At 60.0% G+C, this 54,775-nt stretch carries 56 protein-coding genes, 2 tRNA genes and 2 pseudogenes; 27 read left to right on the plus strand and 33 right to left on the minus strand.

Features of this window, described 5'->3' with window-relative positions:
* Positions 1–452 precede the first annotated feature (452 nt).
* From ACR0NT_RS17585 to ACR0NT_RS17600, 4 genes are all read left to right on the plus strand, one after another.
* Positions 453–1,205: a 5-oxoprolinase subunit B family protein gene (locus tag ACR0NT_RS17585; RefSeq protein ID WP_170673345.1), complete on the plus strand. Its 753-nt coding sequence runs from the start codon at positions 453–455 to the stop codon at positions 1,203–1,205.
* A complete protein-coding gene (locus ACR0NT_RS17590; protein WP_170673348.1) occupies positions 1,202–2,200 on the plus strand; it encodes a 5-oxoprolinase subunit C family protein in 999 nt (332 codons plus the stop codon). The genes ACR0NT_RS17585 and ACR0NT_RS17590 overlap by 4 nt, the downstream gene beginning before the upstream one ends.
* Before the next feature lie 12 nt (positions 2,201–2,212).
* Positions 2,213–2,974: a 5-oxoprolinase subunit PxpA gene (locus ACR0NT_RS17595; protein ID WP_170673352.1), complete on the plus strand. Its 762-nt coding sequence runs from the start codon at positions 2,213–2,215 to the stop codon at positions 2,972–2,974.
* A 151-nt stretch (positions 2,975–3,125) separates the two neighbouring features.
* Positions 3,126–4,373 (plus strand): hypothetical protein, encoded by a 1,248-nt coding sequence (locus ACR0NT_RS17600; protein WP_170673354.1) that lies wholly within the window; start codon positions 3,126–3,128, stop codon positions 4,371–4,373.
* A 71-nt stretch (positions 4,374–4,444) separates the two neighbouring features.
* Here ACR0NT_RS17600 and ACR0NT_RS17605 read toward each other — a convergent pair whose 3' ends face one another.
* Together ACR0NT_RS17605 and ACR0NT_RS17610 are read right to left on the minus strand one after the other, a co-directional pair.
* Entirely contained in the window at positions 4,445–5,827 is a 1,383-nt protein-coding gene (locus ACR0NT_RS17605) for a D-alanyl-D-alanine carboxypeptidase family protein (protein ID WP_170445845.1), read from the minus strand.
* 280 nt (positions 5,828–6,107) lie between these two features.
* Positions 6,108–6,809 (minus strand): HAD family hydrolase, encoded by a 702-nt coding sequence (locus ACR0NT_RS17610; protein ID WP_170445848.1) that lies wholly within the window; start codon positions 6,807–6,809, stop codon positions 6,108–6,110.
* 114 nt (positions 6,810–6,923) lie between these two features.
* On the opposite strand from ACR0NT_RS17610, the gene clpS reads away from it, so the two are divergent.
* Genes clpS through hemF form a run of 4 tightly spaced genes read left to right on the plus strand, consistent with a single transcriptional unit; the run spans position 6,924 to position 9,971 of the window.
* Complete coding sequence (gene clpS, locus ACR0NT_RS17615) at positions 6,924–7,250, plus strand: ATP-dependent Clp protease adapter ClpS (protein WP_421597090.1); 327 nt, start codon at positions 6,924–6,926, stop codon at positions 7,248–7,250.
* 27 nt (positions 7,251–7,277) lie between these two features.
* Complete coding sequence (locus ACR0NT_RS17620) at positions 7,278–8,243, plus strand: methyltransferase (protein WP_170673357.1); 966 nt, start codon at positions 7,278–7,280, stop codon at positions 8,241–8,243.
* 37 nt (positions 8,244–8,280) lie between these two features.
* Entirely contained in the window at positions 8,281–9,081 is an 801-nt protein-coding gene (locus ACR0NT_RS17625; RefSeq protein ID WP_170673360.1) for an SDR family oxidoreductase, read from the plus strand.
* Positions 9,082–9,086: 5 nt separating this feature from the next.
* Positions 9,087–9,971 (plus strand): oxygen-dependent coproporphyrinogen oxidase, encoded by an 885-nt coding sequence (gene hemF, locus ACR0NT_RS17630; protein ID WP_170673363.1) that lies wholly within the window; start codon positions 9,087–9,089, stop codon positions 9,969–9,971.
* Between the two features lie 7 nt (positions 9,972–9,978).
* On the opposite strand, the gene ACR0NT_RS17635 is transcribed toward hemF, so the two are convergent.
* From ACR0NT_RS17635 to modA, 4 genes are all read right to left on the minus strand, one after another.
* Complete coding sequence (locus tag ACR0NT_RS17635; RefSeq protein WP_170673365.1) at positions 9,979–10,386, minus strand: hypothetical protein; 408 nt, start codon at positions 10,384–10,386, stop codon at positions 9,979–9,981.
* A 95-nt stretch (positions 10,387–10,481) separates the two neighbouring features.
* Positions 10,482–11,579 (minus strand): molybdenum ABC transporter ATP-binding protein, encoded by a 1,098-nt coding sequence (gene modC / locus ACR0NT_RS17640; protein WP_170673369.1) that lies wholly within the window; start codon positions 11,577–11,579, stop codon positions 10,482–10,484.
* Positions 11,576–12,268, minus strand: a complete 693-nt coding sequence (gene modB / locus ACR0NT_RS17645) for a molybdate ABC transporter permease subunit (RefSeq protein WP_170673371.1) — start codon at positions 12,266–12,268, stop codon at positions 11,576–11,578. Before modB ends, modC begins: the two co-directional genes overlap by 4 nt.
* A gap of 3 nt (positions 12,269–12,271) precedes the next feature.
* Positions 12,272–13,051, minus strand: a complete 780-nt coding sequence (gene modA, locus ACR0NT_RS17650) for a molybdate ABC transporter substrate-binding protein (protein WP_170445869.1) — start codon at positions 13,049–13,051, stop codon at positions 12,272–12,274.
* Between the two features lie 219 nt (positions 13,052–13,270).
* On the opposite strand from modA, the gene ACR0NT_RS17655 reads away from it, so the two are divergent.
* From ACR0NT_RS17655 to ACR0NT_RS17670, 4 genes and pseudogenes are all read left to right on the plus strand, one after another.
* Positions 13,271–13,346 (plus strand) — tRNA-Val (locus ACR0NT_RS17655).
* 856 nt (positions 13,347–14,202) lie between these two features.
* Positions 14,203–14,673, plus strand: a pseudogene (locus tag ACR0NT_RS17660) (recombinase family protein); the annotation flags it as partial.
* A gap of 112 nt (positions 14,674–14,785) precedes the next feature.
* Positions 14,786–15,817 (plus strand): hypothetical protein, encoded by a 1,032-nt coding sequence (locus ACR0NT_RS17665; RefSeq protein ID WP_170673374.1) that lies wholly within the window; start codon positions 14,786–14,788, stop codon positions 15,815–15,817.
* Positions 15,818–16,160: 343 nt separating this feature from the next.
* Positions 16,161–17,159: a LacI family DNA-binding transcriptional regulator gene (locus ACR0NT_RS17670; RefSeq protein ID WP_170673377.1), complete on the plus strand. Its 999-nt coding sequence runs from the start codon at positions 16,161–16,163 to the stop codon at positions 17,157–17,159.
* Here ACR0NT_RS17670 and ACR0NT_RS17675 read toward each other — a convergent pair whose 3' ends face one another.
* Together ACR0NT_RS17675 and ACR0NT_RS17680 are read right to left on the minus strand one after the other, a co-directional pair.
* Entirely contained in the window at positions 17,160–18,293 is a 1,134-nt protein-coding gene (locus ACR0NT_RS17675; protein WP_170673380.1) for a Gfo/Idh/MocA family protein, read from the minus strand. It abuts the gene before it with no gap.
* Positions 18,294–18,329: 36 nt separating this feature from the next.
* A complete protein-coding gene (locus ACR0NT_RS17680; RefSeq protein WP_170673383.1) occupies positions 18,330–19,433 on the minus strand; it encodes a Gfo/Idh/MocA family protein in 1,104 nt (367 codons plus the stop codon).
* A 112-nt stretch (positions 19,434–19,545) separates the two neighbouring features.
* On the opposite strand from ACR0NT_RS17680, the gene ACR0NT_RS17685 reads away from it, so the two are divergent.
* The 4 genes from ACR0NT_RS17685 (at position 19,546) to ACR0NT_RS17700 (ending at position 23,101) form a co-directional block, all read left to right on the plus strand.
* Positions 19,546–20,526, plus strand: a complete 981-nt coding sequence (locus tag ACR0NT_RS17685; protein ID WP_170673386.1) for a PfkB family carbohydrate kinase — start codon at positions 19,546–19,548, stop codon at positions 20,524–20,526.
* Between the two features lie 9 nt (positions 20,527–20,535).
* Positions 20,536–21,372 (plus strand): 5-deoxy-glucuronate isomerase, encoded by an 837-nt coding sequence (locus ACR0NT_RS17690; protein WP_170445883.1) that lies wholly within the window; start codon positions 20,536–20,538, stop codon positions 21,370–21,372.
* A complete protein-coding gene (locus ACR0NT_RS17695) occupies positions 21,369–22,208 on the plus strand; it encodes a class II fructose-bisphosphate aldolase (protein WP_170673389.1) in 840 nt (279 codons plus the stop codon). The genes ACR0NT_RS17690 and ACR0NT_RS17695 overlap by 4 nt, the downstream gene beginning before the upstream one ends.
* 74 nt (positions 22,209–22,282) lie before the next feature.
* Complete coding sequence (locus ACR0NT_RS17700) at positions 22,283–23,101, plus strand: M48 family metalloprotease (protein WP_170673392.1); 819 nt, start codon at positions 22,283–22,285, stop codon at positions 23,099–23,101.
* Between the two features lie 3 nt (positions 23,102–23,104).
* On the opposite strand, the gene ACR0NT_RS17705 is transcribed toward ACR0NT_RS17700, so the two are convergent.
* From ACR0NT_RS17705 to ACR0NT_RS17760, 12 genes are all read right to left on the minus strand, one after another.
* Positions 23,105–23,863, minus strand: a complete 759-nt coding sequence (locus tag ACR0NT_RS17705; protein WP_170673395.1) for an SDR family oxidoreductase — start codon at positions 23,861–23,863, stop codon at positions 23,105–23,107.
* A complete protein-coding gene (gene iolB / locus ACR0NT_RS17710; RefSeq protein ID WP_170673397.1) occupies positions 23,860–24,666 on the minus strand; it encodes a 5-deoxy-glucuronate isomerase in 807 nt (268 codons plus the stop codon). Before iolB ends, ACR0NT_RS17705 begins: the two co-directional genes overlap by 4 nt.
* Before the next feature lie 45 nt (positions 24,667–24,711).
* Positions 24,712–25,893, minus strand: a complete 1,182-nt coding sequence (locus ACR0NT_RS17715) for a phytanoyl-CoA dioxygenase family protein (protein WP_170673400.1) — start codon at positions 25,891–25,893, stop codon at positions 24,712–24,714.
* Between the two features lie 27 nt (positions 25,894–25,920).
* Entirely contained in the window at positions 25,921–26,817 is an 897-nt protein-coding gene (gene iolE, locus ACR0NT_RS17720) for a myo-inosose-2 dehydratase (protein WP_170673402.1), read from the minus strand.
* Positions 26,814–28,646 carry a 3D-(3,5/4)-trihydroxycyclohexane-1,2-dione acylhydrolase (decyclizing) gene (gene iolD, locus ACR0NT_RS17725; protein WP_170673405.1) on the minus strand — a complete coding sequence of 611 codons (1,833 nt, stop codon included), beginning with the start codon at positions 28,644–28,646 and terminating at the stop codon, positions 26,814–26,816. Before iolD ends, iolE begins: the two co-directional genes overlap by 4 nt.
* 88 nt (positions 28,647–28,734) lie before the next feature.
* Positions 28,735–29,553, minus strand: coding sequence for an ATP-binding cassette domain-containing protein (locus tag ACR0NT_RS17730; protein WP_170673408.1), 819 nt, complete (start codon positions 29,551–29,553; stop codon positions 28,735–28,737).
* Between the two features lies 1 nt (position 29,554).
* On the minus strand, positions 29,555–30,661 hold the full coding sequence (locus ACR0NT_RS17735) for an ABC transporter permease (protein WP_170673411.1): 1,107 nt from the start codon (positions 30,659–30,661) through the stop codon (positions 29,555–29,557).
* Positions 30,662–30,727: 66 nt separating this feature from the next.
* Positions 30,728–31,648 carry a sugar ABC transporter substrate-binding protein gene (locus ACR0NT_RS17740; protein ID WP_170673414.1) on the minus strand — a complete coding sequence of 307 codons (921 nt, stop codon included), beginning with the start codon at positions 31,646–31,648 and terminating at the stop codon, positions 30,728–30,730.
* Between the two features lie 122 nt (positions 31,649–31,770).
* Positions 31,771–32,784 carry an inositol 2-dehydrogenase gene (gene iolG / locus ACR0NT_RS17745; RefSeq protein ID WP_170673416.1) on the minus strand — a complete coding sequence of 338 codons (1,014 nt, stop codon included), beginning with the start codon at positions 32,782–32,784 and terminating at the stop codon, positions 31,771–31,773.
* 130 nt (positions 32,785–32,914) lie between these two features.
* Positions 32,915–32,991: transfer RNA gene (locus tag ACR0NT_RS17750), tRNA-Arg, on the minus strand.
* A gap of 21 nt (positions 32,992–33,012) precedes the next feature.
* The gene (locus ACR0NT_RS17755; protein ID WP_170673419.1) at positions 33,013–33,489 is read right to left on the minus strand and encodes a GNAT family N-acetyltransferase; all 477 of its coding nucleotides are present in this window, start codon (positions 33,487–33,489) and stop codon (positions 33,013–33,015) included.
* Between the two features lies 1 nt (position 33,490).
* On the minus strand, positions 33,491–33,802 hold the full coding sequence (locus ACR0NT_RS17760; protein WP_170445922.1) for an ETC complex I subunit: 312 nt from the start codon (positions 33,800–33,802) through the stop codon (positions 33,491–33,493).
* Between the two features lie 153 nt (positions 33,803–33,955).
* Between ACR0NT_RS17760 and uvrB the strand changes: the two genes are divergently transcribed.
* The 3 genes from uvrB (at position 33,956) to ACR0NT_RS17775 (ending at position 37,779) form a co-directional block, all read left to right on the plus strand.
* Positions 33,956–36,142 carry an excinuclease ABC subunit UvrB gene (uvrB, locus tag ACR0NT_RS17765; RefSeq protein WP_170445925.1) on the plus strand — a complete coding sequence of 729 codons (2,187 nt, stop codon included), beginning with the start codon at positions 33,956–33,958 and terminating at the stop codon, positions 36,140–36,142.
* Positions 36,143–36,237: 95 nt separating this feature from the next.
* Positions 36,238–36,873: a hypothetical protein gene (locus ACR0NT_RS17770; protein ID WP_170445928.1), complete on the plus strand. Its 636-nt coding sequence runs from the start codon at positions 36,238–36,240 to the stop codon at positions 36,871–36,873.
* Between the two features lie 198 nt (positions 36,874–37,071).
* Entirely contained in the window at positions 37,072–37,779 is a 708-nt protein-coding gene (locus tag ACR0NT_RS17775) for an ORF6N domain-containing protein (RefSeq protein WP_170445930.1), read from the plus strand.
* Here the strand turns inward: ACR0NT_RS17775 and ACR0NT_RS17780 are convergent.
* The 3 genes and pseudogenes from ACR0NT_RS17780 to ACR0NT_RS17790 all read right to left on the minus strand — a co-directional run bounded on the left by ACR0NT_RS17780 (position 37,776) and on the right by ACR0NT_RS17790 (position 38,994).
* A pseudogene (locus ACR0NT_RS17780) lies at positions 37,776–38,129 on the minus strand (MmcQ/YjbR family DNA-binding protein). The gene ACR0NT_RS17775 and the pseudogene ACR0NT_RS17780 overlap by 4 nt on opposite strands.
* A 39-nt stretch (positions 38,130–38,168) precedes the next feature.
* Positions 38,169–38,462: a hypothetical protein gene (locus ACR0NT_RS17785; RefSeq protein ID WP_170445934.1), complete on the minus strand. Its 294-nt coding sequence runs from the start codon at positions 38,460–38,462 to the stop codon at positions 38,169–38,171.
* Positions 38,463–38,571: 109 nt separating this feature from the next.
* Positions 38,572–38,994 (minus strand): excalibur calcium-binding domain-containing protein, encoded by a 423-nt coding sequence (locus ACR0NT_RS17790; protein ID WP_480443447.1) that lies wholly within the window; start codon positions 38,992–38,994, stop codon positions 38,572–38,574.
* A gap of 125 nt (positions 38,995–39,119) precedes the next feature.
* Between ACR0NT_RS17790 and ACR0NT_RS17795 the strand changes: the two genes are divergently transcribed.
* A complete protein-coding gene (locus ACR0NT_RS17795; RefSeq protein ID WP_170673421.1) occupies positions 39,120–39,623 on the plus strand; it encodes a pyridoxamine 5'-phosphate oxidase family protein in 504 nt (167 codons plus the stop codon).
* Here ACR0NT_RS17795 and ACR0NT_RS17800 read toward each other — a convergent pair.
* Together ACR0NT_RS17800 and ACR0NT_RS17805 are read right to left on the minus strand one after the other, a co-directional pair.
* Positions 39,608–40,015 carry a universal stress protein gene (locus tag ACR0NT_RS17800; RefSeq protein WP_170445940.1) on the minus strand — a complete coding sequence of 136 codons (408 nt, stop codon included), beginning with the start codon at positions 40,013–40,015 and terminating at the stop codon, positions 39,608–39,610. The two genes, ACR0NT_RS17795 and ACR0NT_RS17800, sit on opposite strands and share 16 nt — an antisense overlap.
* A 65-nt stretch (positions 40,016–40,080) precedes the next feature.
* The gene (locus ACR0NT_RS17805) at positions 40,081–40,407 is read right to left on the minus strand and encodes an antibiotic biosynthesis monooxygenase family protein (protein WP_170327094.1); all 327 of its coding nucleotides are present in this window, start codon (positions 40,405–40,407) and stop codon (positions 40,081–40,083) included.
* 145 nt (positions 40,408–40,552) lie between these two features.
* Here ACR0NT_RS17805 and ACR0NT_RS17810 point away from each other — a divergent pair, with 145 nt between their 5' ends.
* Entirely contained in the window at positions 40,553–41,215 is a 663-nt protein-coding gene (locus ACR0NT_RS17810; protein WP_170445943.1) for a hypothetical protein, read from the plus strand.
* Between the two features lie 45 nt (positions 41,216–41,260).
* On the opposite strand, the gene ACR0NT_RS17815 is transcribed toward ACR0NT_RS17810, so the two are convergent.
* From ACR0NT_RS17815 to phhA, 5 genes are all read right to left on the minus strand, one after another.
* Positions 41,261–43,549 carry a glycosyl hydrolase family 28-related protein gene (locus ACR0NT_RS17815; RefSeq protein ID WP_170445946.1) on the minus strand — a complete coding sequence of 763 codons (2,289 nt, stop codon included), beginning with the start codon at positions 43,547–43,549 and terminating at the stop codon, positions 41,261–41,263.
* A gap of 142 nt (positions 43,550–43,691) precedes the next feature.
* Positions 43,692–44,093, minus strand: coding sequence for a DUF4864 domain-containing protein (locus ACR0NT_RS17820; RefSeq protein WP_170445949.1), 402 nt, complete (start codon positions 44,091–44,093; stop codon positions 43,692–43,694).
* A gap of 48 nt (positions 44,094–44,141) precedes the next feature.
* A complete protein-coding gene (locus tag ACR0NT_RS17825; protein ID WP_170445952.1) occupies positions 44,142–45,716 on the minus strand; it encodes a lysine--tRNA ligase in 1,575 nt (524 codons plus the stop codon).
* Between the two features lie 120 nt (positions 45,717–45,836).
* Complete coding sequence (locus ACR0NT_RS17830) at positions 45,837–46,190, minus strand: 4a-hydroxytetrahydrobiopterin dehydratase (RefSeq protein ID WP_170673424.1); 354 nt, start codon at positions 46,188–46,190, stop codon at positions 45,837–45,839.
* A 7-nt stretch (positions 46,191–46,197) separates the two neighbouring features.
* Complete coding sequence (gene phhA, locus ACR0NT_RS17835) at positions 46,198–46,998, minus strand: phenylalanine 4-monooxygenase (RefSeq protein ID WP_170673427.1); 801 nt, start codon at positions 46,996–46,998, stop codon at positions 46,198–46,200.
* Positions 46,999–47,115: 117 nt separating this feature from the next.
* Here phhA and ACR0NT_RS17840 point away from each other — a divergent pair, with 117 nt between their 5' ends.
* A complete protein-coding gene (locus ACR0NT_RS17840) occupies positions 47,116–47,574 on the plus strand; it encodes an Lrp/AsnC family transcriptional regulator (protein ID WP_170445959.1) in 459 nt (152 codons plus the stop codon).
* Between the two features lie 80 nt (positions 47,575–47,654).
* Positions 47,655–48,077 (plus strand): tellurite resistance TerB family protein, encoded by a 423-nt coding sequence (locus ACR0NT_RS17845; RefSeq protein WP_170327101.1) that lies wholly within the window; start codon positions 47,655–47,657, stop codon positions 48,075–48,077.
* Between the two features lie 2 nt (positions 48,078–48,079).
* Here the strand turns inward: ACR0NT_RS17845 and dacB are convergent, their stop codons facing one another.
* The 3 genes from dacB to ACR0NT_RS17860 form a co-directional block, all read right to left on the minus strand.
* Positions 48,080–49,558 (minus strand): D-alanyl-D-alanine carboxypeptidase/D-alanyl-D-alanine endopeptidase, encoded by a 1,479-nt coding sequence (gene dacB / locus ACR0NT_RS17850; protein WP_170445962.1) that lies wholly within the window; start codon positions 49,556–49,558, stop codon positions 48,080–48,082.
* Between the two features lie 66 nt (positions 49,559–49,624).
* The gene (locus tag ACR0NT_RS17855; RefSeq protein ID WP_170445965.1) at positions 49,625–50,245 is read right to left on the minus strand and encodes a nicotinate-nucleotide adenylyltransferase; all 621 of its coding nucleotides are present in this window, start codon (positions 50,243–50,245) and stop codon (positions 49,625–49,627) included.
* Positions 50,246–50,277: 32 nt separating this feature from the next.
* Complete coding sequence (locus ACR0NT_RS17860; RefSeq protein ID WP_170445968.1) at positions 50,278–50,748, minus strand: MOSC domain-containing protein; 471 nt, start codon at positions 50,746–50,748, stop codon at positions 50,278–50,280.
* A 138-nt stretch (positions 50,749–50,886) separates the two neighbouring features.
* On the opposite strand from ACR0NT_RS17860, the gene ettA reads away from it, so the two are divergent.
* The 4 genes from ettA to ACR0NT_RS17880 all read left to right on the plus strand — a co-directional run bounded on the left by ettA (position 50,887) and on the right by ACR0NT_RS17880 (position 54,678).
* Positions 50,887–52,554 carry an energy-dependent translational throttle protein EttA gene (gene ettA, locus ACR0NT_RS17865; RefSeq protein ID WP_010442471.1) on the plus strand — a complete coding sequence of 556 codons (1,668 nt, stop codon included), beginning with the start codon at positions 50,887–50,889 and terminating at the stop codon, positions 52,552–52,554.
* On the plus strand, positions 52,551–53,297 hold the full coding sequence (locus ACR0NT_RS17870; protein WP_170445971.1) for a hypothetical protein: 747 nt from the start codon (positions 52,551–52,553) through the stop codon (positions 53,295–53,297). Before ettA ends, ACR0NT_RS17870 begins: the two co-directional genes overlap by 4 nt.
* Positions 53,298–53,484: 187 nt before the next feature.
* Positions 53,485–54,195, plus strand: coding sequence for a hypothetical protein (locus ACR0NT_RS17875; protein ID WP_170445974.1), 711 nt, complete (start codon positions 53,485–53,487; stop codon positions 54,193–54,195).
* A 276-nt stretch (positions 54,196–54,471) separates the two neighbouring features.
* Positions 54,472–54,678 (plus strand): cold-shock protein, encoded by a 207-nt coding sequence (locus tag ACR0NT_RS17880; RefSeq protein ID WP_170327110.1) that lies wholly within the window; start codon positions 54,472–54,474, stop codon positions 54,676–54,678.
* Positions 54,679–54,775 lie beyond the last annotated feature (97 nt).

Below are 54,775 nucleotides of genomic sequence, written 5' to 3' on the forward strand. Positions count from 1 at the left end.
CTCTCCGGCCCGTCTCCATCGTCTCTCCGATGCGTCAGCACCGCCTCAGCAGCGCCGGTGAAGGGGGTTCTAAGTATAACCAGCACTAGCCGCAAGCAGAAAATCACATCCTGCGCGAATTTTTTGCGATTTTATTATTTTTCTTTTTCTTTCAAAATCTTGACACCCACTCAAACAGGGAAGTCTCTGACGGCACACCCCAAATCCGGTGATCCACCACAAGACCACGCCCCGGTCGCGCCCACACTGACCCCATATATAGTGAGTCCCCCCGCCCCACCCACAAGGCCAACCCGACTCGGTCGCCCAAAACCGATTCATTTTTCGACTGTTTTTCCCGACTCGAGTCGTTTTTTAGAGCGAGAAAGCGATCCGGACCCGCACCCGGGGCTTGCGCATCGGCCCGGGATAAGATCACCTCGCCGCAAAGAAATGACCAAACGCACTATGATATGACACCCAGGCAGGCTGCCCCTTTCCCGCGTATACGAACCGTTGGACTGGACGGTCTGCTGATTTCGTTTGGTGAGACGATGGCGGAACCCTCCAATCGCGCCGCTCTTGCGTTTCGTAATGCTGTCGACTCTCAGAACCGGGATGGCGTGGTTGAGACTTCGGCCTCTCTTGCTTCGGCCTATGTCCGATTTGATCCACTTCGATTGCCGCACGCGGAGATCCAAGCGAACCTGGAACAGATGCTGCAGGAGCATGATTGGTATCAGGCCCCCCTGCCCGCCGGGCGACGTCTGTGGCAAGTGCCGACCGTCTATGGCGGCGCGATTGCCCCGCAATTGGATGAGGCCGCCGTCGCAGCGGGGTTATCACCCACCGAAGCCATCAAACGCCTGAGCAACACGCGCGTGCGCGTCCTGACCATCGGCTTTGCGCCCGGCCAGCCCTATCTCGGCCCATTGGGGCCTGAGTTCAACATTCCGCGCCTCAAGGAACTGACTCCGATGGTACCCGAGGGGGCGCTGGTTCTGGCGATCTCGCAATTCGTGCTGTTTTCGGGGCCGACACCCACCGGGTGGCGGCATGTGGGTCAGACCGCGTTTCGGTGTTTCCGTCCCGAAGCGGAACAGAGCTTTGCCCTGCGTCCCGGGGATGAAATGCAATTCCTCCCGATCAGCCGGGACGAGTTGGAAGCCATCCGCACGGCTGAGGACGGCACTGGCGGGGCGACCTGTACGGAGATTCCGACATGAGCCTACTGGTGCATCAGATCGGACCCGCCTGCACGGTTCAGGATCAGGGGCGCACGGGGTATCTGGATCAGGGCCTGTCGCGGTCCGGCGCGGCGGATCAGCTGGCCCTGCATGAAGGTGCGGCACTGTTGGGGCAAGGCCCGGATTGCGCCGCATTGGAAATGGCAGGCATGGGCGGCGCGTTTGAGGCCACTCAGCCGGTCAGCATCGCCCTTACCGGTGCGCCGATGCAGGCGAACATTGATGGCAACCCGATTGTCTGGAACGCGTCTCATACTCTGGAGGCCGGACAGAGGCTGACCATCGGTGCGGTGATGCAGGGAACCTATGGTTATCTGCATGTCAATGGCGGGATCGATGCACCACTTTTTCTGGGGTCACGCTCGACCCACCTGACCGCGAAGGTCGGGTGCGCGGTGCAGGCGGGTGACATGCTGCCGACCAACCCACACTCGGGCAGTGTCGGCATGAAGCTGCAACCCGATGAACGGTTCGCCGGAGGCACCCTGCGCGTGGTTGCCAGCTTTCAGACCCCCCTGTTCGATCAGGACACGCTGGATCGGTTTACCCGAACCGTGTTCCGGCGCGGGGCGCGGGCGAACCGAATGGGAATGCAGTTGGACAGCGATGGTGAAGGCTTTGCTGCCAAAGGTCAGTTGAACATCCTGTCCGAGGTTATCACCCCCGGCGATATCCAGATGACCGGCACCGGCAATCCCTTTATCCTTCTGCCCGAATGCCAGACCACCGGAGGCTACCCCCGCATCGCCACCGTCCTGCCCTGTGACCTGCCCCGCGCGGCGCAGACCCCGGCGGGCGGTCAGATACGGTTCAGATTCGTGACCATGGACGAGGCCGTCGCCCTGCACGCGGCCTATCTGGCCGATCTGTCTCGGCTGCGGGCGCGGGTCGCACCTCTGGTGCGTGACCCGCATGACATCCCGGACCTATTGTCCTACCAATTGATCGGCGGAATGATCTCTGCCACCGAGTAAGGAGTGTTGCCGATGCCCAGCGTCGATCTGAATGCCGATATGGGGGAGAGCTTTGGCCCCTGGACGATGGGTGATGATGAGAGCCTGCTGAAGATCATCACCTCGGCCAACATCGCCTGCGGTTTTCACGCAGGCGACCCGGACGTGATGGCGCAGACGATGACACTGGCGGCCGAAAACGGGGTGGGCATCGGCGCGCATCCCGGTTTTCCCGACCTGCAAGGGTTTGGTCGGCGCAATATGAAAGTGCCGCATGACAGCCTGCGCAATCTGGTGCGCTATCAACTGGGCGCAGCGATTGGGATGGCCAAGGCGGTCGGCACCGAAGTCCGGCACCTGAAACTGCACGGAGCGCTGGCAAACATGTGCTCGGCCGATATCGGCATGGCACGGGCCTGCTATCAGGGCGCGCTGGATGTGGACCCGGATATCATCGTCATGGTTCTGGCCGTCACCAAACAGGAAGAGGCCGCACGCGAGCTGGGCTGCAAATGGGTCGGGGAGATATTTGCTGACCGCGCCTATAATGATGACGGTACCTTGGTGGATCGCAGCCTGCCCGGCGCGGTCATCCACGACCCTGAACTGGCCGGGCCCCGCATCCTGAACATGGTCCGCGAGGGCGCGATCATTACCGAATCCGGCAAACGGTTGGAGACCTCGATCGACACGATCTGTCTGCACGGCGATGGCCCTACGGCAGTCGAAATCGCCCGGTCGGTGCGTAAGAACCTGATCGCCGGCGGCGTTGAGGTGGCGAAATTCACCCGATAGCCATGCGGATGTAAGACCGGCACCTCATCTTCTTACTGTTGCCCGCTTGGTTTTCTGCCCCTAGCATGCCTGCAAGTGCATGTTCTGATTATTGGAAATCCAGGCAAGGCCACGCCCGACTGCCGCCGGGTATGCGCAAGGAGGTGTCTTAATGTCTTTCGATTTGATGTCTTACCAACCCCGCGGGGACAAGAAGAACTCGGACTTCTTCAACGAGTACCTGCCAATGATCTACGAACGGCGCACCAGTTCGGGCGTGGCCGATCAGGTTGGGCCGATGCGGGCGATCGTCATGCAGGTGGAAACCACGGCGCTGTTCGATACGCTGATCGAGCTTTATGTGATGACCCCGTATCGTCACACAGCAACCTATATGGGCCAGACCCACAAGTTCTCGGTTCTGCATTCACATTCCGACTACCCGGCCATGATCGTGATGGCCCCGCTGAACCCCGGCTTTGAGGATTTCATCCCGCGCATCAACCGCATGTACCCGCTGGCGCGCAACACGCCGCAGACCCGCTATGTCGGAGAAATCTACGGGGCGACCGATCTGAAGACCCTGACCAAGACACTCGAAGCCCAGAACATCCGCTTTGAGTACAAAGGCGATACCGAGAATCCGTTCTACACGCAGGATGGGTTCTGCTTTACCACCCCTTCCGATTTCACTTGCAACCGGGTTGGGTACTCCACACTCGATTTCAACGACACCGACAGCCTTGGGCTGGGCGACCGTGTGCTTCTGAGCGATGCGGAACAGGCGCAGCTGGATCGGGCCGCCGCTTTTGGGTCGGACAGCAAGATCTCACCCCTGATGCTGGGCATCGATCACCTAGCCACCCGCATTCTGGCCGGTGAGCGTGAGGATGCGATCCTAGAGTTCCTGACCATGGTGCCTTATTATTTCTGGGGGGCGTACAACATCTTCGACATGAACTCGTCGACCAATGTGAACCGGAACGCCAATGTGGATGATGACAAGAAGTCACCCGCCAAGGTCTTCACCGCAAACAACACGCCCTCTTTCGTCAATTCCTTTGAGCAGTTGCCGATGCCGACCGAGGATTTTGTCCGCAATTTCGGCCGCCGCCTGCATCACATGGCCGTCGAGATTCAGGATGGCGATCACAACGCAGGCGAAAAGAACGTCGACTTCGTGGTCAATACGCTCAAGGACAAGGGCGTGCCATTCCTGGCGCATGTGGTGGGTGAATGCAAAGACGACCCGAACCTGAAACAGATATTCTCGAAACACTCAAAGAACACGTTACTGATCACCGAGTATATCGAACGCTGCCACCACTATGACGGCTTCTTCACCAAGGACAACGTGGCCGCCCTGACCGCCGCCGCGGGGCAAGATGAACAGTACCAGCACGGGCATGTGTTCGACTGAGGCGCTCCGACAAAAAAAGGCTGCGAGCTTCCTCGCAGCCCAGACCCATTCAGGAGAGAATATGTCGGATCTTATGACGGTCCGATCATGAAACATGTGACATTGCGGGCCTGAAGCCTGCGACAGGCCAGATCAGCCTGTTCGCGGGTCATGCCCTGAAACGTCGCCTCGAACCCGCGCGAGCTTTGGTTCACCTTGCGCAGGGTTCCTTCCAGAGTGGTCATTTCCGACAGGGCGGTTTTCAGCAAAACCTTCTCGGCCTCGTATCGGGTGGTATAGCGGCCCACATTGACGCCCCACAAATGCCCGCCGGATGTGGACAGGCGGGTAACAATTTCCTGTTCGGGCTCGGGCTGCACGTTCGGATCGGTCGATGCCAGAACCAGATTTTCCGGACGTGCGGCTGGCCGCGTTGTGTCGTCGGTTGCAGTCTGGATATCCGCAGCCGCGATGGCCACCGCGATCCCGTCCTGAATGCGCGCGCCGTTCTCGGCGGCGGTGGCGGCAACGGTGCCAGCCACCTGTACGGCGGCGCCCGGTCCGGGGCGCAGCACCGGCCGCAGGCTGGTTTTCGGCGCGCCGGTCACGGCCGCAACCGTCGCACCCAGCCCAACATTCCCGGCATAGGCCGGACGGGCCGGTTTGCGGATCGGTGCCCGCGATGGTGCACGGCGGAAGCCCATGTCCAGCAGTTCGGCCACTTTGGCGTTGCGCGATGCACCGGATTTGCCGCCAAACACTGTGGCGATGATCCGTTCATCCTTGCGCTTGGCCGAGGCCACAAGGTTGAAGCCCGCAGCGCGGGTGTAACCGGTTTTGATCCCATCCGCGCCTTTATAGGCGGCCAGCAGGCGACGGTTCGTGTTCGGAACCGTCTTGATCCCGGCATTGGTCGATTGCCGCGAGAACAGGTTGTAGTACTGCGGGTAATCATACAGCAGGTGACGGCCCAGCGTGGTCATGTCCCGTGCGGTGGACATGTGCCCCGATTCTGTCAGACCGTGTGCGTTCTTGAACGTGGTGCGGCTCATGCCCATCGCCTTGGCGGTGCGGGTCATGCGGCGGGCAAAGGCGGCCTCGGACCCGCTGATGGCGATACCAATGGCGGTGGCGGCATCATTGGCCGATTTCACCGCAGCCGCGCGGATCAGATAGCGAAAGGCAATCCTCTGGCCCGTGCGCAAACCCAGTTTCGAGGGCGGCTCGGACGCGGCTTTCTTGGTGATACGAACCTGCGTATCCAAGTCAATCTCACCGTTCCGCACCGCCTCGAACGCGATGTAGAGCGTCATCATCTTGGTCAGCGAAGCCGGATGCAGCCGTGTGTCGGCATTGCGCGAGTGCAGCACCTCTCCGGTCCGTGCATCAATCACCATTGCCGCATAGGGCGCGGCCACCCCTTGCAACGGCGCAAAGGAGAGCAGCCACAAGAATGCTATAAGGAATAAGCCCATTCGGGCCGGAACTGTCCGCCGAACCTGCACGATCTTTGCCTCTGTCTACCTCGGGCCGCCGGGTTTTCCCGGTCAGCTTGTAATTATTTTATTGCTTTAGAGGCTAGCACAGCGACCCAATGAAATAAACCAAAAGCTCGTCAAATCGCTATTTGGTTACGCTTCGGATGGCATACAACATATGGCCGAACACGCGCCCTGCCCCACCACATCCATGAATATGACCAGAAAATGCCGCCGCACCGTACCGAATTTTCGAAACTGAGACCATTCGGCAACATCAGCCAAGCTGCTGAACAAGGCCCGTGAGCTGACCCAAGTCCTGCAACTCACGGTATCGTGGGTTTTCCGACGGCGTTTCGGCGTATTCGACCTCCCAGACCAGCCCATGCGGCACATACACGCCCCAGCACCCGGCCTGAATCGGGGCCACCACATCGGACCGCATCGAATTGCCGACCATCATCGCCGAGGCAGGTCCGCCCTCATACTGGTCGAAAATCTGCCGGTATGTCTGCGGCGTCTTCTCGGATACGATCTCGACCCCGTCGAACAGCTCACCCAACCCGGACTGCGCAAGTTTGCGTTCCTGATCGATCAGATCGCCCTTGGTGATCAGCACCACCTGATGAGTCGCCGTCACGCCCTCGATCGCCTCGCGCGCATGGGGCAGCAGCTCGATCGGATGGGCCAGCATTTCTTGCCCGGCTTCGACCAATTGGCGGATGATCGAGGCCGGAACCCGGTCCTCGGTCACCTCGATCGCGGTTTCGATCATTGACAAGGTAAAGCCTTTGATTCCGTACCCATAGTGACGAATGTTGCGCTTTTCGGCCGCCAGCAGGCGCTCCAGCAGGTGGTCGCGCTCGGCATGGTCAGCCAACAAATCGGTGAAATGAGACTGCGTGAGCTGAAAAAAACGCTCGTTGTGCCACAAAGTATCATCCGCATCAAAGCCGATTGTGGTAAGGTTTTGACCCATGTCGAATACGTCCTGCTGGCTCTTTTCTCTGGCCGGTACGACGTTATATAAGCGCACAGATAAACCGAAGCCTGAATCGGACAGTAGAACGCGATGCTTGAACACCAATGGATCATGTCTGACAAACCGGAGGACGACGATGATGCGGATTCGTCCGTCCTGGTGCAGACGCGCCCCAAGACCAAGCGCCCACCGCTGTACAAGGTTCTGCTGCTGAATGACGACTACACCCCGATGGAATTCGTCGTGCATGTGCTGGAGCGGTTCTTCAGCATGACCCACGCACAGGCGTTCGAGATCATGCTGACCGTCCACAAGAAAGGCGTCGCGGTCGTGGGCGTGTTCAGCCACGAGATCGCCGAAACCAAAGTGGGGCAGGTCATGGATTTTGCCCGCCGGCATCAGCATCCCCTGCAATGCACCATGGAGCGGGAAGAGTAAGCCCGCGCTGCTCTTTCGATATCGCTCATGTCCCCTCGTCTTGATCTTGCCCTGCAAAGCGGCCTTCTGCTGACGCAACCCCTGACGGTGCTTGGGCCGACCACAGCCAATGACCTGTCGGCCTTGCCGCGCGAAACGCAGGTGGTGCAGCCGTTCAAACCGTTTCACGATCACTTCGCCAATCAGGGGTTCGCGGTCGTGGCAGAGGCGAACACGCCCTGCCAGGACGCCATCGTGATCCTGCCGCGCGCCAAGGCGCTGGCCCGTTCAATGGTGCATCAGGCCTGCGCCCGCGCCAGCGGAGTTGTTGTGGTGGACGGGGCCAAGACCGATGGCGTCGACAGCCTGCTGAAAGACATCCGCAAGCGCGTTTCGGTCGAGGGGCCGATCTCGAAGGCGCATGGCAAGATCTTCTGGTTCCAGTCGGATCCGCAGGCCTTTGCGGATTGGGCCGCACCTGAGCACCAGACAGCCGACGGCTATCGGACTGCGCCGGGGGTGTTCTCGGCGGATGGCATCGATCCGGCTTCGGCGCTGTTGCTGGCGGCGTTGCCCGGCAAGCTGGGTGCCCGGGTCGCAGACCTTGGCGCTGGTTGGGGGTTCCTGTCGGCCGGGCTGCTGCAGGCTGCGGGCCTGAAATCCCTGCATCTGGTCGAGGCCGACCACACCGCCCTGGCCTGTGCCCGCACCAATGTGGCCGACCCGCGCGCTCAGTTTCACTGGGCCGATGCGGTGACGTGGCGTGCGTCTGAGCCCGTCGACACGGTGGTAATGAACCCGCCCTTCCACACCGGCCGCAGCGCCGAACCGGAGCTGGGGCAAGGCTTCATCCGGTCGGCTGCCAGGAACCTGACCCGCAGCGGTTCTCTGTGGATGGTAGCGAACCGTCATTTGCCCTACGAGGCCGCTCTGACTGACGCTTTTGCCCATGTTGAGGAAGTGACCGGCGACAATCGGTTCAAGGTCTTTCATGCCTCTCGCCCTCGGCGGTGATCCCGGCTAACCTGCGCCGCAACTCAGGAGAATACGCATGTCCTTTTCCATAGCTGGCAAAACCGCAATCGTGACAGGCGGGGCCAACGGTGTCGGGCTGGCCATCGGGCGCCACTTTGCCGACGCAGGCGCCAATGTGATGTTTGCCGATATGGACGAAAAACGGCTGACCGAAGAACTGGGCGAGCAGGCCGATGACAGCAATATCCGGTTCTTCGCCGGTGACCTGCGCGAAAAGCTGACCATCGCCAATCTGCTGTCGGCCACCATCGACGCGTTCGATCAGGTGGACATCCTGATCAACGGCGCGCGGCAGGTGATCCCCTCTGATCCGCTGGATACCGAGGATGACTCGGTGCGCACCCTGCTGAACCAGAACCTGATGCCCGCCCTGCGGCTGAGCCAACTGGTCGCCAAACGGATGATCAAGCAGGCCGGTGACGAAAACGAAAACTCGGCCGGGTCAATCATCAACCTGTCCTCGATTGCCGCCCGGCGCACGCACCCTGATCTGATGGCCTATTCCGTATCAACCGCCGCGCTGGATCAGATGACCCGCTCGCTGGCAGTGGCGCTGGCCCCCAACCGTATCCGGGTAAACTCGATCGCGCTGGGGTCAGTGATGAGCGCCTCGCTGCAATCCACTCTGAAAGAGAACCGCGACTTCCGCGACGATATCGAAAAGCACACCCCACTGGCCCGGATCGCGGCACCCACCGAACTGACCGAGACGGCGCAGTATCTGGCCTCGGACGCTGCCGGGTTCATCACCGGACAAATCCTGACCATTGACGGCGGCCGCACCCTGCTGGACCCCGTCGCAGCCCCGGCCCACTGATCCCCATGTTCGATACCGAAAAAACCACCGCCTCTGCCTGGTTCCGCCAACTGCGTGATGAAATCGTCACCGCGTTCGAAGCGCTGGAAGGCAGCCACGACACCGGACCGTTTTCGGATGCCCCTGCTGGTCGGTTCGAAGTCAAGGAAACCACGCGCCAATCCGAAGACGGCTCGGACGCGGGCGGTGGGCTTATGTCGGTGATGCGCGGCGGACGGGTGTTCGAAAAGGTCGGCGTCAATATCTCGACCGTTTACGGCACGCTAGGCGCCCGTGCGCAGCAAGCGATGGCCGCGCGCAAGGGTATTCCGGGCATGGCTGATGATCCGCGCTTTTGGGCCTCGGGCATCTCGCTGGTTGCGCATATGCAGAACCCGCATGTTCCGGCGGTGCATATGAACACCCGCATGTTCTGGACCCCGCACGCGTGGTGGTTCGGCGGTGGATCGGACCTGAACCCCTGTATCGAGTATGATGACGACACCGCCCATTTCCACGCCACGCAAAAGGCGCATCTGGACCCGCACGGGCCGGGGCATTATCCGCGCCTAAAGAAGTGGGCCGACGAGTATTTCTTTATCCCGCACCGCAAACGCGCCCGCGGGGTCGGCGGCATTTTCATGGATGATTACTGTACCGGCGACTGGGCCGCAGATTTCGCGCTGACGCAGGATATCGGCCGGGCCTTCCTGCCCGCATTCCTGCCCTTGGTCACAAATCGCCGCGTTCAGGCTTTTGACGACAGCGACAAGAACACCCAACTGGTGCATCGCGGCCTGTATGCCGAATACAATCTGGTTTACGACCGAGGCACCAAGTTCGGGCTGGAAACCGGCCACGATCCGGATGCGGTGCTGATGAGCCTGCCGCCAATGGCAAAGTGGGTCTGACGCGCGCTCAGAAATCGAAATCCATGAAGTTGTCGTAGCAGTAGTTCTGAGCCTGAACCGCTGACATGTTCGCTCCGACCCGTTTGACCGTTACGGAATATCCCGGCTTGGTGTCGGCACCCGGAGGTGGTGTCAGGGAAAACTGCACCGTCCGCACACCTGGTTCGTAGGCTTTGAAGATATAGATGCGCTGAGAGTTGGGGACTCCCAAGGTCCGAATGGCGAAATCCCCGATCCCGCACCAATAGTTGACCGGCGCTGACGACCCGATGGCTTTCACCGCATAAACGCCGTTCTGCACCGGCGTGATTTCCGTTCGAAACTGGGGCCTGACCTGCAGACCGAACCCAACAGCCTGGGCTATGCCCGGCAACAGAACCAACGCCGCTGCGCCAAATAGCTTGAAAAACCGCATGGTTATTATCCTCAAACGCAATCGCTTTTCGCCTAAGATGATAGCCGACGCAGGGGATGAGTAAAGTCGGAGCACTCTGTCCCCTTGTTTTGGGCTCAGCGGGTGCTCAGCCGACCGCCGACGTCCTGCGGTGCCAGGGCAACCGTCTTGATCACCGCATAACAGGGCTTGCCCGGCTCCAGTCCCAGCGCTTCGACCGAGCGGCGGGTGACGCGGGCCAACACCGGTCCAGCCGGGGTACGGACCGAGACGATCGCCCCCGGCCCCTCGCCCGCACGGATCGTATCGACCGCGCCTTCCAGCATGTTCAGGGCCGAAAGCCCCTCGGGCCGTTTGTTGGACAGGATGACCTCTTGCGCAGGAATGCGGATGCGCAGCTCTTCCCCCACCTGATGCGGGATGCGTGGCAGGAACAGGCGCGCGCCGCCGGCATCCAGTTCGGTCAGCCCATCGGCGTGATGATCCCGGACCCGCACATTCAGCACCGCCCCCACGGCGCGAACCCCGGCCGGGGCGATCGACGGATCGGCCATCACCTCGGATGCCGGGCCGTGCCGCACCGCCTTGCCGTCCTGAAGCGCGACCACCGAGGTCGCCAGCCGCGCGACCTCGGCCGCGGAATGGGTGACGTAAAGAATTGGCACCGAGACCTCATCCCGCAGCCGTTCGAAATAGGGCAGGATCTCAGCCTTGCGCGCGTCGTCCAGCGCAGCCAAGGGTTCATCGGCCAGAATGAGGCGCGGGCTGGCCAGCAGGGCGCGGCCAATGGCGACACGCTGCTTTTCCCCGCCCGACAGGCCCGCAGGGCGGCGCTCCAGAAGATGACCGATACCCAGCATCTCGATCACCTTGTCCGGCTCCTCGCGCCGCGCGCGTTTCGGCGCGAACCAGCGGCCATAGGACAGGTTCTGCCGCACGGTCAGATGCGGGAACAGGCGGCCTTCCTGAAAGATATAACCCAAGCGCCTGCGATGCGGTGGCAGCCAGTGGTTCTGCTCGATGTCGAACAGCTCCCACCCGTCGACGGCCACACGCCCGGCCTGGGGACGCAGCAACCCGGCCACGGCGTTGACCACGGTGGTCTTGCCCGACCCGGACCGCCCGAACAGAACCGTCACCCCCGAGGGCGCGTCAAAGCTGAGGTCCAGCGTGAGGTCGGGCAGATCGTGCTGCAGGCGGACGGACAGGCTCATGACCCGGACACCCTGGCTGCGGCGCGGCGGCCAACATATTCCGACAGCAACAGCGCCCCCATCGCGATAATGATCGAGACTACCACCAGCCGAGTCGCCGCGCTTTCGCCTCCCGGCACCTGCAGGAAAGCATAGACCGCCGAGGGCAGGGTCTGGGTCTGGCCGGGGATGTTCGAGACGAAGGTGATCGTGGCCCCGAACTCTCCCATCCCTTTGGCAAAGGCAAGGATGGCACCGGCGATCACACCGGGCAGGATCATCGGCAGAGTGACAGTGGCAAAGACAAAGGGGCGCGACGCGCCCAGTGTTGCCCCGGCCTGCTCCAGCTTGGGGTCTACCGCCTCGATCGACAGGCGGATGGCGCGTACCATCAGCGGAAAGGCCATGATCCCCGCCGCCAGCGCCGCGCCGGTCCAGCGAAAGGCCACGACGATGCCGAACTCGGCCAGTACCTTGCCCAGCGGGCCTTGGATACCAAAGGTCAGCAGCAGCAGATACCCGGTCACCACCGGCGGCAGGATCAGCGGCAGATGCACCAGCCCGTTCAACAGCTGTCGGCCCGGAAAGCGCCAGCGGGCCAGCGCGTAGGCCACGAAAATGCCAAACGGCAAGGTTACCAGCGTCGCCCAGAAGGACACGCGCAACGACAGTCTGAGCGCCTCAAGCTCTGCCGGTCCCAACCATCCCATCCGTCAGCGCCCCGGCAGGGCAAAGCCCTGTTCTGTAAAAACTTCCCGGGCCGCGTCCGATTGCAGGTGATCCAGAAACGCACGTGCTTCGACTGTGCCGGACGCGGTCACCGCTGCCGGGTAAATGATCGGCGGATGCAGATCGGGCGGGAACGAGGCCACGACCTGAACCCGGTTTTCGACCTGCGCATCCGACTGGTAGACGATCCCCAGCGGCGCGGCCCCTGCCGCAACCAGCGCAAGCGCCGCGCGGACATTGTCGGTTTGCGCGATCCTGGTCTGCACATCCTCCCACAGCCCCAGCTTCTGCAGCGCCGCCTTGCCGTAAATCCCCGCCGGCACCGCATCGACCAGCGCCATCGCCAGATGACCGCTGCCCAGTATTGCAGACAGATCAACATCCCGCTGCATACGACCGATCTGATCCAGATCCGCATTCCCAATCAGAACCAGCCCATTGCCCAGCAAATCCACCCGCGAATCCGCATCGATCATTTTCTGATCCTGCAGAACATCCATCCAGTCCACATTTGCCGAAATGAACAGATCCGCAGGGGCCCCCAGCTGAATCTGCCGCGCCAGCACGGATGACGCCGCGTAGGACACCGTCACCTCATGCCCCGTTTGCTGTTCGAAGATCGGCGCGATCTCATCCAGAGCGTTTTTCAGACTGGCGGCGGCGAAAACCAAAACCTCTCCCGCTCCGGCCCGGATCGGAGCCAGCGTCAAAGTGCCCAACACCAAGGCCGCGATTGCACATCGGCGGGCAAGGGACAGGATCATGTGGTCTCCGGTCTGGAAGGTTACATTCCCTCCGGGGATATCTGAGGGCGCATAGGACACGCAAGCGCCTTTCCCATGGCCGAGGGCGCAGCCTGCAGAAAAGGAACGAAATATACGAGGGGCAGGATCAACAAAATCCACCTGGCCCGGCATCGCATCAAAGAATTTGTGCCAGACCCTCTTGCGCCCGCGCGCAGGCTTGGCTACATGCACCGTCACGGGTGATTAGCTCAGTTGGTAGAGCGCTTCGTTTACACCGAAGATGTCGGGAGTTCGAGTCTCTCATCACCCACCATCAAACAGCCCTTGTTTTACTGGCGTCCTTTAAAATAAGGATGATCCGCTGCCGCTCGGAGTACATTGCGGGAGTACATCATGGGTCGTTTAGTCATGCCAAATCCAACACTGATCAAAGGCTCGTATTATTGCCGAGTCGCAGTTCCCGCCGATCTCAAGGGCGAGGCCAAGGGAACTTACGTGACAGCGACGATCAATGGGCAGATCATCAATCGTAAGGTCGGGACACACGCGAAGCTGCCCCTCGGGACATCAGACCTGAAAATCGCACGGCAGAGATTCCCCGCTGCCTTAGCTGGCATAGAAGCCCACTGGGAGAGCTTGAGACAGGGTCCGGTAGAACTCACTCACAAGCAAGCCTTGGCCCTAGCAGGCGAAGTCAGAGCGGACTTCGTGCGAATACGCGCATGGCACTAAAGGCGATGCAGGAAGGGCGCAACATCCTCGATCCAGAGGCCGCAATCCTCGAAGCAAACGGGGTGAACACCCATGCGATCAGGAGCAACAGCGACAATGATCTGGTCCGCAATACGATCAACTGGATGGGGACGGGTATCCGCATCCCGTCTCGCCTGCTGGCCACCGGGGACGAGTTCTTTAAGCAGCTCAACTACCGGGCCGACCTCTACGCCAAGCTCAACGTCGAAGCCTTCGATCTGATCCAGTCGGGCAAGATCACCAAAGAACAGGCTGGCAAGTGGGTTGCGGATCGCATGGAAACGGGCTTCAACAAAGACGGGTCAGCTCGTCATCTGGAAAGCCTGAACGTCGCTCGTGAAACCACTTTCACAAATGAGCTGCGGCAGGGGTCATTCTCTCGGAACCTGCAGAACATGAGCAACCGCCACCCGTGGCTGTACGATAAGCTGCGCCATGGTGACACGCTAGTTGTCCGCTGGGTAGACCGCTTGGGCCGAAACTACCAAGACGTGACCGACACGATCAGGCACTTCATGAGGCAGGGAGTTGTCGTGCGGACGGTTATCAACAACCTCACCTTCGACGGGGCAACTACGGACCCAATGCAGGAAGCCGTAAGAGACGCTCTGATAGCCTTCATGGCAGCGACCGCTCAAGCTCAGGCGGAGGCAACGAAGGAGGCTCAGAAGGCTGGTATTGAGGCCGCACAGCGGGATAAAACCAAATACCGTGGCAAGAAACCAAGCTACGATAGGGAAACGCTAACAGACGTTGTGAACATGCTGTCAAAAGGCGCAGGAACCTCGGAAATCGCAAAGGCAACCGCACTTACACGTCAGACTATCTTGAGGATCAAAAGCGACCCTGCCGCAGCGCAGGCGGCACTGGCGAGATGGGGTCTTTGACCTTGTATATTTTTTACGATTTGTTTTAACGCTCTCAAGAGTATAGCTGGGAATAGCGATTGCCCGCCTGACCTGTATCGACAACAAAAAGCCATTATTGAAGGACGGCACATTGAACGAAGAACGTGACCAACAAGTCGACGAAGCGATTTCATCGCTAGAAAGAGTTCAGGGGTTTGATTCACAAGCGTTGGTGCAGCGTGACAAACTCGGGGCTATGAGCTTCGAAGACGCTGTACAGCCTGCTCAACGCCTCATCGAAGTGTTTAGTCAGCTCCCTTCAGCATTCCTCGAACAACTCCCGACCAACGAACTGAATGCGGTCAAGCAGCAAGCCGATGCGGTTTACCAACAGTTCAATTCGATACTTGAGTTCAATTTGGAGCAACAAGACCCGCGATCTAGACGGGATCAGGCTATCCAGAGCCTAAGAGACAGCTACCAGCGCCTGTTCACTCAATTGTATCCGCTGGTTTCTTACTCGATGGCTCGGACGGTGGACTTCAACCAGCTTGAGGGCAACGCTCGCGCAGCCGTACAAAGCATCCGCGACCAAACCGACAAACTGATGGAAGAGCTTGCGGACCAAAAATCCGAAGCAGCGGGTATTCTAGAGGAAGTGAGGCAGGCTGCTGCGGAACAAGGGGTCAGCCAGCAAGCCAGCTACTTCAAGGAAGAAGCAGACAAACACGGCACCGAATGCGGGAAATGGAGGACACGAACAATCTGGATGGCCATTGCAGTCGGGTGTTACGGACTGTTGACGTTGGTTCTGCACAAGGTGCCCTTCCTGTCACCAAACAATCTCTATGAGACCATACAGTTTACCGTTGGGAAGCTGATTATGTTCTTTGTCCTGACCTACATGCTGGTTCTGTGTGCAAAGAACTTCTTGTCCAACCGACACAATGAGATCGTCAATCGCCATAGGCAAAACGCCCTGATGACATACAAGGCGCTGGTGGACGCTGGCGGTACTCCCGAAGCGCGGGATGTTGTGCTGACCCATGCAGCGTCCTCGATCTATAAACTGCACGAAACCGGTTACGCTCGCGCAAGCGATGGAGGGGGGGCGAGCAGCAGCTCGGTAGTCGAAATGATACCTAGAACCTCTGTCCCACTAAACATGGGCGGCGGCGGCTAAAACGCAACAAACACAAGCGACGGGGCAAGGGCTTGGACTTGTTTCGACCAGTCCTCGCTGTTCCCCTTAAATGCGACCTGTTGACTGCGAGTGCATCCACGGAGTACATCAGGCTCAAGGTAGCGACTGTGAAGTCGCCATAAAAATAAGGGCCTTTCGGTGAAGCCATGGGAGTTCGAGTCTCTCATCACCCACCATCCCCCTTTCAGATCGCGCAAATGTCACGGACTCGGCGAAATTTGAACCCGACGCTTGCAACCGATTGCAAGCTTTGACCGTTGACGCGTAGTATTTCCACCATGAATTCGCTTGTCAGCCTTTCCCCGATCTGCGGGCGCCAGTCATGAGTGTCACCCTGAAAGACGTCGCCGCGCTGGCCGGCGTGTCCCGCTCGGCCGTTTCGCGCACCTTTACCGAGGGTGCATCGGTATCCGCCAAGACCCGCAACAAGGTTGAAAAAGCCGCGAAAGAACTGGGCTACAGCCCCAACGCGCTGGCCTCGTCGCTGACCACCGGGCGAACCAAGCTGATCGGGTTGATCTCGAACAACTTCCATAACCCGATTTTCCTTGAAGTGTTCGACCAATTCACCCGCGCCCTGCAGGAACGCGGGCTGCGTCCGCTGATCGTCAACCTGACGGACGAAACCGAACCGGCCAATTCGGTGGGGATGTTGCGGCAGTATTCGGTGGACGCAGCCATTGTTGCTTCTTCAACCCTGCCGCCCAGCTTTGCCAAGGCGTTCCACGATGCGGGTGTGCCGGTGGTGCATACCTTCGGCCGGTCGGCCACCTCGCCCGAGGTGCACGTCGTGGGGATCGACAACGTGGAATGCGGACGCATGGCGGCGCGCGAACTTCTGGTGCGCGGCTATCGGCGGGTGGGGTATCTGGGCGGGCCGCAGGACGCGACCTCGGCCATGGACCGGTATCGCGGCTTCATGGAAGAGGTTGATAAGCACTCCGCTCTTGAGGTCACGCATTCCTTCGCCGGGGCCTATTCCTTTGAGGCCGGGCGCGCTGAGATGTTGCGTCTGCTGGCGGGCACCCCGGCCGAAGGTTATTTCTGCGGGGACGATATTCTGTCGATCGGCGCGCTGTCAGCCCTGCGCGATCACGGGCTGAAACCGGGCACCGATGTCGGCATCATCGGTCTGAACGACATGGAAATGGCCCGCTGGGAAAACATCGACCTGACCACCATTCATCAGCCGATCAAACAGATCATCACCTCGTCCGTCGATCTGGTCGAGGAGATGCTGAAAGACCCCAAACGCTATCCCGAGGCGCGGATATTCCCCTGCCGGGTGATTGAGCGGGGCACGCTGCGACCCCGCCCCTGATCAACGGAACATCGGCGGGCGCGCGTCTTTCCAGGCGCCGTCTTCCTTGCCAGACGCCACCGCCGCGTGCACGGCCGCGATCGAGCGGACCCCGTCGGACGCGCCGGGCAAACCGTCGCGGACCTCGCCCCGGATGGCATCGGCCAGATCGCAATAGATGTTCGCGACGGCCAGCGGAAACCCTTCGGGATGCGCAATGGCCACGCGGGACAGGCGCTGCACCTCGTCATGCAGACCGCCCTCGCCTTTTTCGATGATTTGAGTGCGGCCGCCAACGGGGGTGTAGATCAACTGGTTGGGTTGTTCCGAAGCCCACCGCAGACCGCCGGTTTCGCCAAAAACCTGAATGTCGAACCCGTGCTGCCGCCCGATCGCCACGGATGAGGTCCACAGACGACCCACCGTGCCACCCTCCATCCGGAAGTTGATCATGGCGTCGTCTTCCAACTCGCGGCTGGAAATGGTCGAGGCCATGTCGGCGGACAGGGTTTTGACCTCATCATCACAGATAAAGCTGGCCATATGCAGCGCATGAATGCCGCAATCAGCGAACTGGCCCGAGACCCCCGCCATCGCCGGATCATAGCGCCAGCGCACGCGCGGGTTGTCGGCGTCGGTGGCGTCGCCGTGGTGGCCGTGGCTGAAATTGGTGACGACCAGACGCACCTTGCCAATATCGCCCGCCCGCACCATCGCGCGGGCCTGCCGCACCATCGGATAGGCGGAATAGCAGTAGTTCACCGCGCAGATTTTGCCCGAGGCCTCGGCCACGCGAACGATCTCTTCGCCCTCTTCCACAGTCATGGTCATCGGCTTTTCGCAGAGCACGTTGAACCCGGCCTCAAGGAACGCTTTGGCAATCTCGAAGTGGGTCGAGTTCGGCGTGGCAATCGTTACCAGATCAATCCGGTCGGCGCGGTCTTTTTCACCGGCCAGCATCTCTTGCCAGTTGCCATAGGCCCGGTCGGCGGCGACGCCCAGACGCTGCGCGTAGTCCCGGCCCGCATCAGGGCGGTGGTCCAGGGCTCCGGCTGCAAACTCGAACATACCGTCCGCCTGCGCGCCCAGACGGTGTGCAGGCCCGATCTGGCTGCCTTCGCCACCGCCAATCATGCCCCATTTCAGCTTTGCCATGGTATTTGTCTCTCTTGCGTGTTTTGCCGTTTGCGATCAGAAATCGCGGATATTTTGCCATTGCCGCTGCTGTGACGACATCAGCGCTGCAGCGACGACACGGTTGACCTCGTGCCCATCGTGGAAGGTGGGCCAGATGGGCTGCCCGGTATGGATCGCCTGCAGGAAATCCTTGGCCTCGATGATGATCTGGTCCTGATATCCGGTGCCGTGGCCCGGACCCTGACAGAAGGGTTCGTAGTCCGGATGCGCCGGGCCGGTCAGAATCTTGGTAAAGCCGCGCTGTGCCTCGGGGCCTCCGTGGCGGTAGAACCACAGGGCGTTCTGGTCTTCCTGATCAAATCGCAGCGCACCTTTGGTGCCCGAAATCTCGTAGGCGTAGCCCATCTTGCGGCCCGTCGCGACGCGGCTGACATGGATATTGCCCATCGCACCGTTTTCGAACCGGCACATGATCTGCGCTTGATCGTCATTGTCCACGGTGCCGCCGGGGCGGGTGTGGTGGACGGTTTCGACCTCGGCCATGACCTCGGCAATCGGCCCCATCAGCGCCAGCGCACCGTTGATCATATGCGGCGCCAGATCACCCATCGTTCCGTTAGCCATGCCGGTCGTACGCCATGTGGCCGGGGCCTCGGGGTCGGCATAGAAATCTTCGGTATGCTCGCCCCGGAACCATGTGATGTCGCCCAATTCCCCCTCGGCGATCAGTTTGCGCGCATATTGTGTGGCGGGAGTACGGGCATAGTTGAATCCGACCATGTTGGTGACACCCGCCGCCCCGGCAGCTGCCACCATCGCCGCACCATCCGCCATCGACGCGCCCAGCGGCTTTTCGCACAACACCGGCTTGCCCAGGGCAAAGGCCGCTTCGGCGATCTGGCGGTGGGTGTTCTGGGGCGAGGCGATAACGATGGCCTCGACTGCCGGGTCGTTGACCAGCACCCGCCAGTCCTCGGTCGCGCGGCGGAATCCGTACGCCGCCCGATATCGTTCGGCACTTTCGGGGCTTGAGGCGCAGATCATCTCAAGACGCGGGCGCAGCGCCGTGTTGAACACTGCCCCCACGGCCGACATGGCGACCGAATGGGCCTTGCCCATATAGCCGCCGCCTACGATTCCAATTCCGATTTCTGGCATCTGTCGCGGCTCCGAACATATTATTTGCAACCGGTTGCAAAATGAGTATCGTGTGAATCGATTCAACGCAAGGTCCAAACTTTGCCGACCCCAGCTTGCCGGAGGACATGACGTGAGCGCTTTGATAGAGGGTATCAAAGGAAACCGGTTCGCCGTGTTCGGGCGCGCTGGCATGGACATGTTCGCCGATCCCATTGGTGTCAAAAGCGAAGATGCCGATACGTTCCACGCCGATCTGGGCGGGTCGTCAGCCAATATCTGTGCGGGTCTGGTCAAGCTGGGCGGTCAGGCGTCGCTGATTACCTCGGTCTCGGATGACGCAATCGGACGGTTCTGCCTGAATCGCCTGCGCCACTATGGCGTCGACACGTCCAATATCCGCGTTGTGGGTGGCGAATACCGCATGTCGCTGGCCGTCTACGAAAGCCGGGTCGAGAATTTCCAGAATGTCATCTATCGCAATGGAGCGGTCGATTTTCAGGTCACCGAAGAGGACATGGACAAGGTCGACTACTCGGCTTTCTCCGCCGTGATCTCTGCGGGCACCGTCTTTGCTGCCCAACCCTCACGCAGCGCCACCTTCCGCGCGTTTGACAATGCCCGCGCAGCCGGACTGCCCGTGATCTTCGACATCGATTACCGCCCCTATAGCTGGCCCTCGCCCGAAGTGGCCGCCGACGTCCTGTCGCGCGCCGGGGAAGCCAGTGACCTGATCGTCGGCAATGACGAAGAGTTCGGTTTCATGGCCGGTGGCATCGACAAGGGGTTCGCCAAGGCCAGAGAACTGGCCGAAAAGCCGGGCCGGATCGTCATCTACAAGATGGGTGAGCAGGGTGCGGTGACGCTGGTGGACGGTCAGGAGGTCCGCACCGGCATCTATCCGGTCACCGCCGTCAAACCCAACGGTGCTGGCGACAGTTTCATGGCTGGCCTGCTGGCGTCAATCGCCGCGGGGCATGCGCTGAAAGACTCAGTCATGCGCGGCTCGGCCTGTGCCTCGATCGTGGTGTCGCAACCCGGCTGCGCCCAGGCCATGCCAACGACGCAGCAGCTGGACACGTTCCTTGCCGATCATCCCGGCCCGACCACATAGGAGGCTCTTATGCATATCGCGCCCTATGACAACCAGAACAAACCCATCGTCGATGCCGACGACCCCACGGTGCCGCTGAACTATTTCAACATCGTCAAACTGCGCTGCGGTGACGCGTTCGAGTATCAGGTGCCGGGCTATGAAACTTGCATCGTTCCGGCCACCGGCAGCGTCGATATTGATGTCGAGGGCGTGAAATTCGCCAAGCTGGGCAACCGCGGCGAGGATGTCTGGGATGGCGAGCCCGAAGGCGTTTACGTCCCGGTCGGCGCCAAAGCGCAGATGATCTGCGTCTCGGACGAGGCCGAGGTGTTCATCGCGGGCGCCAAGTACGACAAGGTGCTGGAACCCTTTGATGTCCGCCAGCATGACCTTGTGCAATATGGCAGCGACGACACCAAAACCCACCGCAAGATCAAGCACATCCTCGGCCAGAAACAGCACGACAAGGTCGGTCGCCTGCTGGTGAGCGAGCTATTCACGGTTGGTCAGGGCGGCTGGTCCGGTTTCCCCAGCCACAAGCACGACACCAACCGTCTGCCGGATGAAAGCCGACACGACGAGACCTACAATTTCCGCTTCAAACCCAACTGGGGGTCGGGCCTGCAGATGTTGCAGCGTGAGGATAACGAACCGGGGGATGCCTATCACATCGTCGATGGCTCAACGATCTGCATCGACAAAGGCTACCACCCCTGCTGCGTGTTGCCGGGATACGAGATGTACTATTTCACCATCCTCGGCGGTCTCAGCCAGCGCTCGCTGGTGCAGTATTTCCAACCGACCCATGCCTATCAGATCGAGACCATTCCGGGCATCAAAGACATGATCGCGAAGTTCAAATGACCCTCGTAACGCTGAAAGACGTCCTGACCCCCGCTTATGAACAAGGCTATGCCGTTGGTGGGCTTGTCACATTGGGCTGGGAGGACATGCGCGCCTATGTAGCCGCCGCCGAGGCCGAAAACGCCCCCCTGATCCTGCAGGCCGGCCCCAGCTGCCGCGAACACACGCCGCTGCCCGTTCTGGGCAAGATGTTTCGCCATCTGGCCGAAAACGCCTCGATCCCCGTAGTCGCCCATCTGGACCACGGCTATACGTTTGAGGAATGCAAGATTGCCCTCGACTGCGGGTTCACGTCGCTGATGTTCGACGGGTCACGCAAGCCGCTGCAGCAGAACATCGACGAGACCGCCGCAATTGCCGAGATGGCCCACGCGGCCGGGATTTCCTGCGAGGGTGAGATCGGTTTTGTCGGCTATTCCGGTGGCGAGGGTTCAAACGGCACCGACCCGGCCGAGGCGGCACAGTTCGCGCGGGAAAGCGGCGTGGATGCGATGGCCATCTCGGTCGGCAACGTCCATTTGCAGCAGAACAAGGAAGGCGGTCTGGACGAAGACCGCATCCGCCAGATCGACGCCATGACCGAGGTGCCGCTGGTGATCCATGGCGGCTCAGGCGTGCCGGTCGAGCAGCGCAAGCGCCTCGCCCGCGAGACCTCGATCTGCAAGTTCAACATCGGGACCGAGCTGCGCATGGCCTTCGGCGCCGCGCTGCGCGAGGCCGTGAGCCGTGACCCCGAAAGGTTCGACCGCGTCACCATCCTGAAAGAGACCCACGACCCGGTCGAAGCTGCGGCCCGTGTTGTCATTCGCGCCTTTGGCGCACCGCCGCAGAGATAGCGCGTTCACGCCTAACGCCTTACCTCCAATAGGGATTCCATAATTTCCGCACATTCTCTGAATAACCGAAATCCATGGAAGCAAACTCTGCACGCGACGTTAATCGGCTTTTACGTGGCATCTCGACGAACCATGTCGAGACTGTGCGGGATGCGTGGCGCGCGCTCTTGGCAGATCCGAAAGCGGCTGTTCCGGAAATTCAGCACAAGCTTGCCTCTTCGGCGTGGCGGGACAACCCTCCGGGTCCTTTGCCCAAGTATTTCGGCATCCTGCTTGCACTGCTGAGCGAGGTGGATTCCGACGCGTTCCGACAGGAAGTTATCCGACTTGGAAAGAGCAAACTACACCCGGTCCATCGCAGAACACTGGACCTGATGGCAAAACGTCTGGACGACACGCCGGCGACCCTATTGGCCGAGAAGATACCGGTGTTTATCGCCGACGATGTCGCCGACCCGCCGCGCATCATTCGAAATCTTCAGCGCTGGAGCAAAACCAAAGGCCTGTCACTAGAAAGTGTGACCCGCATCGACGTAATCGCCGCACGGCCCGAGCTTGACTACTTGGGCAGGTACAACCTGTTCTTCTCGGGCATCGTGCTGACGGCACCCACAACACCGCCCGAGGGCCTGACCAAGTGGTTTGAAACTTTGAAAAACGAGAGCACCTTCTACCACGAGGTTGGTCACCACGTGCACAAACACAGCGAGGGTGGTCAGGTAGAAGAACAGGAACAAGAGGCGGACGATTATGCCCGCGCGATGATGCGCAGTGCGCGACCGATCTTAACTGGTATCGGTCGCTGTGTGGGTTGGTTTTTCAGGCCGTTGCTGAAACGCCTGATCAAATGGTTGGAGGCCAAGGCCCGACAAGACCATATCAAAACCCCTTGATCCTTAGATCGACCCGCCTTCGACCATAAAATTTCCCGCACTGCACATGGCAGCATCGTCCGAGGCCAGAAATACCACCATCCGTGCCACATAGATCGGGTCAATCGGATCGGGCAGGCATTGGCGGTTGACCTGTTTGGCCAGCGCCTCGGGCGTGACCCAGAGATCCTTCTGACGCTCGGTCATGATCCAGCCGGGCACCACCGTGTTCACGCGGATGCGGTGATCGCCCAACTCACGCGCCATGGTGCGGGTCAGGCCATGCACGGCCGATTTTGCGGTGGCATAGGCCGGAAAGCCCGCGCCGGCCTCCCACCACGAGTTTGACCCGAGGTTGACGATGGCCCCACCGCCCCGTTCGATCATCGCAGGCGCGACGGACTGGATGGCAAAGAACATGTGGCGGATATTGGCCGCCATACGCTCGTCCCAGTAGTCCGGCGTCACCTCGCGCCAGTCGTGCCGGTCATCATGGGCCGCGTTGTTGACCAGAACATGCGGGGGGCCCAGTTCTTCCGATAGCTGGTACAGGGCCTCACGCAATGCCTCGATATCGCGCAGGTCGCATTGGGCAAAGGCGTGTTCACCATCCAGATCCGCCAACAGTGCGTGCCCGGCGTCGGCGTTGATATCCAGAAACCCGACCTTGGCCCCCTGCGCCGCAAAAGCGCGGACTGTCTCCGCGCCGATACCCCCTGCCCCGCCGGTGATTATGACGGTCTTACCGTTGAGGCTGGGATAGGTGGCAAAGTTCTGGGTCATCCGTCACGCTCCATGATCCACGCGACCTCGGGGGCCGCAACAAAGCGCCATTTCCGCAAAGGCCCGGCCATGACGTTCAGATAATACATCTCAAATCCATAGGGCGCACCGCAAGGATGATGACCGCGCGGGACGGTCACAACATCGCCATCGGACACGGCCATCGTCTCGTCCAACTGGTCGTCATCGGTATAGACCCGCTGAATTCCGAACCCGTTGGCCGGGTTGAGGCGATGATAATAGGTTTCCTCCAGATAGGTGATCCGGGGATAATCATCCTCGTCATGGCGGTGGCTGGGATAAGACGACCAGTGGCCGTTCGGGGTGAACACCTCGGTCACCAGCAAGCTATCTGCATAGTCCTCGGCCTCCATCGCGATATTGTTGATGTAGCGCGTGTTCACGCCCTTGCCGCGCTCGGTCAAGGTGATGCCGTCGGGACCGATGCGCCGCGCCTGATGCCCGCCTTTGCCGGGGGCCGAGCAGACGGCGATGACGCAATCAGTTTCCGCGACGGCCTCCCACTCGGTTCCGTTCGGCAGGTACAGGCAATGCGGCGGCGTCTTTTCGAACACATTCATCCGGTCGCCCAGCGCACCCCAATCCTGCCCCGCCCCGGTGATCTGCGCCTTGCCTTCGACCATGACCAGAATGACCTCGCGGTCTCCGGTGGCCTCGGTGGCAGTGTCGCCCGCACGCAGGTGATAGAGGCCGAAACCGACATAGCGCCACCCTGCACTGGCCGGAGTGATGTCGTGGACCTTGCCGCGAGTTCCGAACGGTTTCCTGAGCAGGTCTGCCATGGTGTCGTCTCCTTGATGGGTGCATTTGGCGCACCCTTAATTGATTCAGGCAGCTTGCCTTGCCTGCAGCGCCGAGAGCGCCTCGGCCAGTTGCGCCTCGTCCCAGCCGTCAGTGACCGCCCGGCGCAGGATGTCCGCCTGACTTTCCGGCGCATTGCCCCCGATCGGAGGGTCCGTATCCAGATTGGTCGGGAAGGGATAGCCTTCGGCGGTGGCCGCAATCGCCGCATCCAATTCTGGCGGGGTCAGGTCGCCATGCTGTTTCAGCGCGATCAGATGAGGGAACACCGCCTGCGACATGGCGCGACGATCCACCGCTTCCATAGCGCGCCCGAAGGCGGACGAGATTTGCAACAAGTTCGCCATGCGGTCGATATCGGCGCTGCTGTTTTCGCCAGCAGCATGGAATAGTGCGGGATTGAAGAATATGGCATCGCCTTTTGCCAGCGGCAGTTGGATGAAATTGTCTTCGAAATGGTCCCGATGCGCGGGATCGTGAAAGGCCAGATAGCCCGGCGGGTAGAGCTGCGAGAACGGCAGCAGCTTGGTTGGGCCGCTTTCCACCGGCATATCGCAATGGGCAACCGCCCCCTGCAGGGTCAGCGCGGCGGTCAGGTGATGGGCATGAGCGGGATATCGGGCTGCGCTGTCGGCGCTTTGGAATCCAAGATGATAGTCCCTGTGCGCCTGTTGGGCCTTACCCCCCGGACGCACCTGATTGACCTGCGCGGTCATCTGATAGTTGGGGCCCAACCACGCCTCGCAGGCGGCCGCGATCGCGGTGTTCCCAAAATACAGCGCAAAGCCTTCCGGGTCGCGCAGGCATTGCTTTTGCAGCGCATTCCAAATCCGGTCATTCGCACCCGAGGCAGCGAAGTGATCGCCCTCACCCGAACCGCTTTGACGTTCTTCGTCAATGATCTGACGGAACACTTCGGTGGCCCGGTCGATTATCGAAGTCTCCGGATACGCCCCTCTCAGGACGATCACACCCGCCAATCGTCCAAGAACCAGCGCCCACTCAGACAACAGGTCAAGTCGTTTTTCCGGGTCCGCAAGAACCGGACCCAGCGCAGCCACATCATAGATCGGTACATGTTTTTCGATGCCCGAGGCGAAAGGCATGTGCTCGGTAGAAACAGTGGACTCGGTCAACCTCTTGAAAGTGTCGAGATTGACCGACTCGGGGCCAAAGAACCCAAAGGATTGACGTACCCTGTCGCTCATGCTTCCACCTCTTCTGCGAACCCCGCCTTAGACGATTTCCAACCCCGCCTGCGCGCAAACATCCACGATGTGATCATATCCCATCTTTGAATACTCATAGGGTGGTGCCTTGGCAGGATCCTGTTCGGCCTCGACCACGATCCAGCCCTCGTAATCCATCGCCCTGAGCGCATTTGCGACCGCTTGGAAATCGATGCAGCCATCGCTGGGGACGGTGAAGGCCCCCGCGATCACCGCATCAAGAAAGCTGCGGTTGTTCTCGCGCGTGTCCTGCACGATGGACGGGCGAATATCCTTGAAATGCACGTGATGCACCCGGTCGCCCCAACGATTCAAGGTCGCCATCACATCGCCGCCCCCAAACAGCAGGTGGCCGGTGTCAAAGCACAGCTTCACCTCGGGGCCTGATCCTTCCATCAGCCAGTTCACGTCATCCTCGCTTTCGATGATCGTGCCCATGTGATGGTGATAGGCCATCGGCATACCCTGATCGGCCATCCATTTCGCCAGCTCGGTCAGCTTGGTCGCATAGGCCAGAACCTGATCCTTGGACAGTTTGGGGCGGTCATTGACCGGCGTTCCGATCTGACCCTGCACGGTGTTGGAACACTCAGCATAGACGATGCAGGGGCTGTTCAACGCCACGAACTGCTCGACTTGCTCGTGGACGGCCTCACGCTCGGTCGCGAGGTCATTGACCAGCGTATTGCCCGAGCACCAGCCACCGCACAGGGCGATATCGTTGCCGTCCAGATAGGCGCGCAGACCTTCGGTGTCGCCAGGCATCCGCTGGCCGCGTTCAACGCCGATATAGCCAATCTGCCGCGCCTCTTTCAGCGCCTGCTCCATGGTATAGGCCGCCGTCAGATCCGGCAGATCGTCATTCTGCCAGGCGATCGGAGAGATCCCGATTTTCACGCTCATTTGGTGTTTCTTTCCCTGAGTGCAACCTCATAGGCCGCGCGTTTTTCATTCACTTCGGGGCGGATGCTGATCTCGGGCACGGCCACTTCCCACCACGTGCCGCCGTATTCGGTGGACGGATAGGGATCGGTGTCGATGACCACCACGTACGGCCCCTTGATGTCGCTGCGCTTAGCCAGAGCATCTTCAAGCTCGGCAATCGAGCTGACCTTGACCGATGTCGCCCCCATCGCCGCCGCATGGGCTGCGAAGTCGATGGCCGAGGGCGTTTCGTGAACCGCGTCGTCCAGCAGGTTGTTAAACTCGGCCCCGCCGGTGCCCATCTGCAGGCGATTGATACACCCAAAGCCCCGGTTGTCGGTGATCACGACAGTGAACGAAATCCCCATCATCGCGGCTGAGGCCATTTCCGAATTCGCCATCATGTAGGTGCCATCGCCGGTAAAGCAGATCACATCACGATCCGGCTGAGCCATCTTGATGCCCATGGCGCCCGCGATCTCATACCCCATGCAACTAAAGCCGTATTCCATGTGATAGGCACCAGGGCGCGGCGCTTTCCACAGTTTGTGCAGTTCACCGGGCATGGTGCCCGCCGCGCACATCACAACCGTATCGTCATGCGAGGCGCGCTGCACCGCGCCGATCACCTGCATGTCGGTGGGCAGCGCGTTGCCATCGCCCGGTGCATCAGTCAGCGTGTCGACCTTGCCGAACCAATCGGCCTTCAACGTATCGGCCACAGGGTCCGCACGATATCCCTGCAGGGCAGTCCCCAACTCCTCGAGCCCGACGCGGGCATCGGCTTGCAGCGGCATGGCACCGTGTTTCTCGGCATCATAGGCAGCGGTATTCAGGCTGATCATCTCACGCTCGGGGTTCGAGAACAGACCCCATGAACCGGTGGTGAAATCCTGAAAGCGCGTACCGACGCCCAGCACCAGATCGGCCTCGGCACAGACGTCGTTGGCGGGTTCGCCGCCGGTCACGCCGATGGGGCCAAGGTTCAGCGGATGATCCCAGGCCAGCGCGGACTTGCCGGCCTGTGTCTCGGTAATCGGGATGTTGTGCGTTTCGACAAAGCTCTGCAGGGCATCGGTTGCGCCCGAATAGTGCACCCCACCCCCGGCAACGATGACCGGACGCTTGGCCGCCTTGATCGCGGCCACCGCGCGGGCCAGCTCGCCCTCATCCGGGCGGATACGGCGCTGATACCAAACGCGCGGCTCAAAGAAGCTTTCGGGATAGTCATAGGCCTCGGCCTGCACGTCCTGACAGAAGGCCAGCGTCACCGGTCCGCAATCTGCCGGATCGGTCATCGTACGGAAGGCGCGCGGCAAGGCGGTCAACAGGTGTTCGGGCCGGGAAATGCGGTCAAAGTAACGGCTGACTGGTTTGAAGCAATCATTGGCGCTGAGCGTGCCGTCACCGAAATTCTCGATCTGCTGTAGCACCGGGTCCGGACCGCGGGTAGCGAACACGTCGCCCGGCAGGAACAGAACCGGCAGGCGGTTCACATGCGCCAGCGCTGCCGCCGTGACCATGTTCGTGGCCCCCGGACCGATCGAAGACGTCACTGCCATGGTCCGCGTGCGGCGCATCTGCTTGGCATAGGCAATCGCGCAATGCGCCATGGTTTGTTCGTTATGGCCGCGATAGGTGGGCAGGCTGTCTTTGACAGCGTGCAGCGCCTCACCCAGCCCTGCCACGTTGCCATGGCCGAAAATAGCCCAAACCCCTGCGATGAACGGCTCTCCGGCCTCGTTCATCTGCGCGCCCAGATAGCGCACCAAAGCTTGCGCTGCGGTCAGTCGGACTGTCTTGCCCATTGTGATCCCTTTCAACACAAGGCCGTTTTGGCCAATTCCGCAATTTCGTTAGGTTGGGCCACCCGGACCCGAAAAAGGGGGAACGGTGTTAAACCGTTCCACCCAGCGAGCCCTCCAGCTCGGCCATTTCCTGACCGCCGGCCATGAGGTCCTGCAACTGTTCAGGCGTGATCTCGCCGCGTTTCGCAGTACCCAATGTCTTGCCCCGGTTCAGCACGGTAAACCGGTCGCCCACCGCCAGCGCATGGCGCACGTTGTGGCTGATGAAGACAACGCCCACGCCCTGGCTGCGCACTCGGTCAATGGTCGCCAGAACATTCGACGTCTGGCGCACACCCAGAGCCGAGGTCGGTTCGTCCAGGATCAGGATTTTGGCACCAAAATAAACCGCGCGCGCAATCGCGACGGTCTGCCGCTCGCCACCGGAAAGCGTGCCGACGGCCTGATCCGGCCCGCGCAGGTTGATGCCCATCTTGCGCATCTCTTCCATGCAGACGTCGTTGGCGGTGTCCACGTCAAAGCGTTTCAGCAACCCCTTCCCCTTGGTCGGCTCGCGCCCCATGAAAAAGTTGCGCGTCACGCTCATCAGCGGGATCATCGCAAGGTCCTGGAAAACGGTCGCAATGCCCGCCTCCATCGCATCACGTGGGGTGTCGAAATGCAGTGGTTTGCCTTCGAAATAGATCTCGCCCTTTGTGGGTTTGTGCACCCCGGACATGGTCTTGATGAAGGTTGACTTGCCCGCACCGTTGTCGCCCAGCAAGCAATGACACTCACCCGGTTTGACGTCAAAGCTGACACCGGCCAGAGCGATGATGTTGCCAAAGTGCTTTTCGATGTCTTTCATTTCAACGATAGGCGCCGCATCGGTCGCATCGCCGTGGTGAAACTTGGTATCTTCGGTCATATCAGCGCTCCCCGGTTACGCGTTTACGGATCGCGTTGTTGAACAGGACGGCGATCAGCAGCATGGCGCCCAGAAAGACCTGGAACCAGTCCTGATCAAAGTCGGTATAGGTCAGGCCGATGACAACCATGCCAAAGATGATCGAGCCGAAGAACGCCCCGATGGCCGAGCCATAGCCGCCGGTCAGCAGACAGCCCCCGATCACGGCCGCGATGATTGCCTCAAACTCCTTCTGGAAGCCACGGCGCGCATCGGTCGAGCCGGCATCCATCACGGTGATGATTGCCACCAGCGCGGCGCAGCAGGCCGTCAGCATGAACAGCGAAACCTTGACGCGATTCACCGGCACACCCGAGTTGGACGCCGCAGTCTTGTCGCCACCCGACGCGAAAATCCAGTTCCCCGCCGGGGTGCGCAGCAGCACATAGGTCGCGGCCAGCGCCATCACGATGAACCACAGGATTTCGACCGGGATACCCGGCACTTTTGGGGCACCGCTCTTGAATGTATCGATCACGCCCTTCTCGGCCAGCCAGGCGAACAGGCTTCCAAAGGCCTCACCCGAGAAAAACGGGGCCAGCCAGTCATTTTCGGTTGCGTCACGCACGCCGCGCAGCTGGGTCGACCCTCCGGTGGCCATTTTCAGCCCGACCAGAGACAGCCCCCGCAGGATGAACAGAAACGCCAGCGTCACGATAAAGGACGGCAGGCCCGAGCGGATCACGATATTGCCGTTGATCGCGCCGACCATGGCCGCAAAAACAAACGTCATCGGGATCGCGGCAATCAGCGGCAGCTGCCAGGTGACCACGCAGACACCGAAGAACAGGCCGGAAAAGGCAACCATCGAACCGATCGACAGGTCGAATTCCCCGCCAATCATCAGCAATGCCGCGCCGATGGCCAGGATACCCAACTGGGCCGCAGGCGTCATGAAGTTCATGACCCCGGCCAGGGTGAACATCGAGCTGTCGGCGGTGATCGCGAAGAAGATGAACACCAGAATGACACCGGCCATGGCGCCAAGTTCCGGGCGTTTCATTAACTTGGTCAGAAACGGTTCGTTCTTGACCCTTTCGTCGGCTGCGACGGGCGCTGACTGGCTCATGTTTTCCTCCCAATTCGATGGAAACGGCGCGATGGGCGCCGCTTCTATTGTCAGAGTCCGGTAGGCTTAGCGGATGCCCTGCGACGACAGTTCGATCACTTGACCAGCCTTTTCGGCGGTCACCAGGTTCGGACCCGAGGGCACATCGCCGCCCGGCATCAGACCGTATTTGGCGTGCAGACCCATGAAGTTCACCGCAAGATAGCCCTGCAGGTATTGCTGCTGATCGATGGCAAAGGCAGCATCGCCATCAACAACCGACTGCAGGAAGTTGGCCGACAGGTCGAACGAGGCAACGTTCACGTCCCGCCCCGAGGCCTTGGCAGCCGCCACGGCAGGCTCACCCGCCGAGCTGGCACCCAGCGCCATGACGGTGTCGACGCTTTCATCTGCGGCCAGCGCAGCGGCCACTTTCGATTCGATCTCGGACGGATCGTTCGAGGTCGGCAGAACGGTGACATTGCCACCAAAGCCCTCGGCAAAGCCCTCGCAGCGCAGGTCCAGCGACACGTTGCCCACTTCGTGGTTCACACAGATCGCGTTGCTGCCGCCCATCGACGCCAACGCTTCGCCTGCGGCCTTGCCGGCATCGTACTCATCCTGACCGACATGCAGCAGGGCACCCAGGGCTTTTGCAACTTCGGCGCCCGAGTTGATCGAGATCACCGGGATACCGGCCGCAACCGCGCGTTCGATCGACGGGCCAAGCGCGTCCGCGTCGGGGATCGAAACGATCAACCCGTCAGGCTCCTGGTTGACGGCGGCGTCGATCAGCTGCGACATGGCCACCATATCGAAAGTTTCGGGCGCGCGGTATTCCACGTTGACGCCGACATCCTTGCCCGCCTGTTCGACGCCGTTCTTGACGACGTTCCAGAACGCGTCATTCGCCTGACCGTGCGACACAACCACGATTTCCTGTGCAAATGCAGGTGCAGCCAAGGCCAGAGCACCGGCAGCCAGCGCGCCTTTAACGAACTTGTTCATTTGGTTTCCTCCCATAAAAACAGTCTGTCTTATGCCGGGGCGTCAGCCCCAATCATTCGGATTGACCGAATCTCTTCCGCTCCGGGCTTTGGCGGAGCTGCCTCCAGTTTCCGGATATCAGCTCATTTTGCAACCGGTTTCAAAACGTCAGCCATTGCGACCGGTTGCCCGGTCTGCGCCGAACGGGTCGCGGCCTCGGCCATTGCCAGCGCGGCAACGCCATCCTCCAGCGTCACCGGCATCGATGATCCGGTCAGCACGGCCTGAACAAACGCGTCCCATTCCGCGCGATAGGCGGGCATGTAGCGTTCTAGGAAAAAATAAGTCGGCTTGGCGCCGGTGACACCATCGGCGGTCGATTTGACGACGGCGTTCTCCAGAACGTTATGGGCTTGCAGCAACCCGCCAGAGCCCAGCATCTCGATCCGCTGGTCATAGCCGTAGACCGCCCGCCGCGAGTTCTTGATCACCACGATCTTGCCATCGGTATAAGTCATTGTGACCACAGCGGTATCCACATCCCCTGCGCGCCCGATCTCGGGGTCGACAATCGAAGACCCGACAGCAGTAATCCGTTCCGGCAGCTGGCCCATCAGGTAATTCGCCATGTCGAAATCATGGATCATCATGTCCCGGAACAGACCGCCGGAAACCTTGACATAACTGATCGGCGGCGGGGCCGGGTCGAAAGAGGTGATCGACAGCATCTCGGTCGTACCGATCTCACCCTGATCGGCGGCCGATTTCAGGGTCGAGAAGCTGGGGTCAAACCGGCGGTTGAACCCGACCATGACCGGGCGACCAGTTTCCGCTGCAACCGCCTGACACGCCAGCGCGCGCTCAAGGCTGAGGTCAACGGGTTTTTCGCACAGAACCGCCTTGCCGGCCTGCGTGGCGGCCTCGATCAGGTCAGAATGGGTATCCGTCGGCGTCGCGATCAGCACCGCATCGATAGACGGGTCGGCAATGATGTCGTGGGACTCGCGGACCGCTGCTCCCTGCTCCGCAGCAAGGCTTTCAGCCGCATCGGAAATCGCGTCGGAAACCGCGTAAAGCTGACTTTGAGGATGCGCGGCAATGGCCTGTGCATGTACCCGACCAATGCGCCCGGCGCCAAGCAATCCGATTCTCAGCATACGGTTCTCCCGAATCTCTAATTTGGCGATACAATGTTTCTTTTTGCAACCGGTTGCAATATTTTTTTGGACGCGACGATGCCACAACGCAAAATTGCACGGTGTCGTGGCGGGCTGTGAAAAAGATGACTGGCGATCCCGGAAGGACTCGAACCCTCAACCTGCTGATTAGAAGTCAGCTGCTCTATCCAGTTGAGCTACGGGACCGCTGCGCCCTTCTTGCGGTTTTTACGGGCGGGGTTCAAGACCCAAGCGCATGAAGGCGCTGTTTGGGTCGGCCTCGTATCCGTAGATCGGCCCGCAATAGGAATATCCCAGCGCCTCATAGAGTTTGCGGGCCGCGTCATATTCCGGCAGATGCGCCGCGCCGGTTTCCAGAACCAAGGCTGAAATCCCGTCGGTTCGGGCCAGATCTGCCAGATGGATCATCATCTTGCGCGCCAGACCACGCCCGCGCGCCTGCTCCAGAATATGCACCGATTTCACCTCGGCCGTGCCATCCGGCAGCGCCTTGAGCGCACCACACCCGACAGGCTGACCCGCGTCATACATGGCCCAGAATCGAATCTCCGGCCCGGCCAGCGCCTTGGCATCCATGGTGTGATTGCTTTCCGCGGGGCCAGCGGTTTCGCTATGGGCAAAATGCGCCTCGACCACCGGGCGCAGCGCGTCCGATGTCGGATCAGCCTCGCGGATGTCGATCAATTCAGTGGGTCCAGGGCGCACGCCGGTCGGTGGCGAAGTTTTCGCCATAGCCACGGGCGCGCAAATTGGGTTTACGCTTGTGCGGCTCGCTGACCTGCGCGTCGATCCCGTTGTCCTTGGCGTAATCCAGCGCCTCTTCCTTGGTGTCGAACTTCAGCCGCACCTGGGTCTGCGTATCGTTGGACGAGGTCCAGCCCATCAGCGGATCAACCTCACGCGCAGACGCGGGGGCGTATTCCAGAACCCACTTGCGGGTCTTGGCCATCCCCGAGGTCATCGCATTCCTTGCAGGCTGGTAAATCCGTGCGCGCATGTCGCCTCTCCGTACTCACTTGGCTGGGGATGTTTATGCGCCAGACGCGTGGCATGGACAAGTCCGCAATTGTCGCAATTCAAGGGTTTGGAAATGCCCCCTTGAACAAGAACAAAAACAGATCAAAATCAGGCGCGAAAGGAATCTCCCCTGATGGCTTACGCTCATTCCGACAAGACACAGCTGACCGCCGACGACGTGCGCGCCCGCCTGAAACTGGAAGGCGGCAAGGCATTCGTCATGCATACCGAGTTTTCCCCCGCGGGCGACCAGCCAACCGCGATCAAGGAACTGGCCGGAGGCGTGTCGGACGGCGAGCGCGATCAGGTTCTGCTGGGTGCGACCGGGACGGGCAAGACCTTCACCATGGCCAAGGTGATCGAGGAAACCCAGCGCCCTGCCATCATTCTGGCCCCCAACAAGACATTGGCGGCGCAGCTATATGGTGAGTTCAAGGGCTTCTTCCCCGAAAACTCGGTCGAGTACTTCGTCTCCTACTACGACTATTACCAGCCCGAGGCCTATGTGCCGCGCAGCGACACCTATATCGAGAAAGAATCCCAGATCAACGAACAGATTGACCGGATGCGCCACTCGGCCACGCGGGCGCTGTTGGAACGTGATGACGTAATCATCGTCGCCTCGGTTTCGTGCATCTACGGCATCGGCTCGGTCGAGACCTATGGCGCGATGACGCAGGACCTGAAGGTTGGCCACGAATACGATCAACGGCAGGTGATGGCCGATCTGGTCGCCCAGCAATACCGCCGCAACGATCAGGCGTTTCAGCGCGGGTCCTTCCGGGTGCGGGGCGATTCCCTGGAAATCTGGCCCGCCCACCTTGAGGACCGCGCCTGGAAGCTGTCCTTCTTCGGCGAAGAGCTGGAGCAAATCACCGAATTCGACCCGCTGACCGGTGAGAAAACCGATACGATGGAGCAGATCCGGGTCTATGCGAACTCGCACTATGTGACGCCGAAACCCACGATGCAGCAGGCGATCATCGGGATCAAAAAGGAGTTGCGAATAAGGCTGGACCAACTGGTGGGCGAGGGCAAACTGCTGGAGGCGCAGCGCTTGGAACAGCGCACCAACTTCGATCTGGAAATGCTCGAGGCCACCGGCGTCTGCAACGGGATCGAGAACTACTCGCGTTATCTGACCGGCCGCGCACCGGGTGAGCCTCCCCCAACCCTGTTCGAATTCATCCCAGACAACGCGATTGTCTTCGCCGACGAATCCCACGTCAGCGTACCGCAGATCGGCGGCATGTACAGGGGCGACTACCGGCGCAAGTTCACGCTGGCCGAGCACGGGTTCCGCCTGCCGTCCTGCATGGACAACCGACCCCTCAAGTTCGAGGAATGGGACGCCATGCGCCCGCAATCCGTCTTTGTCTCGGCCACCCCGGCCAAATGGGAGATCGAACAGACCGGCGGCGTTTTCACCGAACAGGTGATCCGCCCCACGGGCCTCTTGGACCCCGAGGTCGAAATCCGCCCTGTCTCGATGCAGGTGGACGACCTGCTGGACGAGGTGCGCAAAGTCGCCGCGAACGGCTTCCGCACGCTGGTCACGACACTGACCAAACGCATGGCTGAGGACCTGACCGAATACCTGCACGAACAAGGTATCAAGGTCCGCTACATGCACTCGGATATCGACACGCTGGAACGCATCGAAATCCTGCGCGACCTGCGCCTAGGCGCCTTCGACGTACTGGTCGGCATCAACCTGCTGCGAGAGGGACTCGACATCCCCGAATGCGGGCTGGTCGCTATTCTGGACGCGGACAAGGAAGGTTTCCTGCGCTCGGAAACCTCGCTGATCCAGACCATCGGCCGCGCCGCGCGGAACGCGGATGGCCGCGTGATCATGTATGCCGACAAGATCACCGGCAGCATGGAACGCGCGCTGGAGGAAACCAACCGCCGCCGCGCCAAGCAACTCGCCTATAACGAGGAACACGGCATCACCCCCGAGACGGTGAAGAAGAATGTCGAGGACGTTCTGGCCGGTCTTTACGAAGGCGATGTCGACATGAACCGCGTCACCGCCACCATCGACAAACCGATGCACGGCGCGAATTTGGAGGCCCATCTGGACGGGTTGCGCGAGCAGATGCGCAAGGCCGCCGAAAACCTGGAATTCGAAGAGGCCGCCAATATCCGGGATGAAATCAAACGTCTGGAAGCGGTCGATCTGGCTGTGGCCGACGACCCTATGGCGCGGCAATGGGCGGTCGAGAAAGCCTCGGAAGACGCGGTGAAATCGCGCGGGCGGTCAACGGCCGGCAGGCCGGGGCAGCGCGGTGGGAATGTGAAGCGGAGGAAGCGGTGAAAACCCAAGATAATTTTTGCTATTGAGACAACCTCGGCAAACAACTTATAGAAATATCCACTCTGACTATTACCGTTAAAAGCAAAAGGCGGCCTATGCGATTTCTTGTTTCGATTTTCACTGTCCTTGTGACTTCTGTCGCACCTGCATGGTCTGAAGAGCCTCGTACTGACTACTCTGGGCGCACTCTCATTTATCATTCGGATGTCAAACTGCGCGGAACACAAAAGAGGGATGTTAGGCACTCGCAAAAGGCAGATTTCTTTGGTGCGGTGGCAGTCAACACAACAAAGAAAACCGATGACTTTAACGGTGCCGCGTGGGGATACCACGATTTGAAAACAGCTCAGGGCGTTGCGATGCGGTCCTGCCGCTTCAAAGCTGAAAGGCCTGAAGACTGTGTACTGTACCTTTCTGTTGTACCTAAAAGTTTTGACATAAACTCCAAGGAGTTGACTCTGTCCAAAACCGGATCGGAAGCCTACAACTATCTCAAGGGGAGGTTGCTCAGTACTTTGGGTAGCTATCAATCTTTCGCGACAAACGGCATTCATACCTGGGCCTACTCAGCAGCGGTATCAAGCCGCGAAGAGGCCGAAAGGAACGCAATAAAACTTTGCGAAGAGACATTTGCGAAATCGCTGAAAAGGAAAAAGCCAGATTGGGTAAAAGCAGTCTATGCAGAGGAAAAGTTGAAATGCAGGGTTTTCACTACGTTTTCGCGTGATTGACCGTATTTGAGTTTAGTATCCCGCATGCCCAAGCCTCTGCGCCGATCGTTTTTCTTGGTGGGCGCAACTGAGGCCGGCTCTGCAATCAACGTGATCTGTTCGCTCGGTGACGTATCCAACGTCGCACACTTCAACCTTGCAGCCCGGCGCGCACTCCTCCACGTTTGAAATCACAAATTGTGATTCCAAACGGTTGCCATGACGAACCCGAAGAAACTGCCCAGCGCACATGAGGTCCAAAGCGCCATTCACCGGGTGCGGGGCGCCCGCGTGGTGCTGGCCGAGGATTTGGCGCAGTTCTATGGAAAATCCGTCAGCGCGTTCAATCAGGCCGTGTCACGCAACAAGGACCTGTTCGAAGGCTACCGCTTTCAGCTAACCGATGCCGAGGTCGCCGATTTGCAATCACAGAATGTGATCTCAAAACCCAAAGGCCGCGGCGGGCGGCGGGTCAATCCTTGGGTCTATACCGACTACGGCGTGGCCATCGCCTCGGCCCTGTTCAAGGACCCGCGCGCGATCAGGATCACCCGGATGATCACCGAGGCCTTTGTCGATGGCGCAAACGCGCTGGCCGAAACCCCGCGCAGCGTGCCGGAAATCCTGCCGCCCGAGGACGCCCCCACCCCGCTGCTGCCCAATGGCGAGCAGTTGCGTGATCTGGCCGAGAACATTCTGGACTCGGGCCAGCAGAGCCTTGTCGACTACATCGCCAACCCCACCACCAAACGGCAACAGGCGGTGGCGGTGATCATGAAGACCCTGGCGGAAACCGCAGGCGAAGAGGTCCGCACTCAGCATGAACGCCTGCGCCTGAACATCGCCCAGCGTCTGGCGAGCGGAGATTACGCCGATGATGACGACCGCAAAGGCCTGCTGGAGCTGCTGCAGGCGATGAAGAGTTAAACACCCAACTCGGCCCGCATCTTCTTTGTCAGCTTGGCCACAACCAGATCATAAGACGTCATGATATGTTCGCGTAGTGAGGCGTCGGACATGCCGCGTTCTTCATAGACCTGCAGTCATTTCATCCCGCGCGACGCCAGATAGGGCGCTGGGCGGATGCCGGGCTCATCGCCCAGCACCTCAAACGCCAGATCGGTGGCCTTGAAGGTGAAGGCGTCCTTGCCATCGTTCCAGCCACAGATCGCAAAGACCTTGCCGCCCACTTTCCACACATCCGCATTGCCCCATTGCACCACATGACTGGTGGCTTTGAGGCTGGCGCAGAAGGTGTTGAATTCGTCGCGGGTCATCGCCCGAACCTCGGCGATCACCCGGAAATATGCAAGCGTTTAAAGGGCTTTATCCCAGTGGACGACCACGTCAAACCCGGCAGGGGATGGCGGGCCTTCGAGGAATTCCGCGAAATTCCCCCACAACTCGGCCACTTTGGGCGCGTTCGCGTTCGATGTCTCCTCGCTTTCGACAACCGCAACAACGTAACCGGTGCCGTCCTCGTTCATGGCATTGGTAAAGCTGTGCATCCCGTTCATGCCCATAATCTGATCTTTAAGCTCATTCATTTTCGCCTCGGCGGCATCCCGCATGCCGGGCTTCATTTTGAACTGAGTAATACGTGCAAACATTTCTTTCCTCCCTTTCAGGGCGAAATCCCCCAAAGACGGCCCTAAGCGGCACGTCCGGCGCAGTGTAACACAGCATCGGTGAATCGCGCAGAACCCGCGCAAGGGCCAATCAGGGCCGCACGAACTTGGCGGTTCCGACCGTCCGCGACGGGCGCGTGCCGGTCTGCTGCGGGACCGCGCCGGAAACCGGGGTGGGCGCGATGGTTTCGCAGGCAACGCCATCGCCATCGGGATCGTTGCGCGGGTGGTATCCCGGCCCTCCGGCCAAGAACGGCCCCGGCACGACCGTTTCAACCGCGTCACACCCCGCCAGGGCAATCAAATGGATCAGGGCCTGTTCGCGCTCAAAGTCGGATGTGCGCAGGTAAACAGCCACGACAATACTCAGGATCGTCAATGGCAGCATGAGAACCATGATCAATATCCGAACCGGAGACAGGGCGCGTTTGCGCAAGGCGTCCGCGCGTTTCTGGCGCCTCGATACCTTGGGCGTTGTCGGTTCCGTTTCGGGCTTGAGCGTGTTGTCTGGCATATCCTTCCCCTAACCCGGATTTGTGGCGAAACCGAGGCCCGGACACAACCGGCAACAAGGCCTCGCGCCGGGCCGGTGAAGCAGCTATGTTTGGCCCGTTGCAGACACCCTGGGACATATAAGCCATGACTGAAGCCAACCCTTTTCGTCCGGTCGATGACACGGCCCGCGGTTTGGCCCGCGACCTGATCGAGGGTGCAACCTTTGGCGCCCTCGCCACTTTGCAGCCGGGTAAGGCGGTGCCTTCCGTGTCGCGTATCTCGCTGGCAACGGATGAGGCTGGCGGTCTGGTGACCCTGATCTCGACCCTGGCGGATCATACGCGGGCTTTGCACGCCAATCTGGCCTGCGCGCTGTTGGTAGGAGAGCCGGGTGAGACCGGTGATCCGCTGACCCACCCGCGTTTGACCCTGCACGCCGAGGCCCGGTTCGTCGCGCGTGACAGCGCAGAGCACGGCCACCTGCGCGCGCGGTACTTGGCCTTGCGCCCAAAAGCGAAGCTTTATGTCGATTTCACCGATTTCGGCTTTGTCCGGTTCGAGATTTCAGATGCTTTGCTGAACGGTGGCTTTGGCAAGGCGTGGCGCCTTGCCCCGGCCGATCTTACACCCGGTCAGCGCACCACGTGAACCGCGCAGGCGGCGTGGCGGACCACATGGTTCGCAGTTGAGCCCAGCAGAAGATCCTGCATCCCCGGCCGATGCGATGCCATGATGATCAGGTCCGGTTTATGGGATTCCGCCCAGTCCAGAATGGTGCGCCCGGAATGCCCTTCGATCACCACGCCCACCGCGTTGGGCAGTTTCGCTGCCAGTTCATCCAGTTCGGTCTGAATCGCCCTGCGGGCTTCGGTCAGGTATTCGGGCGGCATGTAGGAGATTGCGTAGTTCGGTATGTGCTCGACCACATGCAGCAAGGTCACCTGGGCGTCCGGTGCCGACAAAATCCCGGCCAATTTCAACGGGCCGGAAATATCCCGTTCGGCATCGAAAGAAATGGGAACAAGAATGTTGCGATACATGGCGCGCACCTCCGCTTTCCTACACCCACCTTGAGCGAATTTGGGTGTTAAGGCTTTGATCCAAATCAGGAACTGCCAAAAGTTTCGGCCACGTCATACATCACCGGCTCAAAGCTCTTGCACAGCTCGTTGATCTTGCGGTTGCGGTCGCGCATTTCCGGAGTGCGCAGCATGGCCAGAAAATCCTCGCGGCGTTCCCATTGTGAATAATTGGCAATCCGGGTCTGGGCATCGTTCACATGCAGCCCTGCCGACACGAAACCCGGCTGTTTCGAGATGAACTCGGCATAGGCGTCGGTCAGCGCCTCCAACAGATCGTGGCAGGTGCCCGGCGTCATTTCAAAGGTGGTGATAACTGTCTGGACGCTCGCGCTCTTGGAAATCTTCGGCATCTGGATTCTCCTTATCGTTTCACAAGCTTAACACAGGAATTGCAAAGGTCTCTTGTTTCCTTTGCGGGTGAGACCTCTTTGTCGGTTTTCAAAAAATGAACAAATTACTAACCATCCGTTAACCATGCTGACGGATTCTGCGCGCATGTGCCGGATCGTCCTTCTTTTGTCTCTGTTGCTTGCTGCGGTACCGGCGTGGTCGGGGGCATGGCTGCGGGAAAAGGGTTCGGCCTTCACCGCGGCCTCGGTAACCGCGTTCAAGGACTCCGGCGGTTCTTATGACTATAAAACCGGGCTTTATGCGGAATTCGGATACCGACCGAACCTTACAATCGGGCTGGATTTCGAGGAGAACCGAGACCTTTACGGCCACGCACTAATGTTTGCGCGGCTTCCGGTTGCCGATTTCGACAAATGGGGACGTTTTGCGGCCGAGATCGGGGCGGGCGCCCATAATCGGCACCGGGACGCCTGGGCCATGTATAAGCTGACCCTCTCTTATGGCAATGGGTTCCAGACCGGCTGGGGGAATGGCTGGGTGGCTATCGATACCGCTTTGGAATTGCGCACGCATGATGCCCTATACCGCAAACTGGATATCACCGCAGGTCTGTCCGGGGATCGGCTGCTGAATCCGCTGATACAGATTGAGACGGCCTATACCCCGGATCATTCGTTGTATTGGAGAGCCCGCCCCTCGGTCATGATCCGGACTAGGAACAGTTCGGCCACGTGGGTGCTGGGCCTTGAACGCGATGATGCGCGCAGCGATACGGGGTTGAAATTGGCGATTTGGAATGAGTTTTGAAGGCCGCGAACTGGCCGCCCCGCAACGGGACGGCCAGCCGAAATATCAGCGCTCCATTCGCACGGTCGCGGAAACCTCACCGCTCAGAGCCTCGGGCCAACGCAGGTTGATCGCGTCATTCGATACGCCCTGCTCCAGCTCGACATAAGGGTTGGCAAAGGTCAGCGATCCGAAAGTTGTTCTCAAAGGTCCCAGAACCGTGACCGCATCACAGCTGCGGGCAAGACCGCCAAACGGCAGCCGACCCGAAGTCTGGACGGTCCAGGCTTGCGATGCGGAACCTTGTGCATACCTGACCCGCAGAGGGTTCGACACTTTCTGGTCCACCCCGTGAAAGGTATTGTTCTCGAACGTCACACCCCGGTGCGCGTATTTGTTCAGATCGGCATAGGTGGTGTCCACCCGTTCCACCCGGGTGATATTACCACTTGATGAACGGAACTTGTTCCCGGTCACGATGACACCATTCAGGAAATGCCCCGCACCATAGGGCCGAATGACAAGATAGGTGAACCAGGACGCAACTTCGCTGGAGTAGAAGATATTGTCGGTGATGGCCATCGAACTGAACGAATACCCGGCAGTGTAGACCGGATTTGCATCCCGTTCGTTGGTCCACTGGATCGAGCAGTTATCAACGTAGTTCCCTGAGATGGTCGAGCTGTTATAGGTGCCGATCATGACCAGACCGGCGCTGCGGACACCTTGCGGAATGCTGTCGCCCTGGAAGAAGTGATTGCCCAGGATCATGTTGTTGGTGCCGCCCAAAACGGCAAAGTGCCGGAACCGCACCGCCCGGTTGTGGCGCAGTTTGACGTCATTGGCGGTAGAGTTCAGAGCGATCGATTTTCGATCCTGCACATTGAAGGACTCTTCGGTGGACAGGAACTGACAGTTATCGATCAGCATCCCCTGACACCCCGTTCCGATCGACGTGATGCCCCGATCCTTGGGGCGGCTAATGAAACTGTTCGCCACCGCGAAAGTACTGCCCGAGGGGGCCAGACGGATCGCGCTGCTGCGGCCATTGCACTGGAACTCAATCTCTTCCATGCCAAATTTGCGCAGCGTGCTGAAGCCGCTGAAATCCAGCAGGTACTTGAAAGATTGAAAGGTGAAGGTCTGCGTGCCGGCCGCATCAAACAACGGTGCGTTCAGCGTGATCTCACCCGCACCCTCGTTTTTGGAACGGACATAGATTTCACGCCCGACCCCGCTGCCCTGTACCAATGCACCGATCGGAATATTGGCCACGTTGGCCACATTCACCAGACGGGTGGGGTCGTTCGGGTTATAGGTCGCGACTGAGGTGAACGTCTCGGTATCCCAGGCCGAACTGCTTTGCACGTCGAACTGGCCATTGCGGATTACACGGCGCGTCGAGAAACCGCTTTGCCGGTTCGGCACCGCGGCGGCCATGTCGAGGGGTTCACTGACCGAAATCTTACGCCCCCCCAGATCAAGCGATTCGTGATCCGAGTTGTTAAGCAGTGCCTGAAACGCTTTCTTGAAGGCCAGCGTTTCATTGCCAAAGGCGTTGATATAGGTCGGCAGGTCGAAATTTTTGGTCATTAGCAGCATCTTGTCGTCGGGCATCGTGACCGTGCCCTCAAAGTCGATCTCGGATGCCATCGACGTGTTCTGTGCCAACAGATAGGTGCCTTCGGGCACGAAAACCGTGCGTCCGTTCGCAGCCTGATCTGCCGCCTCGAAGGCCACCGAGTCGTCCGCGACGCCGTCGCCGATAGCTCCGAAATCGCGCACGTCGACAAGGCTGATCAGGTTGCGCAGGAACACCCCGGTGATATCCGTGATCTCGATATCATCGACCCGGATGACGGCCCCGTTTGCACCATCGATATCCAGCCCGAAATGCCCGTACAGCGTCTGCACACCCCAGGGCATATCCACGCCGGGGCGCTGGCCGGTGCCGACAATGGCAGTGATCTCATGCACCGTGCCATAGCCCGAAAGCTGCGTCGCCGGGCCCTGCTCGACCACACCAGTGACCTGCACGTCTCCAGCACCGCCAGCCCAACCCGCGATACGCACTTCGGGCAGCGGGCCGCTGATCGCTTTGACCCGCGCCTTGATCTGCAGGTAGCACCCCGGCAATAGCGGCGTTTGGCCCATATAGCGCAGACGTTGGGTGGCGCTGACCTTCAGGATTTCAAGGCAGCCGCCGAAATCCGCATCGGCCGGGACAAACGCACCGGTGCCCGATCCGTCATAGGTGGGCGAGCCAGGTGTGCCGTCGCCGCTGGACCACACATTCAGACCGTTTGCGAATGCAGGCGGCATGAACACGATGCCGTCAGTGATTGCCTTATTCATAGAAATCCCTTTCCCAATCGCGCTGGCGGTGACCCGCCACGCGCATAAACCCAGTGCCCGGGATCGCGCGCCCCGAACGCAAAAGCCTGAGTACCGAAAAGGAATTAACTACCGCTCATGTCACCGTAACGGTGGTGTTGCGTCAGGCGGCCGGATCAGCGTTGCCCAGCAGTTGCACGCCGTTGATCTTCCAGCCGTTTTCAAGCGGCACCATCTGATAGTCGAGGATATGCACCCGGCCCGCGCCATCGGTGATCATGACTTTCTGCCACAGTGAACCGGCGACTTCGCGCAGTTCCAGAAACCGCACATCCGCAGGCCGCCAGACCATCGGATAGCCGCGTTTGACCATCACCCCAAAGTTCTCGGGCGTCTGGAAAAGGCGTTGGATATTGGGGCTGGCAAAGGTGAAAGCGGTGGCGAAATCATCCGCCTTGAAAGCCTGTATCTGCGCCGCGATATTGGCCTCAATCTCGTCACTCTGGGCAAATACGCCCGAGGCCAGTCCGACGCTCAGGAATACAGCAAGCAAATAACGACGCATGGGGCTACCTCCTGATCAGAGGGTAGCCCCACGCGGTATCAGGTCAAATCAGACCAGCTCTCCGGCCAGTGCCTTGTCGATCAGCGCGATGGTTTCCGGCACACCGTAGAGTGCAATGAAACCACCAAAACGCGGGCCTTGAGATGCCCCCAGCAGGACCTCATAGAGCGCTGTGAACCAGCCGCGCATCGGGTCGAACCGCTCGCGTCCGATGGAATAGACCACCGATTGCAACGCTTCGTCTTCAGCGGGGCCATCATAAGCCTCGAGCGCAGCTTTCAACGCCTCCAGCGCCTCGCGTTCCTGTTCGGTCGGCGCGCGGTGCTGGCGGGTCGGTTTCACGAAGTCGTTGAAGTAGCGCACGGCAAAGCCCGCCGCCTGATCCAGGTCGGGATGCGTTTCGGCCGTGGCGTCGGGCGCGTAACGGCGGATGAAGCCCCACAATGCCTCTTTGTCCTCGGCCCCCGAAACCGAGGCCAGGTTCAGCAGCATCGCAAACGGCACCATCAGCGTGGACTCGGGGACATTGCCTCCGTGGATGTGCCAGACCGGATTGTTCAACTGCGCCTTCAGGTCCTGCCCCGGATAGGCCCGCAACTGCTGGTGATACTCATCATAGGCTTTCGGGATCACGTCAAAATGCATCCGCTTGGCCGTCTTGGGCTTTTGATACATGAAATACGCCAGCGACTCGGTCGGTGCGTAAGTCAGCCACTCGTCAATCGACACGCCATTGCCGGACGATTTCGAGATTTTCTGACCATTCTCATCCAGGAACAGCTCGTACGAGAAGTGTTCCGGCGCTCGGCCACCCAGCGCACGGCAGATCGCGTCATAGATTTTCTCGTTGGTCGCGTGTTCCTTGCCATACATCTCGAAGTCAACGCCCAGCGCGGCCCAGCGCGCGCCGAAATCCGGCTTCCACTGCAGCTTGACGTTGCCGCCGGTGACGGGCAACGTCCATTCCTTGCCGTCCTCATCATCGAAGGTGACGGTATAGGTTTCGGCGCAAACCTTCTTCATAGGCACATACAGCACCCGACCGGTTTCCGGATGAATCGGCAGGAAGATCGAATAGGTCTGCTGGCGCTCTTCGCGCAGGCTTTTTAGCATAATGGCCATGATATCGTCATAGCGTTCAACCGAGCGCTTCAGAATCTCGTCGAACTGACCCGAGCGATAGAAGTCGCGCGCCGAATAGAATTCATACTCGAACCCGAAGGTATCGAGGAACCGGCGCAGCATGGCGTTGTTATACTCGCCAAAGCTGGGGTACTCGCCGAACGGATCGGGTACCGAGGTCAGCGGGCACTGCAGATAGCCCTGCAGCTTTTCCGGGTTCGGCACGTTGCTTGGCACCTTGCGCATCCCGTCCAGATCGTCCGAGAAACAGATCAGCTTGGTCGGGATATCCGACAATGCCTCGAACGCGCGCTTTACCATTGTGGTGCGCGCAACCTCACCAAAGGTGCCGATATGCGGCAGACCCGAGGGACCATAGCCGGTCTCAAAAAGCACGTACCCCTTTTCCGGAGCGCCTTTCTGATAGCGTTTGAGCAACCGGCGCGCCTCTTCAAAAGGCCAGGCCTTGGACGACATCGCGGTTTCACGCAGTTCAGACATCAGATTTGCTCCATCGGGAAAACAGCGTCGGTCGCCCTGTGCGACCGACCGGCCCCTCCTATTGTGCCGGTGCAGCATGAGTCAATAAACTGCGGGTTTTTTCCTGATGAGATTGCTGATTTACGCAGTCAGCTGGTCCAGTTTGGCAGCCCAGATGAAGTCATTCTCGCTGAGGCCTCCGATTTCATGGGTGGTCAGTTTGACGTCCACATAGCCCCAACCAAAGCTGACATCCGGATGATGCCCCTGCTGGTCGGCCAGCCAAGCGCAGAGATTGGCTAGGTAAGTCGCCTTGGCAAATCCCTTGAACGTGTAGTGTCGGCTGAGTTGTTTTGCATCAGCATCCAGCTTCCAGTCCGAGGACAGCTCGGCCATATGCGTGTTTGCCTCCTCCCGCGTCAAAGCCGGGACACCGCCGGAACAGGGCACGCAGGTTCGGTCCGAAAGGCTGCAGGTTTGTCCTGATGTGGTCATGATCCGTTCACTCCGCTGCGGTTGCTTTTTCCGGGAACTTGTTCGGCAGCAACCCAAGGGACTGCGCCTGACGCACATCTGCAAGCAGATCACGATCCGCAGCTGCGAACAGTTCCTCAGGCGAGTTTAACACGAAATAGCCCATCTGGTGCATGTCGATCCGATAGGGCGTGCGCAGGATCGTCAGGACATCGAAAGGATCGCGATCAGGAATGTCGCTTTCCACCGCATAGACCAGTTCGGTTGGCGAGGACGCAAGCCCGGACCCCAGCGCCTTGATCTCTCCATCCTGTCGGCGCAGGCCAAATTCGATCGAGAACCAATAGAGCCGGATCAACCAGGAATAATCCTTGTCGCCCGCCTGCACTCCGGCCTTGCCGATGGCATGACTGAAGGCCGCAAAGCGCGGGTCGCTCAGCAAAGGGGTATGGCCGAAGATCTCATGAAAGATGTCCGGCTCTTCGATGTAATCGAAATCCTCGCGCGAGCGGATAAAGGATGCGGCGGGAAAGACCCGGTCTGCCAACATGCCAAAGAAGGTTTTGAACCCGATCAGCGCAGGCACCGGCTGCACCCGCCACCCGGTCATGTCCATCAGGCGCTCCGAGATATCGGCGCAGGACGGCACGCTGATTTTCGGCAGCTCAAGACGCTCCAGCCCCGCAAGGTAATCGCGGGCCATGTAGCGCTGCACATTCTTCTCTTGCGCGGCATAAAGATCGGCCCAAACCGCGTCTTCCTCGGACGTATAGGCAATATGGCCGCGCGCATCAGCCACCTTGGCGACGTATTTGGTCGATTTTGGCATCACTTTTCCTCCTTGAGAAAAGTATAGCCGCGCTTCCTGGTGGTTTTGGTTTGGTAAACAGTGATTTTATCGGTATTTTGGCAAATACATATCGCAAAGGCATCAATTGTGAAACAAATGCTTCAACCTGCTGATATTGCCATTCTGCAAGAGCTGCAGACCGATGGCCGCCTGTCGATGCAGGACCTTGCCGACCGCACCGGCCTTTCGGCCTCGCAATGCTGGCGGCGCGTGCGCGAGTTGGAGGCGTCCGGCGTGATCTCCGGCTATATCGCACAGGTGCGGGCCAAGTCCGTGGGGCTGGATGCCATCGCCTATGTCCACATCGCCCTGCGCGACCACCAAGAGGATAGCATCACCGCATTCCTGCGGCTGGTCGAAACCGAACCGCAGATCGTCGAATGCGCCTCGATCACCGGGGATCATGACTTTATCCTGAAGGTCTATGCCAAAACGCCCGAAGACCTTGAGCATTTCATCATGCAGCGGCTGCTGAAGTCCGGTTTGGTGCGTGACACCCGCAGCAATTTCGTGCTGCGGCAGACCAAAACGCGAGGGCCGCTGCCCATTCTGTGACCCAATCCGGCAAAATCCGTTGAACCTGCGCGCCAGCCCTCCTATCGTGCGGGCGCAGAAAGCCCAATCAGGACTACACCATGACCGAACAAGTACCCCACCCGATGTCCCCACAGGATTGCCTTGTCGCGATCATGGTTGCGGTCTCTGCCTCGGATGAGACCATCCGCACCGCCGAGCTGGTCAAGATCGAAGGCGCGGTCAACATGCTGCCGGTTTTCGCGGAATATGACATCGACCGCACCCGTCGTGTGTCGCAGACCGTGTTCGACCTGTTCGAACAGGAAGACGGGCTGGACGCCCTGTTCGGCCTGATCCGCGACAACCTGCCCGAGCGGTTGCACGAAACCGCCTACGCGCTGGCCTGCGATGTGGCCGCAGCGGACGGGTCGCTTGCCGAGACCGAGCTGCGCTTGCTGGAAGAAATCCGGTACGAGCTGAATATCGACCGGCTGCACGCCGCCGCGATTGAGCGTGGCGCACGGGCGCGTCACACCACCTGACCTCAGCTGCCCGCCAACATCCCCCAGCGTTCGATCAGAGCACGCTGCAGCTTGCGCGACCTGTTGTTCCAGCTGCGCGCACCGTCGGGGCGTTCACGCAACGCGCGGGGGATAGTCGCGCGGTGGTCGACATCTGCGGTGAAGATGGCAAAGGCCAGCTCTGATCCATCCGGCGCAGTGATAAACCCGCCCAGCCCGGACACGAAATTCAGCGTGCCGGTCTTGGCATCCACTCTGATCGGATGATCCTTGACCGGCCGCCCCTGACTGTCCAAAAGCTTGAATTTCTTGAGCAGCGGCTGAAGTGCCCCGTCTTTATGAGCCTTGACCAAAGCTGTCACCAGATCTGCGGGCGCGACGCGTGACGCATCGCCCAGCCCCGAGTGATCCACCATCGCGATGCCACGCACACCGTAGGCCTCATAGGCCCAGCGGTTCATTTCCTCAGCGGAATCAGCCAGACTCTGCAATTTAGCGCCCCGTGCCTTCGAAGCCGCCATTCCAACCATTTCAGCCGTGATATTGGTCGAGTATTTCAGCATACCCCGCAGGATACTCTCCAACGGATCGCTTTGATGCACCACCAGAACTGAGCCCTGAGGAGCCTCGCGCGTGATCTGCACGCGGCCCAGAACTATTCCATTCACCCTCGCCAAGGTGCGGAACACATCGCCCGTATAAAGCGCAGGCTTACGCACCGGCAACCAACGCGCGCCTCCATTGCCCAGCGCGCCTTTGGCCACCGTCCAGCGATCCTGCCGGGCGCTTGGCTGATAGGTGTAGATCGGCAAACTGCGCTTTTCGACCTGCATCGACGCCATATCCACGGACGGCCTGTAGCGGGCCGTGCGGGCGTCCATGGTCACATCGTAACCAGTGCCGTCGCGCTTCCATTCGAAATGAACGCGGTTGAAGTTCAGAGAGATGCCACTGATGGCCGGGCTGTATCCCAGATGATCGGGCTGCCCGGGGTCAATGCTGAACACGTACGGCAGCGCCCCGTCATAGACCTTGAACGCGCCCTGCACCTCGGTGATTCCGGCCTCGCGCAGATTGGCGGCCATTGCAGCCAGATCGTCAGTATCCAGTAGAGGGTCTCCGCCGCCCACAAGGATCAGGTCGCCCTTGAGAACGCCATTCTCGATCAGGCCATCGGCGATCAATGCGGTTTCAAACCGGTAATCCGCCCCCAGAACGTCCAGCGCATATAGCGCTGTCAACGCCTTGGCGACACTGGCAGGGGGCAAGCCTTGATCGCCGCCAAACGCCTCAAGCTGAGTACCCGTTTCCACATCCGAGACAGCAAAGACCACCTCGCCCCGCAATCCCGCAGCCCGGACAAGCCGCTCGGCCCCTCCGGACAGGTCCTTCCGAAGCAGAGGCCGCAAGGATCGGACAGGGGCATCGGCCAGAGCCGGGCCCGAAACGACCGAAGCCCCCAGCCCGGCAAGAAACAAACGACGTGAAAAACGATCAACCATGGGTCAATTAAAATCCCAGAGATCAAAGGCAAACAACCACTGAATGGGATTATGCGCCCATCGTGGCTATTCAGGCAACACCCCGCCGTCCCATTCGCCACGCGTGCGCAGCTCGGTCGAGCTGACATCGACCATCGGCACATTGACGAAACACCACGCCGGAGCCTGCGCCCTCCCCAACAGATGCCGCGCCTGACCGTCGATGCGATAACGCGCATACAACCGTGCCGCAGGCGACATACGGGCCGAGATCCGGTCCCCCGGTCGCGCCACCACGCCGACCGGCACGCTATCCATGATCTGGCGCCAGTCCTTCCAGCGGTGGAACTGCGCGAGGTTGTCGGCGCCCATCAGCCAGACGAATTTCACCTGTGGGTAAAGCCGCTGCAACGCCACCAAGGTGTCTGCCGTCGCCCGCGTTCCGGTCAGCGCCTCGATATCCGTTACTTCAACGCGTGGATGCTGCATCACAGCCTGCGCCGCCCGAACCCGCCGACGCAACGGCGCGGGGCCACGTTCCTTCAGCGGGTTGCCCGGCGATACCAGCCACCACACCCGATCCAGCCCGAAGGCCTTCATCGCCTCAAGTGTGACGTGCACGTGCCCCCGATGCGGCGGATCGAATGATCCGCCGAACAGACCGACAACCTGCCCCGGCCGTGCATATGGAAGGACGCTGCGCAACATCCCCTGCTGATGTTCAGAACTCAAGCGGCTTGTCAATCAACAGGTTGCACAGGATCACCCAGCTGAACCCGCCCGGACTGCACCACTTCGGCACACCAACCGCCATGCCCGCGCACGGCGGAATAGCCACCTTTGCCCAACGCCTCCTCCATCCGGCTGCAAGGCGCGCAAATGACAGTAAAGCGCAAAATAGCCTCACCCAACCGCACCTCGCGCCCCTTGAGCGCGGCCAGATTGATCCCCGAAACCACCAGATTGCGCCGCAGGATGTCCGGTGCGACCGGCCCCTGCCCCAGATATGACCCAATCGCCGCAAGATGCTCTAGCTGGATCAGAGTCACCGCCCGCTTGCCCGCACGGCCACGGTCACCTGAAAGCCCATCGGCGGTCACCATAGCCGCGTCCACGGCAACCAATTGCGCCCGGCGGCTCGGCCGAAGACCAATCCATTCCACCCGACCGGGCCGTGTCCAGCCCGCTATCAACTCTGCCAGTTTCGACAAACCGTCCCCCGCGTTCAGCCGCGCCAATCTAACCGAGGCCGCATCGATACGAAATTCACAAAACCACCAGCTTGCCCCGCCCGCCCGGCTTGGATATCTAGCGGTTTAACCTGATTTCCCCGACCCAAAGGACGCGACATGGCCGCCTATCAATATGTCTACCACATGCAGGGTGTCTCCAAGACTTATCCCGGTGGCAAGAAGTGCTTTGAAAACATCCACCTGAGCTTTCTGCCCGGCGTGAAAATCGGTGTCGTCGGCGTCAACGGCGCGGGTAAATCGACCCTGATGAAGATCATGGCGGGCCTCGACACCGATTTCACCGGTGAGGCCTGGGCCGCCGAAGGCGCCAAGGTCGGCTATCTGCCGCAGGAACCGCAGCTGGATGAATCCCTGACCGTGCGTGAAAACGTCATGCTGGGCGTGGCCGCGAAAAAGGCCAAGGTCGACCGGTTCAACGAGATCGCCATGGAGATCGCCGAGAATTACTCGGACGAGCTGATGGAGGAGATGACCACCCTGCAGGACGCGATCGATGCCGAGAACCTCTGGGACCTCGACAGCCAGATCGACGTCTCGATGGAGGCGCTGCGCTGCCCACCGGACGATGCCAATATCGCCAACCTCTCGGGTGGTGAGAAACGCCGCGTGGCGCTCTGTAAGCTGCTGCTCGAAGCGCCCGACATGCTGCTGCTCGACGAACCGACCAACCACCTGGACGCCGAAACCATCGCCTGGCTGCAACAGCACCTGATCGACTACAAGGGCACCATCCTGATCGTCACTCACGACCGCTATTTTCTGGATGACATCACCGGCTGGATTCTTGAGCTCGACCGTGGCCGCGGCATTCCTTACGAGGGCAACTACTCTGCATGGCTGGAACAAAAGGCCAAACGGCTGGAGCAGGAAGCCCGCGAGGACAAATCCAAGCAGAAAACCCTGCAGCGTGAGTTGGAATGGATGCGTCAGGGTCAAAAGGCCCGTCAGGCCAAATCCAAGGCCCGGATCAACGCCTATAACGAACTGGCCGAGCAGTCCGAACGCGAAAAGCTGACCCGTGCCCAGATCGTCATCCCCAACGGCCAGCGCCTTGGCGGCAAGGTGATCGAGGTCGAGGGCCTGTCTAAGCACATGGGCGACAAGCAACTGATCGAAGGGCTGGACTTTGCCCTGCCACCCGGCGGCATCGTCGGCGTCATCGGCCCCAACGGCGCCGGGAAATCGACCCTGTTCAAAATGCTCACCGGTCAGGAACAGCCCGACAGCGGCACCATTACGCTAGGAGACACGGTCGAGCTGTCCTATGTCGACCAGTCCCGCGACGACCTGAAAGACAACGACACCGTGTGGGAGGCGATCACCGGCGGCGCCGAGATCATCCAGCTGGGCGACGCGCAGGTCAATTCCCGCGCCTATTGCTCGTCCTTCAATTTCAAGGGCGGCGACCAGCAGAAAAAGGTCTCGCTGCTATCCGGTGGTGAGCGCAACCGCGTCCACATGGCCCGCCTGTTGAAAGAGGGCGGCAACGTCCTGCTGCTCGACGAACCGACCAACGACCTTGACGTCGAAACCCTGCGCGCACTGGAAGACGCGCTGGTTGATTTCGCCGGCTGCGCTGTGGTCATCTCGCACGACCGTTTCTTCCTCGACCGGATTTGCACCCATATTCTGGCCTTCGAGGGCGATGCCCACGTGGAATGGTTCGAAGGCAACTTCGAAGATTACGAAGAGGACAAAAAGCGTCGTCTGGGACCGGACGCGCTGGAGCCCAAGCGCCTAAAGCACAAAAAGTTTGCACGATGATCGGCTTTATCGAGAAACGCATCGACAAATGGAAGCGCAGCGTCCGCAAGCGGGTTGCTATTCGGCGTTTGCAGCGGATTCCGCAAAACGCACCCAAAAACTGTGTCATTGTGGCAAGCAATGGCCGGTCCGGCAGCACGCTGACCTTTCTGGCCCTTGCTGATACGTTGAAAGAGATCGATCCGCTATCGGCAAAGCGGGTGGATTTTGTAGCCCGGCTGAGTGATACCGAGTTTTACACTCCGTGCGTGTATAAGACTCACGACTTTCCTCAGCCGCTGTCCACATGGCCCGAAAATACCCGCGTCGTTTTTTGTTTCGGTCCGACCAAGGATTCAGCGTTCTCCGTGTATTCCGCAATGGAAAGATACGGCGCAGACTGGATCGACCAACACTTCTATCACCTGCACGCCACCGGCACGTTTGATGAGTTGTTCGAACGCGATGTGCTGCAGCAGGCACGGCAGATCAGGGAATGGGTCACGTTTGAAGATGTCCCCGTTCTGTGCGTTCGCTATGACGCGCTTTGGGACCATCAGGATACAATTTCGCGGTTTACCGGGCTGGATTTCACCCCGCCCAAACGGCGCGAGCGGACCCCGAAAGACATCCCGGAAGAGTTCAAGGCCAGCGCCGATCAGCTGTATGACCCGATTGATGAGGTGATCGATCAATTGCCGGAATGCTTCATAGCCTCGGCCCAATACAGCAGCGTCGTGAATAAACTGCCCGCCACCGACTGAGCCACGCCCTTGGGTGAATCCCGACGGAATCCTTCGAAACCTGTGTACGCGGCGAGCCGGTCAGGCCGTCCGCATCCAGCGTCCACATGCGCAAATATCACCCGGTCAACTTGGCAACCGGTCGAACCTGGTTCAATCTGGCACCGGACCGCCTTATGCGGGCGTCAAGTGACAAAGGATCAATTTGGTGAGAGTGCTTTTCTCAAAGGGGCTTGTATTCATATCCAAGCCACGCTGTGGCTCTACATCGGTCCGCAAGTATCTGACGCGACACCTGTCGAAAAAATCCGGAGATTTTGCTGTCGACTACGCGCGTGAGTCCGAGCATTTTCACCCCCACGATACCGCCCCATACGTCAAGGCAAAGCTGGCGGAGCTTTATCCCGAACACGCTGGGCTTTCGTACTTCATGACGACAAGAAACCCGGTTAATTTACTTTGGTCGTGCTACCGGTATTTCAAACCCGATGCCGAGTGCCGCTACAACTTTGAGCCCGGTTGGGACGAAACTACGACGATGGAGTTCGAAGACTGGGTCCAGCATGGCAAGCTGGGTATGAAGGATGGGTGGAAGGAACTGGCCCCCAGTTGGATCTCCACGCAAAACCTTTCGCCCCTCAGCCTTGAGGCCTATTCCATTGACCGCGCGGGCGTTAACCACGTCGATCACCTGTTTAGGCTCGAAAACATAAACGAGCTGAATGACTGGCTTTCCGGCAGGCTGCCGAAACCCTGGTTTTCGGCTTTTTCACAGCGCGGAAACATTATTCCACATATCAATCAGGCAGAGGCGGGAGATCACGCCAAAGGTGGGAACAAGCCCATTGCCCTTTCCGACAAAAGCCTGAAAGCGATCCGGATGATGTTCCCTGCTGAAAGCGAAATGTACAAAATCTGAACCGGATTTGCCGGTTTCCCGGACCGGTTATCGTAACGTGCCGGGCGACCATCAGCAGGCCGGATTGGCCACCTGCTTTGGATTTCCAGGGGGTTTTGTTTCTTGCAGAACAGGACTCCTCCCTTGCCCCGCGCCGTTGCCGATGCCATATCTAAAGGGCTAACGTTTTTCTATTTCGACCTACTGTCTCCTTCTACGGCGCTCAGTCTATCGATCCAGACAACGACGCCAGGCTGCCGCAACTCCGTGGGCAGCACTAAACAGGAGACAACGGATATGCCCGCAGGCACCGTAAAATGGTTCAACACCACCAAAGGCTACGGCTTTATCGCACCCGAAGATGGCGGCAAAGACATCTTCGTTCACATCTCGGCCGTGGAACGCTCGGGCCTGACCGGTCTGGCCGACAACCAGAAGGTCACGTACGAGCTGCGCGCCGGCCGTGACGGCCGCGAAAGCGCCGACAATATCGTACTTGCATAAGACATTGGAAGGGCAGAATATTCTCTGCCCTTTTTCTTTTCCGGGTGTACGCTTGCGCTCGTGTTGCTGCCTGATTGTGTGTCCCCACTACGACATC

It is taken from the genome of Ruegeria sp. AB10, from assembly GCF_056542745.1.

What these genes read in the sequence shown, in the direction of transcription:
- ettA (WP_010442471.1), top strand. Translation starts at nt 50,887, where the DNA reads ATGGCCGCCTATCAATATGTCTACCACATGCAGGGTGTCTCCAAGACT.
- ACR0NT_RS17790 (WP_480443447.1), bottom strand. Translation starts at nt 38,994, where the DNA reads ATGCCAGACAACACGCTCAAGCCCGAAACGGAACCGACAACGCCCAAG.
- modB (WP_170673371.1), bottom strand. Translation starts at nt 12,268, where the DNA reads ATGGGATGGTTGGGACCGGCAGAGCTTGAGGCGCTCAGACTGTCGTTG.
- ACR0NT_RS17635 (WP_170673365.1), bottom strand. Translation starts at nt 10,386, where the DNA reads ATGCGGTTTTTCAAGCTATTTGGCGCAGCGGCGTTGGTTCTGTTGCCG.
- hemF (WP_170673363.1), top strand. Translation starts at nt 9,087, where the DNA reads ATGTTCGATACCGAAAAAACCACCGCCTCTGCCTGGTTCCGCCAACTG.
- ACR0NT_RS17770 (WP_170445928.1), top strand. Translation starts at nt 36,238, where the DNA reads ATGCGATTTCTTGTTTCGATTTTCACTGTCCTTGTGACTTCTGTCGCA.
- ACR0NT_RS17600 (WP_170673354.1), top strand. Translation starts at nt 3,126, where the DNA reads ATGTCTTTCGATTTGATGTCTTACCAACCCCGCGGGGACAAGAAGAAC.
- iolG (WP_170673416.1), bottom strand. Translation starts at nt 32,784, where the DNA reads ATGCTGAGAATCGGATTGCTTGGCGCCGGGCGCATTGGTCGGGTACAT.
- ACR0NT_RS17680 (WP_170673383.1), bottom strand. Translation starts at nt 19,433, where the DNA reads ATGCCAGAAATCGGAATTGGAATCGTAGGCGGCGGCTATATGGGCAAG.
- ACR0NT_RS17700 (WP_170673392.1), top strand. Translation starts at nt 22,283, where the DNA reads ATGGAAGCAAACTCTGCACGCGACGTTAATCGGCTTTTACGTGGCATC.
- ACR0NT_RS17690 (WP_170445883.1), top strand. Translation starts at nt 20,536, where the DNA reads ATGCATATCGCGCCCTATGACAACCAGAACAAACCCATCGTCGATGCC.
- ACR0NT_RS17855 (WP_170445965.1), bottom strand. Translation starts at nt 50,245, where the DNA reads ATGTTGCGCAGCGTCCTTCCATATGCACGGCCGGGGCAGGTTGTCGGT.
- ACR0NT_RS17795 (WP_170673421.1), top strand. Translation starts at nt 39,120, where the DNA reads ATGACTGAAGCCAACCCTTTTCGTCCGGTCGATGACACGGCCCGCGGT.
- ACR0NT_RS17740 (WP_170673414.1), bottom strand. Translation starts at nt 31,648, where the DNA reads ATGAACAAGTTCGTTAAAGGCGCGCTGGCTGCCGGTGCTCTGGCCTTG.
- ACR0NT_RS17775 (WP_170445930.1), top strand. Translation starts at nt 37,072, where the DNA reads ATGACGAACCCGAAGAAACTGCCCAGCGCACATGAGGTCCAAAGCGCC.
- ACR0NT_RS17810 (WP_170445943.1), top strand. Translation starts at nt 40,553, where the DNA reads ATGTGCCGGATCGTCCTTCTTTTGTCTCTGTTGCTTGCTGCGGTACCG.
- clpS (WP_421597090.1), top strand. Translation starts at nt 6,924, where the DNA reads ATGTCTGACAAACCGGAGGACGACGATGATGCGGATTCGTCCGTCCTG.
- ACR0NT_RS17800 (WP_170445940.1), bottom strand. Translation starts at nt 40,015, where the DNA reads ATGTATCGCAACATTCTTGTTCCCATTTCTTTCGATGCCGAACGGGAT.
- ACR0NT_RS17840 (WP_170445959.1), top strand. Translation starts at nt 47,116, where the DNA reads ATGCTTCAACCTGCTGATATTGCCATTCTGCAAGAGCTGCAGACCGAT.
- ACR0NT_RS17695 (WP_170673389.1), top strand. Translation starts at nt 21,369, where the DNA reads ATGACCCTCGTAACGCTGAAAGACGTCCTGACCCCCGCTTATGAACAA.
- ACR0NT_RS17715 (WP_170673400.1), bottom strand. Translation starts at nt 25,893, where the DNA reads ATGAGCGACAGGGTACGTCAATCCTTTGGGTTCTTTGGCCCCGAGTCG.
- ACR0NT_RS17610 (WP_170445848.1), bottom strand. Translation starts at nt 6,809, where the DNA reads ATGGGTCAAAACCTTACCACAATCGGCTTTGATGCGGATGATACTTTG.
- ACR0NT_RS17590 (WP_170673348.1), top strand. Translation starts at nt 1,202, where the DNA reads ATGAGCCTACTGGTGCATCAGATCGGACCCGCCTGCACGGTTCAGGAT.
- ACR0NT_RS17785 (WP_170445934.1), bottom strand. Translation starts at nt 38,462, where the DNA reads ATGTTTGCACGTATTACTCAGTTCAAAATGAAGCCCGGCATGCGGGAT.
- iolD (WP_170673405.1), bottom strand. Translation starts at nt 28,646, where the DNA reads ATGGGCAAGACAGTCCGACTGACCGCAGCGCAAGCTTTGGTGCGCTAT.
- iolE (WP_170673402.1), bottom strand. Translation starts at nt 26,817, where the DNA reads ATGAGCGTGAAAATCGGGATCTCTCCGATCGCCTGGCAGAATGACGAT.
- modC (WP_170673369.1), bottom strand. Translation starts at nt 11,579, where the DNA reads ATGAGCCTGTCCGTCCGCCTGCAGCACGATCTGCCCGACCTCACGCTG.
- ACR0NT_RS17845 (WP_170327101.1), top strand. Translation starts at nt 47,655, where the DNA reads ATGACCGAACAAGTACCCCACCCGATGTCCCCACAGGATTGCCTTGTC.
- ACR0NT_RS17595 (WP_170673352.1), top strand. Translation starts at nt 2,213, where the DNA reads ATGCCCAGCGTCGATCTGAATGCCGATATGGGGGAGAGCTTTGGCCCC.
- ACR0NT_RS17825 (WP_170445952.1), bottom strand. Translation starts at nt 45,716, where the DNA reads ATGTCTGAACTGCGTGAAACCGCGATGTCGTCCAAGGCCTGGCCTTTT.
- ACR0NT_RS17705 (WP_170673395.1), bottom strand. Translation starts at nt 23,863, where the DNA reads ATGACCCAGAACTTTGCCACCTATCCCAGCCTCAACGGTAAGACCGTC.
- ACR0NT_RS17620 (WP_170673357.1), top strand. Translation starts at nt 7,278, where the DNA reads ATGTCCCCTCGTCTTGATCTTGCCCTGCAAAGCGGCCTTCTGCTGACG.
- ACR0NT_RS17830 (WP_170673424.1), bottom strand. Translation starts at nt 46,190, where the DNA reads ATGACCACATCAGGACAAACCTGCAGCCTTTCGGACCGAACCTGCGTG.
- ACR0NT_RS17805 (WP_170327094.1), bottom strand. Translation starts at nt 40,407, where the DNA reads ATGCCGAAGATTTCCAAGAGCGCGAGCGTCCAGACAGTTATCACCACC.
- ACR0NT_RS17815 (WP_170445946.1), bottom strand. Translation starts at nt 43,549, where the DNA reads ATGAATAAGGCAATCACTGACGGCATCGTGTTCATGCCGCCTGCATTC.
- dacB (WP_170445962.1), bottom strand. Translation starts at nt 49,558, where the DNA reads ATGGTTGATCGTTTTTCACGTCGTTTGTTTCTTGCCGGGCTGGGGGCT.
- ACR0NT_RS17880 (WP_170327110.1), top strand. Translation starts at nt 54,472, where the DNA reads ATGCCCGCAGGCACCGTAAAATGGTTCAACACCACCAAAGGCTACGGC.
- ACR0NT_RS17730 (WP_170673408.1), bottom strand. Translation starts at nt 29,553, where the DNA reads ATGACCGAAGATACCAAGTTTCACCACGGCGATGCGACCGATGCGGCG.
- iolB (WP_170673397.1), bottom strand. Translation starts at nt 24,666, where the DNA reads ATGGCAGACCTGCTCAGGAAACCGTTCGGAACTCGCGGCAAGGTCCAC.
- phhA (WP_170673427.1), bottom strand. Translation starts at nt 46,998, where the DNA reads ATGCCAAAATCGACCAAATACGTCGCCAAGGTGGCTGATGCGCGCGGC.
- modA (WP_170445869.1), bottom strand. Translation starts at nt 13,051, where the DNA reads ATGATCCTGTCCCTTGCCCGCCGATGTGCAATCGCGGCCTTGGTGTTG.
- uvrB (WP_170445925.1), top strand. Translation starts at nt 33,956, where the DNA reads ATGGCTTACGCTCATTCCGACAAGACACAGCTGACCGCCGACGACGTG.
- ACR0NT_RS17820 (WP_170445949.1), bottom strand. Translation starts at nt 44,093, where the DNA reads ATGCGTCGTTATTTGCTTGCTGTATTCCTGAGCGTCGGACTGGCCTCG.
- ACR0NT_RS17735 (WP_170673411.1), bottom strand. Translation starts at nt 30,661, where the DNA reads ATGAGCCAGTCAGCGCCCGTCGCAGCCGACGAAAGGGTCAAGAACGAA.
- ACR0NT_RS17675 (WP_170673380.1), bottom strand. Translation starts at nt 18,293, where the DNA reads ATGGCAAAGCTGAAATGGGGCATGATTGGCGGTGGCGAAGGCAGCCAG.
- ACR0NT_RS17760 (WP_170445922.1), bottom strand. Translation starts at nt 33,802, where the DNA reads ATGCGCGCACGGATTTACCAGCCTGCAAGGAATGCGATGACCTCGGGG.
- ACR0NT_RS17625 (WP_170673360.1), top strand. Translation starts at nt 8,281, where the DNA reads ATGTCCTTTTCCATAGCTGGCAAAACCGCAATCGTGACAGGCGGGGCC.
- ACR0NT_RS17585 (WP_170673345.1), top strand. Translation starts at nt 453, where the DNA reads ATGACACCCAGGCAGGCTGCCCCTTTCCCGCGTATACGAACCGTTGGA.
- ACR0NT_RS17605 (WP_170445845.1), bottom strand. Translation starts at nt 5,827, where the DNA reads ATGGGCTTATTCCTTATAGCATTCTTGTGGCTGCTCTCCTTTGCGCCG.
- ACR0NT_RS17870 (WP_170445971.1), top strand. Translation starts at nt 52,551, where the DNA reads ATGATCGGCTTTATCGAGAAACGCATCGACAAATGGAAGCGCAGCGTC.
- ACR0NT_RS17670 (WP_170673377.1), top strand. Translation starts at nt 16,161, where the DNA reads ATGAGTGTCACCCTGAAAGACGTCGCCGCGCTGGCCGGCGTGTCCCGC.